Source organism: Gracilibacillus boraciitolerans JCM 21714 (assembly GCF_000521485.1).
GTDB classification, from domain to species: Bacteria; Bacillota; Bacilli; order Bacillales; family Amphibacillaceae; genus Gracilibacillus; species Gracilibacillus boraciitolerans.
The window spans coordinates 57,672-108,877 of sequence record NZ_BAVS01000009.1 but is presented as its reverse complement, the minus strand read 5'-3'; the positions used below and the strand labels follow the sequence as shown (position 1 = coordinate 108,877).

Annotated in this window: 55 protein-coding genes and 4 pseudogenes (1 of these 59 only partly in view); 11 read left to right on the top strand and 48 right to left on the bottom strand. The window is 34.3% G+C overall.

Annotated features, from left to right (window positions below):
* The first annotated feature begins 237 nt into the window (after positions 1-237).
* From JCM21714_RS20505 to JCM21714_RS08115, 4 genes are all read left to right on the top strand, one after another.
* Positions 238-903 (top strand): hypothetical protein, encoded by a 666-nt coding sequence (locus JCM21714_RS20505; RefSeq protein WP_200868439.1) that lies wholly within the window; start codon positions 238-240, stop codon positions 901-903.
* Positions 849-1,478 carry a tyrosine-type recombinase/integrase gene (locus tag JCM21714_RS20500; protein WP_200868438.1) on the top strand — a complete coding sequence of 210 codons (630 nt, stop codon included), beginning with the start codon at positions 849-851 and terminating at the stop codon, positions 1,476-1,478. The genes JCM21714_RS20505 and JCM21714_RS20500 overlap by 55 nt, the downstream gene beginning before the upstream one ends.
* Positions 1,465-2,451: a tyrosine-type recombinase/integrase gene (locus tag JCM21714_RS08120; protein WP_035723269.1), complete on the top strand. Its 987-nt coding sequence runs from the start codon at positions 1,465-1,467 to the stop codon at positions 2,449-2,451. The genes JCM21714_RS20500 and JCM21714_RS08120 overlap by 14 nt, the downstream gene beginning before the upstream one ends.
* A gap of 120 nt (positions 2,452-2,571) precedes the next feature.
* A complete protein-coding gene (locus JCM21714_RS08115; protein WP_235182698.1) occupies positions 2,572-3,363 on the top strand; it encodes a tyrosine-type recombinase/integrase in 792 nt (263 codons plus the stop codon).
* 156 nt (positions 3,364-3,519) lie between these two features.
* Here JCM21714_RS08115 and tnpC read toward each other — a convergent pair.
* From tnpC to tnpA, 3 genes and pseudogenes are all read right to left on the bottom strand, one after another.
* A pseudogene (tnpC, locus tag JCM21714_RS08110) lies at positions 3,520-4,548 on the bottom strand (IS66 family transposase); the annotation flags it as partial.
* A gap of 64 nt (positions 4,549-4,612) precedes the next feature.
* A complete protein-coding gene (gene tnpB / locus JCM21714_RS08105; RefSeq protein WP_035723266.1) occupies positions 4,613-4,969 on the bottom strand; it encodes an IS66 family insertion sequence element accessory protein TnpB in 357 nt (118 codons plus the stop codon).
* A 3-nt stretch (positions 4,970-4,972) separates the two neighbouring features.
* Positions 4,973-5,281 carry an IS66 family insertion sequence element accessory protein TnpA gene (gene tnpA / locus JCM21714_RS08100; protein ID WP_035723264.1) on the bottom strand — a complete coding sequence of 103 codons (309 nt, stop codon included), beginning with the start codon at positions 5,279-5,281 and terminating at the stop codon, positions 4,973-4,975.
* Between the two features lie 28 nt (positions 5,282-5,309).
* Between tnpA and JCM21714_RS21170 the strand changes: the two genes are divergently transcribed.
* The 3 genes from JCM21714_RS21170 (at position 5,310) to JCM21714_RS19190 (ending at position 6,210) form a co-directional block, all read left to right on the top strand.
* A complete protein-coding gene (locus tag JCM21714_RS21170; protein WP_235182697.1) occupies positions 5,310-5,486 on the top strand; it encodes a hypothetical protein in 177 nt (58 codons plus the stop codon).
* A gap of 40 nt (positions 5,487-5,526) precedes the next feature.
* On the top strand, positions 5,527-5,802 hold the full coding sequence (locus tag JCM21714_RS21165; RefSeq protein WP_235182696.1) for an IS200/IS605 family accessory protein TnpB-related protein: 276 nt from the start codon (positions 5,527-5,529) through the stop codon (positions 5,800-5,802).
* 186 nt (positions 5,803-5,988) lie between these two features.
* The gene (locus JCM21714_RS19190; protein ID WP_035723261.1) at positions 5,989-6,210 is read left to right on the top strand and encodes a zinc ribbon domain-containing protein; all 222 of its coding nucleotides are present in this window, start codon (positions 5,989-5,991) and stop codon (positions 6,208-6,210) included.
* Positions 6,211-6,337: 127 nt separating this feature from the next.
* Here the strand turns inward: JCM21714_RS19190 and JCM21714_RS08085 are convergent, their stop codons facing one another.
* The 4 genes from JCM21714_RS08085 to JCM21714_RS08065 all read right to left on the bottom strand — a co-directional run bounded on the left by JCM21714_RS08085 (position 6,338) and on the right by JCM21714_RS08065 (position 10,960).
* Complete coding sequence (locus tag JCM21714_RS08085) at positions 6,338-7,228, bottom strand: hypothetical protein (RefSeq protein ID WP_035723258.1); 891 nt, start codon at positions 7,226-7,228, stop codon at positions 6,338-6,340.
* A 645-nt stretch (positions 7,229-7,873) separates the two neighbouring features.
* A complete protein-coding gene (locus JCM21714_RS08080) occupies positions 7,874-8,359 on the bottom strand; it encodes a hypothetical protein (protein WP_035723256.1) in 486 nt (161 codons plus the stop codon).
* Positions 8,360-8,481: 122 nt separating this feature from the next.
* Positions 8,482-9,033, bottom strand: coding sequence for a hypothetical protein (locus tag JCM21714_RS08075; RefSeq protein WP_035723254.1), 552 nt, complete (start codon positions 9,031-9,033; stop codon positions 8,482-8,484).
* Between the two features lie 1,321 nt (positions 9,034-10,354).
* On the bottom strand, positions 10,355-10,960 hold the full coding sequence (locus JCM21714_RS08065) for a tyrosine-type recombinase/integrase (RefSeq protein ID WP_035723249.1): 606 nt from the start codon (positions 10,958-10,960) through the stop codon (positions 10,355-10,357).
* Between the two features lie 443 nt (positions 10,961-11,403).
* Here JCM21714_RS08065 and JCM21714_RS08060 point away from each other — a divergent pair, with 443 nt between their 5' ends.
* Positions 11,404-12,297, top strand: a complete 894-nt coding sequence (locus JCM21714_RS08060) for a tyrosine-type recombinase/integrase (protein ID WP_035723248.1) — start codon at positions 11,404-11,406, stop codon at positions 12,295-12,297.
* A gap of 425 nt (positions 12,298-12,722) precedes the next feature.
* On the opposite strand, the gene JCM21714_RS20120 is transcribed toward JCM21714_RS08060, so the two are convergent.
* From JCM21714_RS20120 to JCM21714_RS08045, 3 genes are all read right to left on the bottom strand, one after another.
* Positions 12,723-12,863, bottom strand: coding sequence for a hypothetical protein (locus tag JCM21714_RS20120; protein ID WP_158413488.1), 141 nt, complete (start codon positions 12,861-12,863; stop codon positions 12,723-12,725).
* Positions 12,864-13,058: 195 nt separating this feature from the next.
* Positions 13,059-13,226 (bottom strand): hypothetical protein, encoded by a 168-nt coding sequence (locus tag JCM21714_RS20115; protein ID WP_235182695.1) that lies wholly within the window; start codon positions 13,224-13,226, stop codon positions 13,059-13,061.
* Positions 13,227-13,348: 122 nt separating this feature from the next.
* Positions 13,349-13,672 carry a hypothetical protein gene (locus JCM21714_RS08045; RefSeq protein WP_035723242.1) on the bottom strand — a complete coding sequence of 108 codons (324 nt, stop codon included), beginning with the start codon at positions 13,670-13,672 and terminating at the stop codon, positions 13,349-13,351.
* 702 nt (positions 13,673-14,374) lie between these two features.
* On the opposite strand from JCM21714_RS08045, the gene JCM21714_RS22935 reads away from it, so the two are divergent.
* Positions 14,375-14,497, top strand: a complete 123-nt coding sequence (locus tag JCM21714_RS22935) for an alpha-hydroxy-acid oxidizing protein (RefSeq protein WP_084040633.1) — start codon at positions 14,375-14,377, stop codon at positions 14,495-14,497.
* Positions 14,487-14,723 (top strand): alpha-hydroxy-acid oxidizing protein, encoded by a 237-nt coding sequence (locus JCM21714_RS22930; RefSeq protein WP_084040631.1) that lies wholly within the window; start codon positions 14,487-14,489, stop codon positions 14,721-14,723. Before JCM21714_RS22935 ends, JCM21714_RS22930 begins: the two co-directional genes overlap by 11 nt.
* Positions 14,724-14,778: 55 nt before the next feature.
* On the opposite strand, the pseudogene JCM21714_RS08035 reads toward JCM21714_RS22930, so the two are convergent.
* A pseudogene (locus JCM21714_RS08035) lies at positions 14,779-15,203 on the bottom strand (DUF1284 domain-containing protein).
* Positions 15,204-15,435: 232 nt separating this feature from the next.
* Here JCM21714_RS08035 and tnpB (JCM21714_RS08030) point away from each other — a divergent pair.
* On the top strand, positions 15,436-16,572 hold the full coding sequence (gene tnpB, locus JCM21714_RS08030) for an IS200/IS605 family element RNA-guided endonuclease TnpB (protein WP_035723236.1): 1,137 nt from the start codon (positions 15,436-15,438) through the stop codon (positions 16,570-16,572).
* Positions 16,573-18,066: 1,494 nt separating this feature from the next.
* Here tnpB (JCM21714_RS08030) and JCM21714_RS08020 read toward each other — a convergent pair.
* From JCM21714_RS08020 to JCM21714_RS07875, 37 genes and pseudogenes are all read right to left on the bottom strand, one after another.
* Positions 18,067-18,687 (bottom strand): hypothetical protein, encoded by a 621-nt coding sequence (locus tag JCM21714_RS08020; protein WP_035723230.1) that lies wholly within the window; start codon positions 18,685-18,687, stop codon positions 18,067-18,069.
* Positions 18,681-19,463 (bottom strand): hypothetical protein, encoded by a 783-nt coding sequence (locus JCM21714_RS08015; RefSeq protein WP_035723227.1) that lies wholly within the window; start codon positions 19,461-19,463, stop codon positions 18,681-18,683. The genes JCM21714_RS08020 and JCM21714_RS08015 overlap by 7 nt, the downstream gene beginning before the upstream one ends.
* A 29-nt stretch (positions 19,464-19,492) precedes the next feature.
* Positions 19,493-19,711 (bottom strand): alpha/beta hydrolase domain-containing protein, encoded by a 219-nt coding sequence (locus JCM21714_RS22925; protein ID WP_052000472.1) that lies wholly within the window; start codon positions 19,709-19,711, stop codon positions 19,493-19,495.
* Positions 19,704-20,942 carry an alpha/beta hydrolase domain-containing protein gene (locus JCM21714_RS08010; protein ID WP_052000471.1) on the bottom strand — a complete coding sequence of 413 codons (1,239 nt, stop codon included), beginning with the start codon at positions 20,940-20,942 and terminating at the stop codon, positions 19,704-19,706. Before JCM21714_RS08010 ends, JCM21714_RS22925 begins: the two co-directional genes overlap by 8 nt.
* Positions 20,943-21,292: 350 nt before the next feature.
* Positions 21,293-22,825 (bottom strand): ABC transporter substrate-binding protein, encoded by a 1,533-nt coding sequence (locus tag JCM21714_RS08005; RefSeq protein ID WP_035723224.1) that lies wholly within the window; start codon positions 22,823-22,825, stop codon positions 21,293-21,295.
* Positions 22,826-23,125: 300 nt separating this feature from the next.
* Positions 23,126-23,671, bottom strand: a complete 546-nt coding sequence (locus JCM21714_RS08000; RefSeq protein ID WP_235182694.1) for a YesL family protein — start codon at positions 23,669-23,671, stop codon at positions 23,126-23,128.
* A gap of 167 nt (positions 23,672-23,838) precedes the next feature.
* The gene (locus tag JCM21714_RS07995) at positions 23,839-25,365 is read right to left on the bottom strand and encodes an ABC transporter substrate-binding protein (protein WP_035723218.1); all 1,527 of its coding nucleotides are present in this window, start codon (positions 25,363-25,365) and stop codon (positions 23,839-23,841) included.
* A 153-nt stretch (positions 25,366-25,518) separates the two neighbouring features.
* Positions 25,519-25,797: a glycoside hydrolase family 3 protein gene (locus JCM21714_RS21160; protein WP_235182700.1), complete on the bottom strand. Its 279-nt coding sequence runs from the start codon at positions 25,795-25,797 to the stop codon at positions 25,519-25,521.
* Positions 25,725-26,273, bottom strand: a complete 549-nt coding sequence (locus tag JCM21714_RS21155) for a hypothetical protein (RefSeq protein WP_235182693.1) — start codon at positions 26,271-26,273, stop codon at positions 25,725-25,727. The genes JCM21714_RS21160 and JCM21714_RS21155 overlap by 73 nt, the downstream gene beginning before the upstream one ends.
* A 22-nt stretch (positions 26,274-26,295) precedes the next feature.
* Entirely contained in the window at positions 26,296-27,744 is a 1,449-nt protein-coding gene (locus JCM21714_RS07990) for a glycoside hydrolase family 3 N-terminal domain-containing protein (RefSeq protein ID WP_235182692.1), read from the bottom strand.
* Between the two features lie 106 nt (positions 27,745-27,850).
* Positions 27,851-29,446, bottom strand: a complete 1,596-nt coding sequence (locus JCM21714_RS07985) for a response regulator transcription factor (RefSeq protein WP_035723214.1) — start codon at positions 29,444-29,446, stop codon at positions 27,851-27,853.
* Positions 29,447-29,475: 29 nt separating this feature from the next.
* Positions 29,476-30,036 (bottom strand): sensor histidine kinase, encoded by a 561-nt coding sequence (locus tag JCM21714_RS18280; RefSeq protein WP_052000470.1) that lies wholly within the window; start codon positions 30,034-30,036, stop codon positions 29,476-29,478.
* Positions 30,029-31,207: a sensor histidine kinase gene (locus JCM21714_RS07980; protein WP_052000469.1), complete on the bottom strand. Its 1,179-nt coding sequence runs from the start codon at positions 31,205-31,207 to the stop codon at positions 30,029-30,031. The genes JCM21714_RS18280 and JCM21714_RS07980 overlap by 8 nt, the downstream gene beginning before the upstream one ends.
* A gap of 200 nt (positions 31,208-31,407) precedes the next feature.
* The gene (locus JCM21714_RS07975; RefSeq protein ID WP_052000468.1) at positions 31,408-32,676 is read right to left on the bottom strand and encodes a prolyl oligopeptidase family serine peptidase; all 1,269 of its coding nucleotides are present in this window, start codon (positions 32,674-32,676) and stop codon (positions 31,408-31,410) included.
* A 145-nt stretch (positions 32,677-32,821) separates the two neighbouring features.
* Positions 32,822-33,706: a carbohydrate ABC transporter permease gene (locus tag JCM21714_RS07970; protein ID WP_035723212.1), complete on the bottom strand. Its 885-nt coding sequence runs from the start codon at positions 33,704-33,706 to the stop codon at positions 32,822-32,824.
* Between the two features lie 30 nt (positions 33,707-33,736).
* Positions 33,737-34,621, bottom strand: coding sequence for an ABC transporter permease (locus JCM21714_RS07965; protein WP_052000475.1), 885 nt, complete (start codon positions 34,619-34,621; stop codon positions 33,737-33,739).
* Between the two features lie 564 nt (positions 34,622-35,185).
* Positions 35,186-35,941 (bottom strand): nucleoside hydrolase-like domain-containing protein, encoded by a 756-nt coding sequence (locus tag JCM21714_RS18275; RefSeq protein ID WP_148294999.1) that lies wholly within the window; start codon positions 35,939-35,941, stop codon positions 35,186-35,188.
* On the bottom strand, positions 35,896-36,726 hold the full coding sequence (locus tag JCM21714_RS18270) for a DUF1593 domain-containing protein (protein WP_052000466.1): 831 nt from the start codon (positions 36,724-36,726) through the stop codon (positions 35,896-35,898). The genes JCM21714_RS18275 and JCM21714_RS18270 overlap by 46 nt, the downstream gene beginning before the upstream one ends.
* Before the next feature lie 110 nt (positions 36,727-36,836).
* Positions 36,837-37,460, bottom strand: coding sequence for an FGGY-family carbohydrate kinase (locus JCM21714_RS23915; RefSeq protein ID WP_369403506.1), 624 nt, complete (start codon positions 37,458-37,460; stop codon positions 36,837-36,839).
* Positions 37,417-38,325, bottom strand: a complete 909-nt coding sequence (locus JCM21714_RS23910; RefSeq protein ID WP_369403505.1) for an FGGY family carbohydrate kinase — start codon at positions 38,323-38,325, stop codon at positions 37,417-37,419. The genes JCM21714_RS23915 and JCM21714_RS23910 overlap by 44 nt, the downstream gene beginning before the upstream one ends.
* 10 nt (positions 38,326-38,335) lie before the next feature.
* Entirely contained in the window at positions 38,336-39,304 is a 969-nt protein-coding gene (locus tag JCM21714_RS07950; RefSeq protein WP_035723209.1) for a transketolase family protein, read from the bottom strand.
* Positions 39,301-40,140, bottom strand: coding sequence for a transketolase (locus tag JCM21714_RS07945; protein WP_035723207.1), 840 nt, complete (start codon positions 40,138-40,140; stop codon positions 39,301-39,303). Before JCM21714_RS07945 ends, JCM21714_RS07950 begins: the two co-directional genes overlap by 4 nt.
* Positions 40,141-40,161: 21 nt before the next feature.
* A pseudogene (locus tag JCM21714_RS07940) lies at positions 40,162-41,600 on the bottom strand (L-fucose/L-arabinose isomerase family protein).
* Positions 41,601-42,013: 413 nt separating this feature from the next.
* Positions 42,014-43,207, bottom strand: a pseudogene (locus tag JCM21714_RS23905) (IS1380 family transposase); the annotation flags it as partial.
* Positions 43,208-43,414: 207 nt separating this feature from the next.
* Entirely contained in the window at positions 43,415-43,792 is a 378-nt protein-coding gene (locus tag JCM21714_RS07930; protein ID WP_035723204.1) for a hypothetical protein, read from the bottom strand.
* On the bottom strand, positions 43,792-44,094 hold the full coding sequence (locus JCM21714_RS07925) for a hypothetical protein (RefSeq protein ID WP_035723202.1): 303 nt from the start codon (positions 44,092-44,094) through the stop codon (positions 43,792-43,794). Before JCM21714_RS07925 ends, JCM21714_RS07930 begins: the two co-directional genes overlap by 1 nt.
* Positions 44,095-44,144: 50 nt before the next feature.
* Positions 44,145-44,861 (bottom strand): RecB family exonuclease, encoded by a 717-nt coding sequence (locus JCM21714_RS07920; RefSeq protein ID WP_035723200.1) that lies wholly within the window; start codon positions 44,859-44,861, stop codon positions 44,145-44,147.
* Between the two features lie 10 nt (positions 44,862-44,871).
* Positions 44,872-45,339 (bottom strand): single-stranded DNA-binding protein, encoded by a 468-nt coding sequence (locus JCM21714_RS07915; protein ID WP_035723198.1) that lies wholly within the window; start codon positions 45,337-45,339, stop codon positions 44,872-44,874.
* Positions 45,340-45,369: 30 nt separating this feature from the next.
* Positions 45,370-45,822, bottom strand: coding sequence for a hypothetical protein (locus JCM21714_RS07910; protein WP_035723196.1), 453 nt, complete (start codon positions 45,820-45,822; stop codon positions 45,370-45,372).
* Positions 45,794-46,021 (bottom strand): hypothetical protein, encoded by a 228-nt coding sequence (locus tag JCM21714_RS07905; protein WP_035723194.1) that lies wholly within the window; start codon positions 46,019-46,021, stop codon positions 45,794-45,796. Before JCM21714_RS07905 ends, JCM21714_RS07910 begins: the two co-directional genes overlap by 29 nt.
* Positions 46,005-46,376 (bottom strand): hypothetical protein, encoded by a 372-nt coding sequence (locus JCM21714_RS07900; protein ID WP_148294998.1) that lies wholly within the window; start codon positions 46,374-46,376, stop codon positions 46,005-46,007. The genes JCM21714_RS07905 and JCM21714_RS07900 overlap by 17 nt, the downstream gene beginning before the upstream one ends.
* Before the next feature lie 2 nt (positions 46,377-46,378).
* Positions 46,379-47,143 carry an ERF family protein gene (locus tag JCM21714_RS18265; RefSeq protein WP_052000465.1) on the bottom strand — a complete coding sequence of 255 codons (765 nt, stop codon included), beginning with the start codon at positions 47,141-47,143 and terminating at the stop codon, positions 46,379-46,381.
* Between the two features lie 422 nt (positions 47,144-47,565).
* Positions 47,566-48,297 carry a hypothetical protein gene (locus JCM21714_RS07890; protein ID WP_035723188.1) on the bottom strand — a complete coding sequence of 244 codons (732 nt, stop codon included), beginning with the start codon at positions 48,295-48,297 and terminating at the stop codon, positions 47,566-47,568.
* A 70-nt stretch (positions 48,298-48,367) separates the two neighbouring features.
* Positions 48,368-48,604: a hypothetical protein gene (locus tag JCM21714_RS07885; protein WP_035723185.1), complete on the bottom strand. Its 237-nt coding sequence runs from the start codon at positions 48,602-48,604 to the stop codon at positions 48,368-48,370.
* Between the two features lie 32 nt (positions 48,605-48,636).
* Positions 48,637-49,503 (bottom strand): S1 RNA-binding domain-containing protein, encoded by an 867-nt coding sequence (locus tag JCM21714_RS07880; RefSeq protein ID WP_035723182.1) that lies wholly within the window; start codon positions 49,501-49,503, stop codon positions 48,637-48,639.
* Between the two features lie 47 nt (positions 49,504-49,550).
* Positions 49,551-50,042: a hypothetical protein gene (locus JCM21714_RS18260; RefSeq protein WP_052000464.1), complete on the bottom strand. Its 492-nt coding sequence runs from the start codon at positions 50,040-50,042 to the stop codon at positions 49,551-49,553.
* Positions 50,039-51,206, bottom strand: the 3' portion of a protein-coding gene (locus JCM21714_RS07875; RefSeq protein ID WP_052000463.1) for a type IV secretory system conjugative DNA transfer family protein. It continues 20 nt past the right edge of the window; 1,168 of the gene's 1,188 nt are visible here — the last part of the coding sequence; its start codon lies off the right edge, out of view; it ends in the stop codon at positions 50,039-50,041. Before JCM21714_RS07875 ends, JCM21714_RS18260 begins: the two co-directional genes overlap by 4 nt.

Sequence of the window (51,206 nt, the reverse complement as noted above, 5' to 3'; positions counted from 1 at the left end):
GTATGTGTGGTAGTCGCTGTTTCTGGTAAAGCTGTCAAAGCTTCCCGAAAATTGCGACGTGCATGCACCTTATCCGAGAACTTAGATAAGGCCCATTATCCAAGAAGTTTGATTATCCCGGAAAAATTGAGAAATTCCGCATAATTACTTTATTTTTTATCTTTTTTCTTGAATAATTATGATCTCTTTATGCAATGATGGAAATATAACCATACAATTGTATAGGAGGTTTATCTTATGAGAAAAGATTATCAGTCAATCGAACAGCTAACAAATGGACTGTTAGAGGAGCTTCAAATAAAATGCTATGGAAAAGAAACACTAAATAATTATAGGCGAATATTAAAAAAACTCATACTATATATGCAGCTGAATGAAATATCTTCGTATTCTTCTGAAATTGGTAGAGCCTTTATTGAAGATTACATTTCCACTCATGAAATAAGTGTTTCTTTTCAAAAGACAATTAGCTCAGTAACAAAAAGACTAAGCGATTATTGTGATGGAAGGGCATACTCACTTCAACGGAAGAAATCTTCTGTTAAGTTGCCAGAAAACCATGCGGTTTTTCTTGAAGATTACCTCTCATTTTGTAAACAGAGTGGAAATCGGTCAAAAACCATTAATTGTAAAAGAAAATTCTGTGGAGATTTTCTGGTCTCTTTGTTGTCTTTGAGATGCAATGACATAAGAGATGTAAATTCCACACAGATTAGTAAAGCCTGTTTGATGTTTCATAATAAGGACGCTTGGGCGGTTATTCGAATGTTCCTTAAGTATCTTTACAAAGAAACCGTGATTGAATACGATTATTCCACCATTGTCCCCCCCATTATAAAAGACCATTTATGGTCCCTGTCACATATTCGGAAAATGAAATTTTTAGGTTCGAGAACGCTATAGACCAATCAAGTAAAATCGGAATACGTGATTATGCGATGCTACTTCTTGCTACTCGGCTTGGGATGCGCTCTGGAGATATTGCTGGCTTGACTTTTGATGAAATAAATTTTGATGGAAATTCTATTCATATAGTGCAGGAGAAGACCCTACAACCGCAAGAATTACCACTGCTCCCAGAAATTAAAGATGCTCTTAAGAATTATATTGAAAACGCACGTCCGACAGATAATGATGAACGTTGTATATTTCTCCGTCAGAATGCTCCTTACCAGGGAATAACCACTTCGGCTATTCGATTTGTAACTACAAGATATTTTCAAAAAGCAGGGATTGACATTTCTGATAAAAAGCATGGTTTACATACATTCCGGTCATCTCTCGCTAGCTCCATGGTTAATAATCAAGTACCATATGATGTCGTACGTAAAGTGCTTGGACATACGGACCCAAACGCAATAAAGCATTATGCAAAAGTTGATATAGAGCGTTTGCGTGAATACGCAATAGAGGTACCAACACCTTCCGGTGTCTTCGAAGCTTTTCTGAATGGAGGACGGAGTTATGCCGGACTTTAAAAGCATCTTGCGCATTGAGTTTGCCGATTTCTTATCAATGAGAGAAGTTGTATTAAGTGAAAGTGCCTATGCTCATGATTGCCATTATCTTACCTCCTTCGATAGCTATTTGATAAATTGTAATCTTCAACATAAGGAGATTTATGAGAGCGTCATAACCGAATGGGTTAAAAATTTATCAGGAAAAAGCAGTTCCGTTGGCAATAAGGTTATTGTTATACGAATGTTTCTCCGGTATTTAAGCAGTATGGGTATTAGGGTTTTTATGCCGCCAATACCGAAGGTCACAGATGATTATATCCCGTATATTTTCTCTGACGAGGAATTGAAAAGGATTTTTGCATTATCCGATAATATTATCCTTACAAAGAGCCAACCGAATCCTTATATCCAGCTTGAGTTTCCAATGATGCTCCGAATCATGTATGGCTGTGGGTTGCGCGTAGGGGGGGAAACTCTAGCTTTGAAGATGAAGGATGTGGATCTTGATGGTGGAATCCTCATTCTAAAACAGACAAAAGGAGACAAGCAACGGCTAGTACCTATGCATCAGACTTTGACATCAATCTTAATTAAATACTGTTTAGCAATGGCGTTGATAGGAAAAGCCGAAGCATTATTGTTCCCCAGTGCAATACAGGAAGTACCACTTTCTGTAAAATCTGCCCGTAATAAACTCAATACCATACTGAAATATGCCGACATATCGTTGAAAGGTAGAGCAAAATGGGAACGTGGACCATGCCTTCACTGCCTGCGGCATGTGTTTGCCTTTAAATCCTTTACAGAAGCTGAAAAGTCAGGGCGATCGATTAATGATTCTGTTCCCTATTTATCTATATATCTGGGACATGATAGCCTTAAAGAAACGGAGAGTTATCTGAAGTTCAGCAGCGAATTATATCCTAAAGCTATGGAGCTGTTTGAGGATTACACACTGCAGGTTTTCCCGGAGGTATCTTGTGATGAATAAAGCATCTGATTTTTTAAGGCTCCTTGACGCTTTTATTTCCACCTATCTTCCGTGTTCCGTTGGCGCAAGCCCAATACAGTTAAATCCTATAAATATGCATTTCGCCTGCTCATCGAATTCATGTACAAAGAAAAGGGAATTGAAGCTGACAAAATAACCTTTGAAAAACTTGACTATATAACATTAACGGAATTTTTTACATGGATTGAATCGGTGCGTGGTTGCAGTGCATCTACTAAAAACCAACGGTTGTCTGCAATAACCTCTTTTTCTGCTTATGCACAAAACCGGGATTTTGCTGCGGCTTCTGTTTTCAGGAATAGTGTGAATAAGATTCCAATGAAGAAAAGTCAGCATAAGCAAAGGGCGATTCTTACCCGTCAGGAAGTCACAATACTTTTAGCTCTTCCTAATGATAATAGGAAAATTAGTCTCAGAGATAAAATTTTGCTCAGTCTTATGTATGCAAGCGGAGCGCGTGCACAAGAAATATGTGACCTTACGGTCGGTAATCTTCAGCTTCATCAAAAAGGCGCTACACTAAATATTACGGGAAAAGGCAGAAAGAGCCGACGTATCGGGATTCCTATTGCCTGTGCGATCTTACTTAAGCAGTATATTGAGTATAAAAAAATCAGTGATAAACCTGAAAGACATATATTTTCAAGTCAAACGCATGAGCATATGACAGTATCTTGCGTAGAAGGAATATTCAAAAAGTATATAACCATTGCTAAAAAAGAAAAACCGTCCATGTTTCTTGCTGGTAGTTATTCACCTCATTCTATGAGACATACAACTGCCAGTCATATGCTTGAAGCCGGAGTTCCTTTGGTTGTAATAAAAATTTTTAGGTCATGCATCTCTACAGTCGACTCAGATTTATGCGGATATTTCCCAAGACACGGTTAACAAGCATTTAAAAGAGTGGAATGAAAAATGGTTCCCTTCAAATATAGATGAAAGAATAACTTCTAAAAGGTCAAATAGAATTCCAGATTTTCTGAATTAAAACCGAGATTTGTATCGAATAATTATCTAAGAAAAAAGAGAAGAATTGCTGTATTTTAAAGCATACAGTAACTCTTCTCGGATAATTAATCTTCTTGGATAATGCGACCAGCATCCAATCAATGTGACATTGGGTAATCCATTATAACCTGGATACCCGTCAACATGCAGTAATCCTTGAAATCCATCCAGAAAACGTCGTGGATGTTTGGCGGCTCTGGTTTGTTGATAATCGTATAAAACAATAGGATTATCGGTATGACCAGATCGGTATAACCACATATACGAATTGGATTTTGCTGGTCTTCCTGGTTCAGATAAAACCTGCAAGGTAGTCTCATCTTCATGAGCGATATCAAGCTGCAAAAGTTGATCATGCATTTCATTGTAGATAAGCTCTAGCCATGTATGAGCACCATATAAAATCCAATTACTTAGTGTCTGACGCGGAATAGAAACACCGAATCGTTCAAGGTTTTTCTCTTGTCGATAGAGTGGCAATCCTTCCACATACTTTTGCGACATAATATAGGCCATCGCCGATGGCGAGGCTAAACTTCCTGGGAATACCAATTGTGGCATAGGCGCTGAGACGATCGGTGTCTCTATCTCATGCTTTTCACAATGACGGCAACTATAGACGTGATTAACGTGCTCCACCACTTTCACTTGCGCTGGAATCACTTTTAATTCTCTTCTTACTTTTTGACTCATTTCATGTAGATTTCCACCGCAACATGAACAAACCTGTTCCTCTTCGGCTAAACGATATTCCACCGTTTCCGTAGGCAGGTTTTCCAGTTTTGCTTCACGTTGACCTTTTTGCTTTTTGCGTTTATATGTAATCGTTTCGACAGTTGGTTCTTCTACTGCTTTATTAGCTGTATCTTCCGCTTCATTGAAAAGAGATAGTTGGTCTGGATTGGTTTTCTCACTAGAAGCACCAAACCTACGTTGTTGGCTTAATCGGAACTGTTCCTCATACCATTTCAATTTTGCCTCCAACTCTTCCTTTTCCATTTCAAGCTTTTCGGCACGCTCTTTAAAATATTCAATTGATTCTGGGTTAGTGGATGAATTTTTCATACCATAAGTATACGAAAAAGAACCCGAATTGACTAGTCGGATTCTCATAATTTTTATGATTATCTTATAAAATGGTACGTGCTTTTACTTCTCGATGTGCATGTTGTTGATGAATAGGTAAACCATCTAACAGCCAACGAAGTTGGCGATGACTAATGGACATCGCCTCGGCTTCTTCACCGGAAGGCCAATGAAACCTTCCACGTTCTAATCGTCGGTAATGAAGCCAAAAACCGTTAAATTCCCATTCTAATATCTTTAATTTATCGCGTTTGCGATTACAGAACACAAATAAACATGGTGAAAATGGATCGAGATCAAAACTTTCTTGAACAATGACAGCTAGTCCATCTATCGATTTCCGCAGGTCAGTATTTCCTTTTGCTAAGTAAACCCGATCGTAACTTCTATTATGTAGCATAATTTATGAAATTACACGAAGGATTTCAGCTACTTGAATGGGATCTGCACCAATAGGAACTTCTACTGCGTAATCATGTACATGAATAAAAATAGGACTGCTTTTTATGGTCGATGAACTTTCTGTAACCTGTACAGGAAGCCAATCCGCTTCTTTTGTGCCTATGCTTTCTTGTTGGAACCTTCGCTTCCAGTAATACATTTGATGAAGATTAATATCGTGTTCTCTGCACCATTTGGCTGCGCTAAGCCCACTCTCTTTCCATTCCTTCATACGAGCTTCCCATTCTATTCGTTTATCTGATAATGTCATGGCATAACCTCCTACAAGATTTATTATAATGACATTATCTCACGCTTTGAATGATGGCAGAAGGTGTACATTATTTGACGCTTACTTTTCGGATGATCGTAAGGTAGATAATCCTAAATTCACTCCCAAAATGGAGAAGAAACTCAGACGTGAACAGCGCAAGTTGTCCAGAAGAGCATTAATCGAAAAAAAAGAACGGTATTAGCCTATTGGAAGCGAAGAACTATCAAAAGCAAAAATAAAGAGTGACCCGCTTACATGAAAAAGTAGGGAACCAACAGAACGACTTTCTAAATAAGCTTTCAACAGCTATCATCAAAAACCACGATGTGATCTGTATGGAAGACTTAAACACAAAAGGACTGTTGCGAAATCACAAACTATCGAAAAGTATTGCGGACGTATCATGGTCTAGCTTTGTTGCAAAATTACAGTATAAAGCGGAATGGCACGGGCGTGTGTATTTTGCAATTGAGATTGAGCCAGTTAAAATTAATTTTCTTCACAAACTTTCACTGTGATTATTAAAGAATGCTTGGCTTGATACGGAGCTTTTACGGGCATGACTATTTTGCGAAAGAGTGCGATATATAGATGTTTCGCACTTTTAGATAGGGTATCATGCCCACATCTCCGTATAAAGCTATTTTGAGGATTGCTAAGTAAAAAATTCACAAAGTTTTTGGGGCGTACTTTTGGATTAACATGTGGTTCAATTTTTAATTAACATATACAGGCGTGACATCATCAAGGTGGATAAATGGTTTCCATCTAGCCAGATATGTTCGGAATGTGGTCACAAGGATGGCAAGAAATCACTCGATATTCGAGGATGGATGTGCCCTGCTTGCCATGTCCATCACGATCATGACATCAATGCTAGTAAAAATATCTTGCCCGAAAGTCTAAGGCAGTACACATTGGAATAGTCATTAAACACAACCGTAGGTACTACGGGGGATAGCCTGGTAAATAAGAGAAACCGCTGCTGGTTAAGAAAAAAATGAGCAAGTATGCTCTCTTCCCAAGAATCTCGTGACTTTAGTCATGAGAGGTTCAATTGTTGTTCTTGGAGCGTTCATTGTCTAACTGTTGTTGTAGCTCATTGATTTTCTTCTCGTGAGTTTTCCGTTCACCTTCCAAATGTTCATACAATGCTTGGAGTTTGTTGCTGTATTCATTGTTAGCGTTTGTCAGATTTTTATGATGCTCTCTTTCAGCGTGTAACAGGGCTTTCTCTCGTTCAATGTCTCGTTGTTCATTAAGTCGCTCTATAGTGGTCTTATGTTTTTCTGTGAGGGTGTTCATTTGTTGCTCATTTTCTTTTATTGTAGCTGTTAGCTCATTGTTCGTTTTGTTGAGTTCATCAATATTCGATTGGTATGAGTTTCGCTCGTTAGTTAATACCTCTTTGAGTTGATCATTCTCATCAGCATAGGTTTGATACTTGGTGACTAACCCATTGAGGGTATCGTTTTTTTCCTTGTATTCAGAAATTAGGAGCTTGTTTGTCTCTAATGTCTCTCTCATTTCGTTTAATTGTTTTTCCAATTCTCCTTGTTCTTTCAATGATTCTTCCAGTTTATGTTCGACATCTCCGCGTTCGATTTCGGCTTCTTTGAGTTTCATTTGATATTCCGATGTGATTTCACGTTGGTGATCGAGTTTCGTTTCGAGGTCACTCACTGCACTTTCCTTCAAATATACGCTACGGTTTACCATGTTTGATACGAGTTCAAAGATCCTCGTTGTATGTACTTCTAATTCGTTTAAATCAGAGGCGTAATCCGTTGAATTTTCCTTCATACTTTGAATTTCAGTTAATGCAAGAGCTTTGTTAAACCAATCCTTCGCTGTTAGTCCACTTGTTTCAATTGCATCCTTTGCTTTTTCCTTGGTTTCGTTGTCCAGTTTAAAACTAAAAGTTGAATATTTGTCATCAGACATGTTATCACTCCTTTATAGTTGTCTACCTTTAATCGTTAATATATATATATGTCTACCTGGTTTACCTATGTCTACCTTTATTTTACCATGGTCTATATAGGTTTACCAGTTTTTAATAGTGTACCGCCAACATTTTGACAAAACTCTCGCTAAGCCATTTTTCCATAGAAAAACCGATATCTCTTACTCTAAGAGTATCGGTTCAGTAGTTTATCCATCTTATGTTCTTAAAGATTTGAGTTCTGACTTTTCTTCAGCCTGGGTTTATGAATATCTTCTTCTAAATTTTTAGCTCCGTTAATGTTTAGTGGTGATATTTTTTTAAAAAAAGGAGCTTCTATAAAATTGGAAGTATAGTCACTACTAGTTTCGCATAAATTTATATTTAGTTGTTAGTGCACCATATTCGCCTTGAGAATATTATGCCGCGAACTATTGAAGCTGCACATTTTTAATTTAGCATATATAATACAAAAAGAAGGGAGCTAGACATTCTCTTTTCTTCATTTTTGTGAATTTATTTGAACTACTTTTTCAGCTATTACTTGTAACAGTTGTGGGTTATTAGTTATTGTTTCAACCATGTTTTGTGATTGGGGTTGTTTTTTAGGGTTTGAAACAATTGGTACTTCAACACCAAAATATTTATTTACAAGACTTTTTTTTTACCTCTTTTCGCTTTTCTTCCTCCAAGTCCTTGAGATAAGGGTCAAGTGAAGCTAATTCTAACTCTATTTTTCTATTACGTCTTTCTTCTTGCCTATGATTTGTGGCTTGTTTTGCTCCGTAGGTAAATAATGTTAGACCTACACCAGTTAAAATAAACCTACTAATCAAAGAAGTCCATGACATTGTTCCGTCATGCTTAATAATAAACTCATAACCAAACCATAACAGACCTATTAGTGAACCAATTGAAAGTATATTCCAAAAGAAAGCCTTCCGACCTTCATTGTTGGCAATATTTTGATAGCCATGAGCAAGACCTTTCATACTCATGATACCCAAAATTTTCTCAGCTTTTTGATTCATTCCAATAATTTGATCTAATTCTTCTTGTGCTTTTGTTTGTAAATCATCAGTTAAATTATTGAAGTCAGTTTTCTGTTGTTCAACTTGTGTTTTGAACAAATCTTTTTGTTCCTCAATTTGATTATCTAGAATCTCCTCATTTGACTGAAAAATTCCATTAAATTCATTCTTGGTAGCAGTTATAAGTTGAGAAACTTTTTCATTTCTTTCCGTTTGTCCGTTTAAAAATTGGTTTTGGAAGTCTGAAATAATTGAGTCGATACGTTTTTTTTGGTTTTCGATAGATTTGTAAGTTCGTCCAACTTTTGTTTAGTGGTGCTATATGCTGTGTTAGTATCATTAACGTCCTTTTCTAAGTGAGATAAATGTTGTCCAACTGATTGTCTAAATTTAATCACAGCACTTCTAACACCTTCAATGTCCTCTGGTGTCTGGATGACTAATAATTGAGATGAATATTGAAGTAAAGTTTCAATATGATTGAGTGCATTGGTTAAGTATTGCTCATTTCGATTATTTTTGAAGTTAGTTACTTCATTTAATATTTGGGAAATCGGATTGTTCATAGTTTGTAATGTAATAGTTGACACTAGCAAGGGGTCAACTCTATCAAGTGCATCTTTTAAAAAAGTAAATGTTTCTGTAACTCTTTCTAACATTTCTATTTGCTTACTTGTTTTGTCAGTTGAATTTATTTCATCAACAATTTGAAGGACTCTATCTATACTGGTGTATGTTGCATGACCTGTAATTCTCTCCGCTTGAGCTAACAATATAAAACCTCCCTTTTTCTAATAATCCATTTATTCCAAATTATACAACAAAATTTGCGTAATTACTTCATAAAATGACAAAATCCATACCGTTTTTGGGATATATAGAAAGCTCTAATTTCTACAATGTGGAGAATGATATTCAAAATTTTCTTTACCCCTCTTTTTGTTGTATTTTTATTTGGAACATTTTTAAACGATTTTATGTTAAGCAATCCATACATGAAAGATTTACAGGTTCAAATTAAGGATGAGGATATTAAAGAAGTATTAATGCTATTGAAAAGCAAAGGGTATGACATATCGAAATTCACCATATTTTCCTTTTTTAAAATCCTCAATGGGTTTTTTACTCGATTGATTTTATATTAGGATGAAGCTCCGTCAAATAAGAAGATAAGTAGTACTTCACCAATGATTATTACTGCCAACTTCGGGTAGGCGCACCAACATTTATTCATAGACATGCGCTTACTCTTGGTGCAGTGCACACAATTCAAGGATTTTCGAGCGTTGCTTACCCTTCACGCAAAACATAGTAATAATACATACCGGGTATGAATCACTGGTGATCAATAACCGGTTTATTTTTTGTGAAAATGTGGTATACTAAGTAATATGAAACGACATATTAAAAAGACCGTAGCGTGAACTACGGTCCCTAGATACCCATTATTTGATAGGAAATTGGCGTTATCTAGTGTATTACCAGAAAATAGCCCTTCCCCATTTGGCAGAACAGGGGGGGCTATTTTTTTGCGTTCAAAATAGGACAACGACTGCGATTAGTGCGATAATCATTGTCGAAAATTAGATCATGATCGTTAAAGCCTGGAATGTCGTCATGGCATCACCCCCCTTTTGGGGGGGATAACACCAATCACCCTATTTTATTAGTACAGATGTCGAATGAGTACCTATCCCTTATTATACCATAAATGCCTGTACCTTACTGTTATATAAGATAATCAATCGCCGTGATAATAAAGGTTTCCATAAAATTATTACTCAGTATGTGAATCCACTAATTCCTTATATTGTTTATAGCGATACAAAGAAAAAGGGTGCGTCAAATGAAAATAGCTCAGGATGTCTGTTTCGGATTCCCCTCTTTGGATATGGTCCAGGATACAGCTATTTCGTAAATGCTTGGCCGAAAGCTTTCGCAGATCCGCCCGCCACACTTCGTCTTTAATCATTTCTTGTATGCTTCGCACGGATAGTTGTTTTGGTTGTACCTTTGCGTAATCGTATTGATAATCATTGCTGCGATTATTAAACGAAACAAATAGTGGTTCTTCTGATTTCCATTTTGGTCGTTTTAATGGGGGGCAATTGTTGCTATATAATCACGGATATAGGTCATGTGTGTATTGGCTAATGTATAATTGATTCGCTCACCGTTCCAGTTAAACTCGATCGTAGACTGCGCCAGGTTGATCATGCGCATCGTAATCGACGTGATTTCTTTTGGACGAAGCCCCTGATAACGCATAAGATGTACGATCGCTAAGTTGCGAGGGATCAGTATGTCTCTTGCGATAGACTGGATCGGTCTTTGCATGGATTGCAGCAGCTGGTCCATTTCGTTGTTTGAAATAAAATCACTGGATTGCAACGGTGGTGCGCGATAGATATTCTCCTGTTCTGAAGATGAATCGACAGGCACGTGATAAAATGCCAGGAATCTGTGAACCAATGAGAGGTGACGCTTGATCGTTGTATCACGATAGGATCTTTCTTTTAAATACGCCACATAAGACATAATTGCAACAGCATCTACATCCAAAAGGTCTTGGTTTATCGTTGTGTCCAGCCATGATATAAATTGCTGAAGGTCCGATCGATATTGTTTGATCGTTCCGGGTTTCTTTCCGTTTTTTTCGAGTTCGATAAAATAGCCATGAAGATAAAAAAAGTTATCCATTTATACCAGTCCTTTCTATAAAAATTTTACGCATCCAATCTATTTATTATTTAACTATAACTCTCTTGCCATGAAAAGTAAATATATGTTAATGAATTGCTCAGCATAATTTATAAAATTTATTATCCATTCCATATTATGTAAACTTCTATGTGACACATATCAAGTTCCTAAATTTTACATTGAAATAAATGGTAATTATATCTATTGATAAAATGGATCATGTTACCATTTTATTTCACAAAAAATAAGTTGTGATAATGCTGTCTTATCGCAACTTATGGTGATATACTAAAATTAGAAAATTAGGCACATAAAATTATCCAATATTATGCAATAGTAAAAAATGGTATTTTTAATTTTGGGTGTTATTAATAAAAAATGTAGTATTTAACATTATGTTTTTATTTAGCAATATTATCCAAAAATAAGGAGTGAAAAAAATGGCAGATGTGTTACCTGTGAATTCTTTCAGAAATCGAAAACGATATGCAGAGAGAGAAAATTTTATCCAGGAGCGATCCAGAAAAATAAGTGCAGGTTATCAAAGTGATATTACACAATATCAAAATTATTGTGTAGCTACCGTTCAATCAGAAGGTCTGGAATCAATGCTCGATTATTTGTATGGATCTGTCATGGATCAACGAGTGAAAAAGAACACCTGGGAAAAACGACTGTCCGCAATAAAAAGATATCTGACCGTAAACTATGATGTGGATTTTGCATCTGAAAAAAAGGTCTTACAAGACGTGTCGTATATTCGTAGTTTATATGACGACATCGAAAATAAAAACCTAACACGCATAAAAGGAAAGCAACGAGTAGATCAAGAGGACTTGACGAACTTAATCAATACGTTACCGATACGAGAAAAAGCGATCTGTCTCGTGAATCTCATCACAGCCAGTCGGCCAAGTGAAATGATTGCGATGAAAATTCAAGATTTTGATTTGGATGATAATGCCGTTTCGATCTATATGAAGAAACAGAAAACCTGGTTTGATAAACGATTGAACCAACTCACAGTAAAAGCGGTGAAAGATTACAAAGCGACCTATCATTTAAAAATGGATGATTATTTTGTAGGGAGAGTCTATAAAAACGGAAAGTATAAAAGTGCCAAGATTTCAACCGAGGCTTATCGAAAGTTTTTACATCGTACGCTTGGACTTACGGCGTATAATCTGAGAAAAACCCAGGTGTCGTCGATGCACGAAAAAGGGGGGGCGGATCTCATTACGATCACGAAACAAACGGGGGGGCATCGTTCTACCCAAACTCTTGCGGATCACTATTTAAATGTGTCTGATAAAACAGTGGATAAATTTTTGTGAGACGAGTTTCTTCCTATTATATATGTTTTATATACGTTAGGATTAATGATCAATTATATAACGATATCTTGGGTGATGGAGTCAGTGCAGTATATGCTAAGGCGTTCTCTTATTATTTACGAGGATGCCTTTTTATTATACAAGGTTTTTACTGCAGGATTTATTTTGAATGGGTTATCCCTCAGATGTTGTAAGTAAGAAGGGCGTTTATGGAGAATCGGTCAGGTTTCTTGTATCTGAGACGCTTCAGACAACTAATTTTTAATAACAGAATATTTTTAGCTGCTATATGTAGTAATTTTTATTATTCTTTCATGATTAAGGCGTATTTATTAAAATTATTGATCATGCTTAGGAGATAGGTGTATTTATTTTTATTAAAATATTGGATGCGTAAAATTTTTATTATCTTATTAAAAGGATCGTCAATAATATCCGTTTCTATGCACGTTTCCTTGAGCAAGGCTTCTGCATTTAGGACAATTATCCAATAACGGGAAGTGATTTTCTTTCCCCATTGCTTCGTAATCTTCAATATTAATTTTAAAATCATGTAAAATGATCATAAAAATTCCCCCCCCTTATAATATGCAAAAAATTTAGCATATTATAAGGGGGGGAAGTACAGTAATCATACTGGAGGAATTTAAACAAAATAACCCCCCCATTTTGGATGGAATAAAGTGAAGCATTACATCATTACAACAGCAAAATTCTGTATTAACTCTTCTATTAGCTGGTTTTATTTATGTCATTATAAATTATCTAATTTTATCTACCAATACATCTTTAATTTGAAGTGGTTCCGATTTAACCTGAAGTGCATTTGCAGTTTTTCTATGAACCGTTATACTTGTAGGTACATATATTTCGGTTGCTTTTTCTTGGGCTCTTTTTGCTCTTAACTCTAATACATAAACCCATTTCACACCATCTTTTTGAAAAATCATATCTATTTTCCGATTTTTAAAAGTGCTGGGAATCGTTTTATTTATAAGTTTGACACGACACTCAAAATGGTAAAGAAGGTTGTACAAGTTAGGAAGAAATTCTATCCGTTGTCTGTATTCTTTGTAGGACCATTATCAGCTGCAGCTATAAAGGGAATATCCCATTCACCATTTATTAATCTTTCATATTGTTTTTCTGGCTGTTTTACGTCAAGGTTATTCCAATGCTGAAGACCCATCAGATGTGGTAACTGATTACGCTTGGTCTCAATTACGAAATACGGTATCTTTTTGCTCGTCGTAGAATATGTAAAATATCTTTCCGCTATATGCTCATCATAAAATAGTGTAAATTTATGCAAATCCATCGGTTCCTCTTTTGAAAATCCCCCCCTAAATCCAGTTGCCCATTGTATAGTGTACATAATCGTTTCCCCTAATAAAAAAGGTCCTGGCGAATTGCCAGAACCTTTGAAATTTCAGTGGTAATAGGTGGCCCATCTATGCCTTAGGGCGATGGCAGCCGCAATATTCTTTTTCACTACTCAAGTTTTGAACAAAATCTTTAGCAGTGCCGTTGCGTCGGAGCAGGTCCCTATTAACTAACCCGCTAAACATGTATTTTCTACATTAATAATACCATTCTATACGGTAAATGTAAAGTAGACCATCTGAAATTTCCCTAATAGTATGAGTTAACTTGGATAAAATTATGTAAGTAAACTTGTCTTTTACTCATAAAATCTAAGTCATTTAGCAAATGTAGAAAATTTTCCACAATAATCACCGCAAATAAGTAAATTCATTCTAAATTGGTGTCTAGCGTTCTATTCCATAACATCTGATTCTTGCCGTGTATTCATGGTTAATAGTCGGAGCTATAACCATTCTTTTCCATAAGGAGTCCGATCAGCAAAATTCAAAAAAAATATACGCTAAGGAATTATTCAGAAAATCCAAAATAGCTGAACGCCTTATAAATAAAGGGGGGGTTACTAGCACTTTCACCCTTTTGGGTTATTCAACAACACGTGTAATAATTAATGTGCAAATCATTGAAAATGTCAAGGAGCTAAAACGGCGTACTAGCGTTCCAGTTTTGTTGAAAGGAATATTGCAGCCAGAAGATGGGAAGTTGGCATTTTGATCTTGGAGTGGATGGTATCATTGTCTCAAATTATGGTGGTCGTCAGCTTGATGGTATAGTTTCAACCATCGATGCTTTGCCGCAAGTAGTACATACATGTTAATAGAAAAGTTCCGATCTTACTTGATAGTAGTATCAGACGTGCAATTAATGCTGTTAGAGCCTTGGTAATAGGTTATTCTGGTATATTAATTGGCAGACTAAACCTATATGGACTCGCGACAGATGATCAAAAAGATGTTGAAAAGATAGTGGTGCGGTTTATCCAGGAAGCTGAGGTTTCACTGACGCTTTCCGGTGTTAGCGATTTATCTCAAGTAAACCATTAAGGTAACATTCGAGATCCACGGCTCGATGAAAAATTAATTGATATATCAGATTGATTCACTCTAGCTTTCTTAATCCTGTACGGTCTAGCATTTCTTGCACCCCCCCTTCCTGACAAATGCCATAAGACCGCCAAGAACAAGTTGCACAGATACTGTTAATATCATCTGGCACCACATATTTTCGTATTCGTGCTTCAATCTCTTCCCATTTCAGTACTTGCCCACTTTGAATGCCGAGCTTTTTTAGTATGGAGTCATCCCGTTTATAAATACTATTATTTTCACAGTGATAGTCATGGGAATCAGCGGGATATTTTTCACATAATTGATCTGGTCCGCTTACTAAATAAATATCTGTCTTTGGATTAATTCTTAACGTTTGGTGTAATGCAGTCATGTTTTGAATGTATTCTTTAGAATATCCCATCCCTCTGTAGCCTAAAAGGCAAAATAGATGATGTCCCCCCTCAACTTATACATATTAAATCCCCCCCATTTTAAAACTATTTTATAATAATTGTTAACATCTATTATAAAATAGTTAACGTATGTTTTATCGAACTTTGGCGAGAAGACTCATTCCTCAAAACGCAAAGCGTTTAGGTGGGAAATGAATCGCTGTTTTTTTGAAAAAAAGTAATGTTATCCTTTGTACGAATACTCGTTCGATAGTATAATAGAAACTAGATAAAGGAAAGGGGGTGAACAACCGATGGCTGTTCAACATAAAGCATACCAGTACCGTATCTATCCAACAAAAGAACAACAAACCTTCATTGCACAGTCTTTCGGTTGTTCACGTTTCGTGTTCAATCATTTTCTCGAAAAAATCAAATGTGCAGATGAAGAAAAACGAAAAACACTACAAGTGAATGCGTTTAGAAACGAACTTAAAAGCATGAAAACCGACTATGAATGGTTGAAGTTGGTCGATAGCATTAGCTTACAAGCAAGCGTTGAAAACTTAAACGATGCTATGGTTCGTTTTTTCAAAAAACAGAACCGGTTTCCCGTGTTTAAAAGTCGTAAGCATCCGGTAAAAAGTTATACTACTAAGTCCGTGAATGGCAATATCAAAGTGACAGATACACATATTAAACTACCCAAAATCGGATGCATTCGATACGCTAACAGTCGTTACATCCCAGATAGTGCGGTGATTAAATATGCAGTTGTTCGTCAAAATGCAGCTGGTAAATATTTTGTGGCCATCAACGTTAAGGAACACGTGGACAAAACGAATAAAAGCCACCAAACCATCGGTTTGGATATGGGGGGGTTAACTGATTTTGTCATTGATTCAAATGGCAACAAAATCAACAATGAGCGTTATTTCCATTCTTCAGAGAAAAAGTTGGCCAAAGCACAACGTTCTCTTTCTCGAAAACAGAAATTTTCGAATAACTGGTATAAACAAAAGAAAAAAATCGCTATTTTGCACGAGAAAATAGTAAATAATAGAAAAGACTTTCAACATAAGCTATCCTCTAAACTCGTTCAACACTACGATGTCATAGCTATCGAGGATTTATGTGTATCAGATATGTTGAAGGATAAAACATATAGCAAATCCATCCAGGATGCTTCCTGGAGTGAATTCATTACTATGTTAGCTTATAAGTGTGATTGGTATGGCAAAGAACTTGTAAAAGTAGGGAAGCATTTTCCTTCTACTCAGATATGTTCAACTTGTGGTACGAAGCATCCGATAACCAAGGATCCTTCTATTCGCAGTTGGACTTGTCCGACTTGTCATACTTCACACGATAGAGATGTGAACGCTGCCCTTAATATCCATAAAGAAGGTCTGCGTCTATTAACCGTCGGTGCGATGGGGGGGATAGCCTGATAAACTTAAAACCGTTAGGTTTTATAACTTAGGAATCCCCCCTCCTCAATAAGCTTTAGCTTGTAGGTGGGGGGGTAGTTCAAGATAACACATTCTTTGGTTCATCACAGTGCCAAACTTTTGTATAATCCTGCTGCTTCAAGCTTGTGGTGTTTTCTGAGTAATGATAATTGGCAATAAAATTTATAATAATATTTACTGACTGTCATAGAGGATCAGCTAATTATGGAATATACCCTTTCATTGCGCAACTCAAAACAAGTTTTAATTAAATGTAGTAACAAATATGGATGGAATATATCGTCGGAAAAGATATTGTTTCAGGTGAACAAGGGATATATCGTGCGAGGGAAGATTATATCGGGGGGGTTATTTTTCTCCCAATTTTATTTTTGTAGCGCCCCCCCATAAAAAGAATACATGAAAAGCGATGGCATTGTTTTCTATAATGGACACTTCATTATCTAAGATGTATAAATAAATCTAACTTATTCAGCGAGTACTTCTGCTAAAACAGCAATAGAAAGAGAGAAACCATTTCTAGATATGCAAGTGAAACAGCTTTTGAGATATTTCTGGGAAACCTTGCAAGGGAAATAACTCAAAACGTATCACTTGCAAAACCTACGTTAGATAGAAGTCTTGTCGTACGCTCCATTTTGAATCAAATGCATTCTTTTACGCAAATGCCTTTTTAAAGGATGGAGATATCTGTTTGTTAAATTTTCCACTTCATCTTCATAGTACACGTACGTTAAATTGTGATGTTTATCTAATATATGTATGGACCTCTGTTGCATTTCATTTTCGTAAATTGTGTGGATCTTAAAACGCTCTTTCTCTCTATTACCCAGCATTGTTTCTTCACCCTCTCCTTTTCTGTATTTGTGCACTCTTTACTTTCTAAATATAATTGTTCAACTTCTGCTTTAATGAGATCTATATCTTCCTTAGTTAAATTATCAAGTAGGCCATGTTGGATATCTTTCTCCATTTAAACATCCTCTCATGTATGACATATATATTATTTCGACATAAAATGTTAAATTCCTTCCAATTATTTTATATTTGTATATTTTTTTGTAGGGGTAGCGTCAAGAAAAACGCAGATTTACAAAGCTAAGGAAATCTCAATATTAAAAATCCCATTTATAGAACAAAAACTGTTACATTTTTCTATTTTCTGGTACATACAACCAGCAAAACGCAGAAAACATATGCTAAGGAATTATTTAGAAAGTCAGAAATAGCCGAACACCTTATAAATAAAGGATTTATAATTTACTAGCATCATTACCCTTTTGGATTGTTCCATAACTCGTGTAATAATTAACATCCTATAAATAGTGAGATATTAAACTTTTGAATACTCTTAATACTTTAGCATACAGAAACTTATAAATTTAGTTGTCAAGTTTTGTTTAGCATATGTTTTGCGCGAAATGTTGGTAAGATACCTAGTAGTAAATATAAGTAAGCGTCAAATATAACACACTACTTGTTGCTCGAGTAGTGTGTTATAAGTGCTATCCAAGACCCTAAATTTGGGGTTTGAAGTGGTACTCTTCCCTGTACTGTGAATGACATATCAGATTCCCAAAAAATCTCCCTTTTATCCCATTCGACCTTCACTATCTCTGGCTTTAACCAATTACTTTCAGAGATATTTAACCATTCTAGTTGCACTTCTTCAGAATAAATCCAAGTAATTAAATCAGTTGATCCACCATTTGGAAAGTAAACAGCATATTGCTGTCCAATATTCGCTATACAATAGGCTTCATTTTCTTTTTGATTATTTAAAAGATTATTATTTGGATCACATTGATAGATATCGAACTTTTCAATCAATTTGCTCATTGACTTTAGTTGAATCCTAGCATCTTTTGACAGACCTATACCCCAATACATGTTATCTGGTCTATGGAAACGTGCCGATGCACACCCACCAATAATATCTCTCCAAAAACGCTGTATCGCCTCGTCTTTTGTTCCAGCATATTTGTTAAAAGTTAAAACTGGCCCTGAATGTTCTGAGTTACTTCCATAAATTTTCTCATTATTTATCGGCACATTTCCTTTAGAATTAATAATTTCCCTAAATGACATTAGCATATCCCAATGCCCCCCTGACCTGTAGAACCATTTGCATCTTGGTTAATTTGAGATATATCTACAAATGAATAAAGATCTTTATAGTAACATAATGCTTTTACTGAACCTTCGGCATGCAGTTGCATAGTGGTTATTTCTATTTTCTTTTGTTGACTATTAGCTAGAGATAGTAGTTGTTTAGCCCAATAATTTTCCCAATCCAATCCTGCCCAGCTTTCGTTATTAATGTTATACAATACATGATCGTAATTTAAAGTAGTTTCTAATAATTTTTTTATATATTTTTTTTGATAGTACATAACTTTTTCATTATTGTCTGTTACCGTATGAAAGAAGCTACTTTTACTATTCAAGTCTTTTGATTCATAATTCACATTGCAATTTGGATTCCAAGGATGAATATCCCATAGTTTTTGTACAGTTAAATCCCATTGATCCCACAAAGTTAATTGAACAATAATATTTCTATCTTCGGTTTCTTCAAGGAAAAATTCTAACCGATTCCAGTATTCTTCGTTCCATTGATTTAAATCATATTTGTTTAACTCAATTTGCTTAAATGCATAAACATTTCCATTATCTCTATCAGACATGGTATTACGAACATAATTCCCACCCACCGATTCAAGAAGGTTTAAGTGATTTGTAAGATCTGTATTCGTCCACTGAAACAAATTATCTTCATCACTACCTCCAATTAATAAAATGGGCTCACCTTTATATTGCCAATATGAAGGATTTTTAAAATATGGTTTTATTCTATTTTCATTCTTCATTTTTCCCTCCTGAAACTGATTTAAGTATTTTATTCAAGTCCATATTTCTTCGCTTTTTTAATAGAAATATTTATACATTGCTGCATATCCTCTGCTAACAACAAGCCTTTATCTATACACTTTTTAGCATCTTCTGTTATAATACTTCTATAATTTTCTATATCATTGTACATTGCTTTTAGTTTTTCTTTAGAGAATGGTTCTTCATAGCCATAAATGGAGCAGCTAAAAGCGAACTCTTCACTCAATGGGGTAGAAGAACCTAGATACTTGCATACTGGAAAATTTATAGGGGGGAAGTCTCCACCCACCAATAGAATTTCCATTTTCATCTTTTACATTATTTAATTCATCATCTACTTTTATTTCCTCTACACTAATTGGGTGTTTTCCGTCTCGAACCCACATGTACATACTATGTTGAGCAGCTTGAAAAGCAAACTCATGAGGAAAATTATTCGGATAAAGTTCTTTTCCATGGTATAAAGATGAAAATCCAGCTTTTTTGAGATCTAAATCATCTTTATAATACTCATCTGACGTATTCTGCGTATTATGGCTAGGTCCAGTAATATCATAAACTCTATAATATTCGCTATCTTCCATTCTAGAGTTATGGTTATTTAAACTTACATTTTCACTCTCAGTATGCATTTCAATCATTGGAGATTTAAGTTTTGGTAATGTCAGATCAAGAGTAGTAGGATCAGTAAGATCTTCTTGATTTAAATTGGGCGTACATAAACTTACAGTTCCATAGGAAAGGTATCCATTAAAAAGGTCTTGATCTTCACTATCATAAGCAAAGTCTTTAATAAAACGTATTAAATATCCTCCCGATTGTGACCATCCGCTTAAAAACTGGTAATGGTCTCCATAAGCTTTAATTGGATTTGCATCACTAGCACTCTTAAGCAACTTTGCTAAATCAACCAACATATCCCAAAATAGCCCGTCTTCTGTTTCATAAGAGGAATGGCCTGCAATATTACCGAGTTTTTCGTCAGGTATCTTTCGATTAGGGGGGGTTTGATTAGGGTTTTTCCATGATAATGGTGAATAACGCTCCTGATCAAACCGAAGTAGCGCCTTCAACACATTAGGTTTACTTGTAATTCCTACATAAATGTCTCCATTACGCATCATAAAATCCTTAGTCAGTACCCAGTTTCTATCAATGTCAAAACCTGCTGTTGAATTTAGTATCTCCACAACAACATTTCCACTAAAAGATTTTATATTAGTCGGTCTTCGTATGATTATTCGATTAACATAGGGCGCGTCAGTAAAGACCTCTTTTTTCTTTTTATTTTGCATACTATAGACATTAGCCGTTCCAGAGATAAAATATTCATCTTCTCTGTATCCATTCTCTTCTAATTTGCATTTTTCCATTGATGTGCCAAAGGGATGTGATTTCTTTTCTGTAGGAACTAATTCAACTGTTTTTATATTTGTTCCTGCTACTATATTAGACATTTTTAAATTTCTGCTTCTAAAAAATAAACAAATATTAATTTTAAAATATTCGACTTTTCCACTTGCTCGTTAACTTGATGAATAGGAATTAATCGATCCCCAAACAAGCTAGACTCGAGGAATACATAAAATAAAACATTCATTCAACATATTTTAGTAGCAGTCTTCACCTTCCTTTACTGAATGAGATTTGTGTAACTTTGATATTATAGTGTTAACAGAGTGCATGATTACACATTTTTGATAATTAAAAAAATATTATGGATTAAATAAAATCCATTCATTTACAATCGATGATTTTAGAAAGTTGGAATACTATATCTATTACCAACTTTCTAAAAGAGCATATATTACTTGATACCGTTTATTTTGGCCCATTCGTCTAACTGTTTTTGTTTTTCAGCAATGATTTTATCCATCCCAGCATCATTTAAGCTTTCTATGAACTCAGAATAATACTTATCAAAATCTAATGCTCCCGATTCCAAACCTATTCGATATTGCTCTTTCACGTTACTTACTGCTGCAATCTCTGTACTTACAGGAGCGCTATTAAAGTTAAATCCTAGTGCTTTTGACTTAATAGAATCATTATTGAATTTTTCTATCTGATTCCAAAGTTCAGGGTCCTCGTTTTCAAATACATATGATAAGAATTGATTACCAGTTAACCAACTTGTATTAAGGCTATAACCTACATTTTCTGATGTTACACCATCTGGATATTTTATCACTTCATCTGAAACCTTTTCGAAATGTTCTCCCTCAATTCCCCCCCAGGTTAACAGATTATATACTTCTTTGTCTGAATACATTAAATTTAACAGTTCTACTGCTTTTTCTGGTATTTTTGAATTACGTGGTACACTCCACATAATTGATGCAACATTAGAAGTAGTTGCTACAGGATCGAAAATTTCAATTGCCACCATTTCAGTATCCATGTCTCGTGAATTTTGTTCTTCAATACCAGGTTTAAGTGCCTGTGAATAAGTAACGATTTTTCCTTCTTTTAGCAATTCATTTTTTGTTGTTTGTGTAGTGGCCACATCTGGTAAAATTAAGTCTTCTTCATACCAACTTCTAAATGTTTTTAACATTTCAACATACTCAGGCATCTCGTAATAATTCACTACCTCTAAATCATTGTCATAATTCGGTAACACCCCCCCATTGAAGTCAGATAAGGGATCTACAAATCTTAAAAAATAGGCAATTGATTCCCCTGGACTATTTGAGGTTAATGGATATAAATCTGGCTCCTCTGCTTTAATCATCCTAAGAATTTCTCCCATATCCTCCAGAGTATTAATTTGATCTACATCAATGTCATATTTTTCAACATATTCTTTTGGCATCATAAATCCATAACTAGCCGCAAAATCTCGTACGGTTGGGACAGCATATTGTTTGGCATCAATTTGCGTAGCTTTTAAAAAATCTTCACCTACTGCATCTATAATACCCTGCCCATGTTCTTCTAGCATGTCACCAATTTCGTGTAATTGCCCTCTACTTACTTGTGGACTAAATTGCTCTGATAGAACAACCGCGAGATCCAGTTTTTCATCACTCGTTAACATCAAATTCATTTGTTGTTGATAGGCAGAAATAGATAAAGTAATAATTTCAACTGTTGCATTAATCTTTTCTTCTGCTAGTTTACTTAATTCAGCTTCCACTTTATCCAAATCTTGTGGTTCACCATAAAAGTTTGGAAAAGCTACTATCAAATGCTCTGTTTCTTCATTTGTTTCCGTATTTTCTCCTGCTTCTTCTTCAGTATTTGTTTGATTCCCACTCTCTGCATTACTGTTGCAAGCGGTTACAATTATCATAAGAACAACTAACAAAAACATGGTTAAAAAAAATTTCATTCTCATTTCATGACCTCCCTTTTTTTATTATTACAATTAATATAATAGCAATTAAAAAAGCTTAGTACTATCGCTCTCAAGACATTTTCATAGCGTTTTCATGACATATTAATTTGCTTTTTTATTTTTACACAATTAAAACAGAAAAAATAAAGACGCCATTAGAGAAGATCAAAAAAAAGAACAGATAGGCGTAAAAGTAACTAATCTTCCATTACTCTTAATTGAACCTATTCCATTCATTTAAAAATCAACTTAAATTAACTATTTAATTCAGCGAAAGAGCAACCCAAAAAGTTAGATTATTTAAACTGCTAACTTTTGTTCATTTTTTATAAATACTTGATGACTAAACCACATTATGACAAAAGCAAAAACACTACCTGAGAAAAATATGATTAATCCTGGTATCATATTTAATATAAATACAAGACAAAAAACACTTGCAATTATAGTTATGGTATAGAGTGGATTAGCTATTGTTATTAACAGTGAATTTTTGAATATTTTAATAACCGAACTATTATAATGAACAACAATCGGCGCCATATAAAGGATAGATATAATGAATAAGAACATTAAGATATAAAAGAACAATAATAAAGGTTTAAAATAATATAAATCAACAGCTCTTAAGATTTGTAATTCAATGTATAAAAGCGCCCAAATAAAAAGAAGGATAAAACCCGTTTTTTGACTTTTAAAGTATTCTTTTTTAAATACATGAACAAATTGTTTAAAAACTGGAATCTCATATTCCTTTAAGACCCATTTCCTGCATACCCCAAACATAGCTATTGTTGCAGGGAAAAAACTAAATACAAATAAACCAATTACCGAAAAAAAATCCATAATAGATTTAACAGTGCTAAATTCATTACCCAAACTGAAAATGTGTAAAATACATTAGCTAATTTATCCATAAAACATCTCCCTTTATGATTTCTCTTAATATCTTTGCAATAATAGAAAGCTGATGCTGATATTGAATCAGCATCAGTATTCAACAATTAACTTTCTTATTCTTTTTCTACACCATTAATCTCTGCCCACTCATCCAGTTGTCTTTGCTTTTCTTCAATAATTTTTTCAATACCTGCTTCTTTTAACCTTTCAATAAATTCTGGATACACTGATTCAAGATCTAACGAGCCAGTTTCTAGTCCTAAAAGATATTGCTCTTTAACATTTGACACTGCAGCAACCTCTGTACGTACAGGATCTGAATTAAAGTTAAAACCTAAAGCTTTAGACTTAGTTGCTTCTTCATTAAATTCTTTGGTTTCTTCCCAAATATCTGGATCCTCGCCTTCAAATACATAAGAAAGGAATTGATTACCGAATAACCAACTACTATTAAAACTATATCCAATGTTTTCAGAGGTTACCCCTTCCGGATATGTAATAACTTTATCCGATACTTTTACATAATGTTCGCCTTCGATTCCCCAACTAATTAAATTGAACATTTCTTTATCCATATAGAGAAGATTTAAAAATTCCATTGCTTTTTCAGGGATTTTTGAATTTCTTGGAATTCCCCACATAATACTTGCCACATTTGATGTAGTCGCTACAGGTGGAATAATTTCTGCCGCTACCATATCTTGATTCATATCTCTAGAATTTTGTGTCTCAATACCCGGTTTCATTCCTTGTGAAAAAGCAAATATTTTTCCAGCTTTTAATAACTCATCTTTTGTAGTTTGGCTCGTTGCAATATCTTGGACAATTAATCCCTCTTGATACCACTCTCTTAAAATTTCTAATCTTTCAACGTATTCAGGCATTTCATATAAGTTGACTACCTGCAAATCATTATCATAATTAGGTAATACCCCCCCATTAAAATCAGATAATGGATCTACAAATCTTAACGTTTCCATAATGGATTCACCTACAGTAGTTGATGTTAACGGTTCCATATTTGGCTCGTTTTCTTTTACCATTCTCAAAACTTCACCCATGTCTTCCATAGTTTTGATCTGATCAACATCTATGTCATATTTATCTACATATTCTTTTGACATCATAAATCCATAACTAGCTGCCATATCGCGAACAGTTGGTATCGCATATTGTTTACCATTAATTTTAGTGGCTGCTAAAAATTCTTCTCCAACCGCATCAATAATTCCTTGACCATTTTCGCTTAAATTATTATCTAGTTCATGTAATTGACCTCTACTAACTTGTGGACTTAACTGATCTGCTAGAATTACCATCAGATCTAACTTTTCATCACTTGTAAGCATTAAGTTCATTTGTTGCTGATATGCAGAAATGGATAAAGCTAAAATATCAACTGTAGTATTGATTTTTTCTTCTGCAAGTTTACTAATTTCTGTTTCCACTTTCTCTAAATCTTCCGGCTCTCCATAGAAATATGGAAAAGCAATAGTTAATGTCTCTGTTTCTTCATTTACCTCACCATCTTCATCACTAACCTGCTCATTACTCTCTGTATCAGAGCTACACGCTGTTAAAAGAACTATAAACACAGCTAGAAAAAAAACTCTCAAAAAAAATCTCTCTTTCTTCTTCATTTCTTAACCTCCCTGAATGACTTTTCCTTTACAACATAAATCATATCAGTATAAAATTCTTTTTACTAACACTCTCATGACAATATTGTTAACGATTTCATGATTTGTGTTCCCTTTAGATAAATATAGCTATTAAAACTTCTTTCCATCGTTTTACCTCATATATTTACTTGATCGCTTATCTTTGATACAACCAGACCAATTTAATCCAAATCCAAAATTGTATACGTGTTCATCTGTATCCATATAAGGTGCCATATCATGTGGAACATCTTCATACTGTTCTTCAACCGTTTTCATATTAATAGGCATTTGCATAGGTAGGAGTCCTGTTGGCTCTGCTTTACCTGATACAATGTCTAATAAAGCTTGATCCTGAACTCCAAAATGTACAAGTAGACCTTCGACATAAGGTTCAAATTCAGATACAATAGCTGGGTTTGATAAATGAAGAGAACCATCACTGGTTTATCTTTCATCTTTTCTTTAGTTTCTAATACTAAATCAAGATCCGACTCATTGTTTGTGAATACCTTTTTACCTTTATAGGAACGATCTAAAACCTCTCGTGTATCACCGGCTATACTTCTTGGTCGTACAATTGTGGCTTCGTACGGGCGATATTGTAAGCTAATCGGAATGTAACCTGAGCCACCTTCTTCACGATCCCTTTTATGATAACCACCACCTGAATCAGGTCCCTTTATACAAACCAATGCAAAATCAGCTTGTTCTGGATCATCGGTTACATGATAAAATTGCTTTACTATATCTAGATGAATCGGATATTCCATTTTATCAGGAATTTTGTTACCAAACCAATCTTCTTGTTCTGGATAATAACGCTTAGGAACATATACCGTTAACTTGTCTTTTAGTGGTAACAGATTCTCTTTGTTTTTCAACATCACTATCGATTGTAATTGTGCTTTATACCTTCTGCCATAAATTCTGGATTTCCAACAATCTTACTACTTCTCCTTCATCTAGATAAGGATTTTCAAAAAGGCCGGTTCGGAAAATATTTTTTAATAGTTTAATAGCAGAGCACTCCATACGTTGGCGCATGAATGCTTCACCATGTTCAGCTACTCCCATTTGATAAGCTTCCAAAATCGGTTCTATTTCATTATTACCACCAAACTGATCGACGCCAGCCATCAATAGCTTATAATGTCGTTCAGCAACGGTTAAGTCTTCTACACCCCATGGCTTTCCTGCAAATTGATCAACAGTTTCCGGCTCATCTGCTGTGATTAACCAATCCGTGCAAACAACACCATCATATTGATAGGTCCCCCCCTGTAATAAATTTTGAATCAAATATTTATTGTAAGAATTGCCGACATTCTCACCGTTCACTTGGTCTTGATCATAGGAAATCGTATAGTAGGGCATTACTGCTGCGGCTTTTTCCGTTTTCTCCTCTAATTTAAAGGCACCTTCCGTAAAAGGCTTAAGATGTTCCTTGAAATTATTTCCGGGATAGACAGCATATTTCCCAAATCCCCCAATGAGCATCGCGTCCACCTTCACCTGATCCACCACCAGCCAATGCTTCACCATCGCATTGACACTATCATATCCCCCCCAACCGTCTTCAATTTCTGCATCTGCCGTTGAGGTTTGAAAACCATCAATATACGCTCTACACAGATCTGTAGATAAATGTGGATCTTCACCAAACGTCCCTTCAAAGCGATACCAACGTGGATCTGTTGCTATATCAATTTGTGGAGAAAGAGCAGTTGTTAAACCTAATGCTCGGTATTCTTTTGCCGCTATCTCACCAAATCGTTTCACAACTTCAGGGCTAAATGTTGCCGCTAATCCTAAACTTTCCGGCCACATCGAAATATGACCACCTGCACCTTCATTAAATTCTTTACTCGCATCACTAGCATGGCGCGGATCGGAACTGTTATTAGCTGGGATACCGAATCCGACACCTTCTACTAAAGCTTGTACATTATTATTCCATTTTGCTGCAACGTTTGGACTTTCTACTGTTGTAATCAAAACATGACGCAAGTGATCCGTTGCCAAAAATTCTTTCTGTTGATCAGATAGTTCCCAAGGCTGAGCATTACTGTCTTCAAATGTGCTGCCACTATATGTACTGACAAATGGACCTCGTGTTGCAGGAATCGATTGATGTCTACTGTATAGCATGAGACCTGCAATTTCTTCGATGAATAATTTGGATGCTAAGTCTTTTGCACGTTCTACTGCAGATAAGCGCCAATCTTTGTAAGGTTCTAATCGGCCGCTTTTGTTGAGGTCTTTGAAACGATAACCATCTTTTTTCAGAAACTTGATACCTGAATCTGTTGAATATCCTAAGGTAGGTCCTTTGCTATTCTTTATATATTTAATCATTCTCTACACTCCTCTAAAATTCTTAACTCCAAATTACTTAATTATATACTTTCGAAAATAATAGATAGGTAGGTTAAAAATTGTAACTCAAACTCAACATATTCGGTTAACACAACATTTTTTTACGGAATTCTGAAGGATTATAAGATGTTTTATCTTTAAAAACTTTAGAAAAATGAGAAAAATTGGAATATCCAACTGAAAAGGCAATGTTACTGATCGAAATGTCAGTTTTTAGAAGTAGTTCCCTCGCTAATTTTATTCTCTGATCCATTATATAATTTGAAAGCGGTATACCCAATTCCTTCTTAAAAAGCCTTGACAAATAATCTTCATTTAGAAAAACTTGTTCAGCAATTTCTGATCTAGAAAGATCTGGCTTGTCAATATTTTGATCTATATAACATAAAACTGTTTCAACAATAGTATTTGTTTCCTTTACTCTAGAAGTTTGATAAGCAGCTTTATTTATAACATGACGAATCCATATAATCATGTCTTTAATAGAATGTACCGCTTTGTTTGATAGCTCTATTGACTCTTTAGCACCAAATAATTGATAAGCTTGTATTCCTTTATAATTTAATACTAAATAAATCATCTGTAACAAATTCTGTTGAAAATTCCTTAAAAAATATACATTTACGTCTTTTGCTTCTTTTAAATATGTTTCAATTTCTAATGAAACTTGAGTGAATGCACTGTTTTTTAACATATTAACCCAAGTCTTCATGTCTGGTAGTTGAATATCTCTATTTGTTTTCATAGCATCTTTCAGAAATAATAAAGTATTATCGTAAGTGACATTATTAATTTCTAATACTTTTAAATTTTCCACTTGATCATACATATCGACAAATGCAATCTGCTCTCCAAAATAGCAAGTAAGATCACAGCGAAACCACATATTACACAGATTGATAAATTTTTTCCCTTTTTCTTCTAAAATAGGTCGATAATACGATTCTCTAGCATCCATGGTTACAATAATTAATGATAATTCATCTTTTAACTGAATATAATTGCCTTTATTGTCACCATCAAAAAATACTTCCTCAGCTAGTTTTCTCACTCCATATTCTATCGTTTTTTGATCACTGCTTGAATTATATGTATCCATATGCCATCTTTGTATTCGAATTAAAATAGGTAGGAATATTAGTTTATTAGAAAATGGAATATTTCTTTTAAGTGCAACTTTTTCTATTATATTCATTTGATTAGGAATCGATTTATTAATAATGTCTAACCAAAAACGTTCGATAATTAATGGGTGATGAAGATTCCATAGCTTTTTATAATAATTTAAGTTTTTCAGTTGATCAGATTGGTTAATTTGATCTATTGCCTTTTTAATGACCTTCTCTAAATCTTCTTCTGAAGCCGGCTTTAAAAGATAATCAACGCTACCTAGTTGGATGGCCTGCTTTGCATAGGAAAATTGAGCATGACTTGTTAAAAATATCAAAGGAATATTATGATTTTCGTTTGTCATCCATTCTAATAATTCTATCCCTGTACCTTGTGGCATCTCTATATCACACAAAATAAAATCAATTTTTTGATTTTTAATTATTTTTTTCGCTTGTCTAATGTTTATAGCAGAAACAATTTCAGAAATATTAAATTGTTCTTGATTAATATCGCTTTGTAAACCTTTTATGAAGAAATAATCGTCATCAACAATTAATAAACGGTACATATTATTACCCCCCTTGCTTTATTCTTCAATTAAGATAAAGGAATAAATACTTCCACAATCGCTCCTGATGGTTGATTATTACGAAATTCCAAATAAGCATGTCCATCATATAAAAGTGTTAACCTTCTATCTATATTCCATATTCCTGTATGTTCTCCTTGTTCATTAACGATTGTTTGATGGCTATTCAGTTTGGTTAAGAGTTCCTCAGAAAACCCGACTCCGGTATCAACTATATTGATATTCAAAAATGGGGGGGCGTCTTTCTTTTCAATTATTTTTACTTCTACGTTAATTTGTATTTCTTCATCTAATGAGACAGCGTGCTTCACTGCATTTTCAACAAACGTTAATATAAGCAAAGGAGGAATTCGGGTATCCTCTAAATAAGTTGGAACGATAATAGTATAGCTAAATTGGTTAAGATATCGTAATTCTTGTATTTTCAAATAGTTCGTTGTATGTCCGACTTCATCTTTTAAGCTAACAAATGTAGACTTATTACGAAAAACAAATTGAAAATACTTAATTAATGATAATGTCAATTCTTTTATTAATTCATAATCTTTTAGCTTTGCTAAACTATACAATATATTTAAAGAATTTAAAAAAAAAGTGAGGATTTATTTGTAATTTCAAATGTTGTAACTCTTCATGTTGCTTATTTATTTTTTCCTCATAGACATCAATTTTTAACTGTTCTATTTGTGAAAGCATACGATTAAAGGTCTTATTCATTAAAATATATTCATCAGCCGATTTATACTCTGAGATTCGGTAGTTCAAATTATTGTTTTGAATATGCTTCATGGCTTTCACTAAACGGTAAATCGGAATAAGTATAATTTTTCTTATAATATAAAGACAAACTGGAATGACAAAAAGAGATAAGACAATTAACATCCAACTCATTCTCTGTAATAATGGAATATTCTCTAATATTGTTTCGTTAGGAATAGCAGATACCAAGCTCGTGTCAGAATTAACTGATTTTTCTCGAATAATAACAGCATCTTCACTATTTTCAAATGATAAGTTTTCGATGGTACTTATTTTTTCTTTTATTTGGTTATCTGCTAATCCCCCCCATTGATTTGCCATAATATTTCCATCACTTGAAATAAACCAACTTCCACTTTTTGGTCCTAAATCACTGATTTCTATTCTTGAATTTAACCTATTCAAATCAATCCAAGCACCAAAATAAACATCTCCTCTTTTAATAAAATAAGCAATATAATACTTTTCACCTATTTTATGTGATTGCCATTTATAGGTACCGCTTTCATTCGACCAATTATTTTCAAGATAATCAATAAAATAACTATTTATATCTAATTGTTTTGTATATGCTGGTCGATAATTATAAACACTAATTAAATCTTGTTTTGAGATCTTATAAACCCAAAAGGCATCAATTACACTGTATAGAGGTAATTGTTGTTTTAAATCATTTACGAAAAGAATTTTTGCCATTGAATAATCGGCATCCGATCTTGATTGTTCAATAGAAAGAAAATTATCATCTAATGCAATCATATTGTGGATATACATATTCGTATTCTCAAGATCTCTGTCTAATTGATTCATGTAACTTTCCATTATGTTTTGATAAGAACTAGCAACTTGGCTACGAACAACTTGACTAGCATACGTATTACTATAAATCAACAATAAAATTAATGGAATTGTCATGATAAGTATTGTGGTAATTAATTTAAAACTAATCGAATTATATGGAATTTTTTTTATTATTTTCACTTTAACCACCACGCATTTCTTTAGATGACCTTTTAATTTCCATCATTATATGTTTATTTTCTGGTTATAGCAATGCATAAATGCAAATTATCTAAGGAGAGTAATACTTTTTTTATAATAATTTTTGTAAAGACTTTAACACTCTTAAACAATAAACACATTAATAAGAAAGCGTTATCATTTATCTGTGTTGTATATGTTTATTTATTTTGTAAAGCTAACCATTGAAGAAGTGATACATTTTTTCCATTTATATTTACTGGCGAATCATCGTAATCGAAAGTACATTTATCCTTTAGCATATAAATCCAACTTGCATGTCCAAAAAATTCAAATGGCTTATCTCCTTCATCTGTAAAGGTACCTGTGTTATCTACTATTTTATCAAAAAAAGTAAAATGAACATCTGATGCCCCAGCTTTTAGTAGTCGCTTATAGGTTGGGATAACAGTCGTATTAGGATCTACAATCGTATCATTTTTGGTGTGTGTAAACCAAATAGGAGTGTTTTTAATATCCGTAATTTGCTCATCAGTTATCAGATCATCTTGTAGCGCTTCACATACAGGAAATGCTGCAGTAAAAAATCCAGGATAATCAATGATCATTCTCATCGTCATAAAACCACCATTAGAACAGCCACCGATGTACATACGATTTTCATCAATATTTGAATGTACATCGATAAATTCATCAATCAGTAATTTCAAAGCCTTCACATACTTGGATTTACCACTCATTGTATATTTTCCAGTGCCATCATCCATCCACATTGTTGGTACTTGTGGCGCAAGTACATAAGCTCCATTAAAAAGTTGTTGTATTTTATCACTCGATAGGTTTACAACATTGTTTCCAGTATAAGCAATAGTAGTGTCATAACCACCTTCTCCCGCACCATGTAACCAAATAATTAAAGGATGTTCACCTTTGTTTTGTATCGGTTTGTAATAACCATAACGAAGCGATGTCTCCATATTAGTAGGTTCACTATTAGTCCAACCTTTTATTTGATCCATATTATTGCTAATAAGTTGATCATAAACAAGTCCAAGAATTTTATCTTTTGTTTTTATTTCTTTTATTTGTGTGATATAGAAATTACAGTAAACATATTCATTATGTGATTTTAATAAAGCTATCTCAGAATTTATACGATAAATCGGTTCACATTCAAGTTCTAGCGTAGCATATTTACCCTCCACTTTGATGTTTCCTTTCTCATCTGACGCATATGTTTTAATCACTTTACAATATCCTTTTGACAAGTACTTTTCTTCTGATGTAAAGTCCTTTCTAAGTTCAAGTACATCACCGTTAATTTTATTACGACGCTCAACATACACATTAAAAGTATCCTCAGCTAAAATTTCTGACTCAACAGATTCAGGCAATGGAAGAATTAATTTTGTTACATAAGGTCCCCCCCAATCTGTAACTTCTGTAACCGTCTTGTATGAACGATTCACGTTAAAAATCCTCCTTAATAAACATTTTTTTACTCAAACGCTCATGATAGAATTAAAGTATTCTATATTTTAGAATACTAGGCTTAATATAGACTTTTAAAAAGGCTAAGCTCCTTGAGTAAAGGACTTATAATTTAGATAGGAACTATCCTTTGACACCACCAAGTGCAATTCCTTTCTTTAGATACTTTTGAAAAAAAGGATATGCAATAAGCATTGGTATGACACCAATCGCTGCAATCGCCATTCTAATAGAAGCACTAGGTAAATTTGCCATGGCATCGCTCGCTTGTCCACCTAGATCAGCCGTTCGCAAAAATTGAATATCCTCCAATATTCTATTTAATAATACTTGTAAACTATATAATCTTGTATCTGTAAGGAATACTAAACCATTCATCCAATCGTTCCAAAATATAACAGCTTGAAATAAACCAATTGTAGCCATTATTGGTGTGGCTAAAGGTAAAACGACAGACCATAATGTTCTCCACTCTCCAGCACCATCTATCCTAGCTGATTCAATAAGCGCATCCGGCACCGATTCTTTGAAAAATGTTCTCATCAATAGGACATTAAAACCGTTCGTGAGAATAATTGGTATAATAAGAGCCCAAATTGTATTCTTTAAATCAAATACTTGTGTATAAACAAAATACGTTGGCACTAATCCACCATTAAAAAGTAGAGTGAAAAATACAAGAAACGCAAACAAATTTTTGTATGGCAAATCTTTTCTTGATAATGGATACGCTAACAATGATGTTATGACTAAACTTATAACAGTTCCGAATGCTGTTATAAATAGAGTTACTCCATATGCTCGAGTAATTATGTCATTCATGTTCCATAAATATTTATATGCTTCCAAACTCAATTCTGAAGGAAAGAAACTATAACCTTCTGCAAGAATAACTGCTTCATCTGTAAGGGACGCAATAATTAATAATACAAAGGGTACTATTGCCAAGACTGATAAAATTATCATTACTACATGACCATATATTTGCCATCTTTTTTCATCGTTCATAAAAATCCTCCTTTACTTTTGATAGTTATTTTAAAATAATGCGTTTTCCTTACTAACTCTTCTAATTATGAAATTAGCTGTTAATACTAGAATAAATCCTACTATAGATTGATATACACCAGCAGCTGTAGCCATGCTCACATCACCTAAACCAAGTAACCCTCTAAATACATAGGTATCTATTACATTTGTTGTATCAAATAACATACCTGAATTCATTGGGACTTGATAGAACAGACCAAAATCAGCGTAAAAAATTCTACCTATCGCGAGCAAGGTCAATAATATAATAACTGGAGTTATCAAAGGAATCGTAATTTTAAATATTTGTTTAAACTTGCTGGCACCATCTAACTTTGCAGCTTCGTAATATTCTTCACTTATCCCAATAACAGCGGCAAAATAAATCAATGTACTAAAACCAATACCTTTCCATAAATGGACAGAAGTTAATATATACGGCCAATACTGCGGCTCCATATACCAGGAAACTCTATCCTCTCCTATGGCTGGAAGAACTGTATTATTCATAAAACCTGTATCTAAACTTAAAGCTGAATATACTAAATAACTAATAATTACAAATGAAATTAAATGCGGCAATAATATGATACTTTGATAAAATTGAACAAATATTTTATTTTTAATTTCATTTAATAATATAGCAATCCCAATAGAAATCGACATTGTTAAAATAATAAATACTACGTTATAAAGAATTGTATTTCTTGTAATGATCCACGCATCTTTAGTACTGAATAAATATTCAAAATTTTTAAATCCTACCCAGTCACTTTCTATAATACCTACGGTAAAATTTATCTCTTTAAATGCAATTACCATACCTAACATCGGTAAATAATTGTTTATTAAAAAATAAAGCAAACCTGGTAACATCATTATAAAAAGAGGCATGAATTTTTTCAGGTTTCGTTTCCTTTTTACTAGAATTGTCCGCTTTTCTTCTTTATCAATCTTAGAAGTTCGCTTGTCCTCATAAATTGCTTGCTCCAATTTTAACCCTCCTCATAATCACTCATTCTAAAACCTGTTATTAATAGGATTATCAATCTAAATAGTGAACGCCACTTCCCCCCTTTCCAGAATGTCTCTTCTTTTTAATTCGTTTGATTACACTCATCATACACTCTACAAAAGCTTTCCGCTATTGCAAAAAAGCCCTTTCATTATTGATATTATGACTTTTTGCAATTTTTATTTTTACAAACTACTAATTAGGTTCTTATCATAATTAACAAGAAAATTTGCATTAAAATTGCTTTTCCATTAAGTAATATCGTTAAACTAATGTTGAAATAGAAGTATAAGTCTTTGTGTATTATATTCTTCAAAAAAACAACCAAAAATAATCATTCATTTTGATTTTTGGTTGTTTTTTTGAAATATCTATTTTTATATTCAAATTTCAATTTCAGGTTTGCGGACTGTTGACACAAACAACTTAATAAAACATTTTTATTACTGTTTCTCCCTTGAAACAGTCAAAACTACTCTTTTGTATGATGTGAGTGGTTTATAACCATTGTCTGTAGCTTCTAGAATAAAATGTATTGTTTGACCATTAGCCGCATCTGTAGGTACTTTAAACTGGCTTGTAACTTCAATCTCATTTTTCATCAGCTTAGCAACCTCAGATGATCCTGGAGCCGGAACGTTAAATGGATAAGAGCACCCTATCCCCCCCATTTTCGTATCTTCTTCTACAGAAATCAACTCTAGCTTACCCGGATAAGTACCAGTCTCCTCATACTGTCTCCAATGTCCTATTAAATGATCTCCATCTGGATCTTTAACGATTGCCTTTAATGTGATGGTTTGTCCAGGTTTAACAGTTGTATCTTCCAATCCAACTAACTCGACTACAGGATGATGATTAGAATCCTCGTATTCTGGCGTAACAGTCCACTGTATTCTTGCTGCAAAGTCACGTTGAGCAGCTCCAAACCAACGTGAGGAAGCGTAGTCTTTCGAAGCTACGTTATTAGAATCGATATCTTTGCCATTTCGACCTCCCCCCCAACCTCCATAGCTTGCATCTATATGTGCATCTAAACCATTATCCAAGAGGTTCATATACATAGATGTGTCTCCTTCAGATATCCAAGAACCTGGTTCTTCAACGTTTCCATACCATGAGACGTAACCGAGTTTCTTCAGTTGTTCTACCGTCACCCTTGAAAAACCAAAGAAATCAGCGATATCATTTTTATGCATTTGTTTTCCATCCCCCCCCAAACCATATAGAACTCTCCAAACGGTCCGATCTTAGAAATGTTTTCTTTAGTCCATGCAGCTGAAAGATAATGACAGTCTTGAGGTTGAACGACTTTACGTGCCATGTATCCCCAGATTGTTGTCGCCATCTCACGGAACTCAATATTCGGCCAATTTGGCTCAATATAGGATGCGTAAATACCATCTTGATCACCAAATGATTGAATAATCACTTTATTCGAAACTTTTTCATATATATTCTTCCACTGACTACTGTTTTTGTATTTTTCTTCAATTGATAGAAGGGCTCTTCCAATCGTTGATTGACCTGCTCCAGTTAATAAATAGAGTACACCAGGCTTATCATCCAGTATTAGATTTTTTATGAGATCAGAACCTGAGCTTTCCTTTGATATATCTCCAGGGAACTCCACGTTTCCTTCGCAGACACGAGAAAGCAACTCATCTGGATGAGGATAGCCTTCAGCATGTACCATAAGATTCGGATATACTTTTGCATAAATGCCGACAGCATCTTCTAAAAAATTTGATCCTTCATCCCAGCGCCAGCTGGAAATCGGTCCAATTCCAAGGTCAGAGTGTTCAGACTTCCCATCAAACAAAGTTCCTTTACCATCACCTTTCCAATGAAAACGGCTACTTGAGTAAATCAATCCTTCTGTTTCAAACTGATTACTGTAAAGCAAATATCTAACCATTGTATTGAGATCATCTAACTCTGGATCATGCATAATTACGGTACGGAGTTTTTTATCCCTTGCCATAATCTCATCCTTTCCTTTGCATAATCTTATCTTCTAATAGTTCATTCTTATCACTGAATATAAATATAAAGTCATAATCTGCTAAGTGAACTCTTTAGCACCGTGATAAACTATTTTAAGACAGTCTGAACAGCGGTTTTCCATTCGGAATAAAATTTGTATCTTTCTGTATCATGCATTTGATTATTAAATTCTGTTGTATCTCTCTTTAATTTTTCAATTTCCGATATGCTGTTCCATACATTAGTTGCCAAACCAGCTAAATAAATAGATCCTAAAACAGATAATTCAGCAACATTAGAGGCAGTTACTTTTTTATTTAATATGTTACTTGAATACTGCATTAAAAATTGATTGGATGTCGCACCACCATCAACTTTTAAAGAAGGTATCTTTAAGTCTGTATCCAGCTCAATTAAATCCAATACATCCTTTAATTGATAGGCAATGCATTCTATACCTGCTCTGATAATATGCGCCTTTGTGGTAGATCGATTCATTCCTAAAATAGCTGCTTTTGTGTTAGGGCTCCAATAGGGAGCACCTAATCCTACCAAGGCAGGAACAATGTAGACACCTTCATTACTTGGTATCGAATTTGCTAAACGCTCTGCTTCATCAAATGACTGAAATAACTCCAAGTCATGATGTAGCCAACTTAACACATCTCCAGTTGTACGAATTATACCTTCAATGGCATAGCTGACTATTCCATCGCGACCCCCACGCAACACACGTTACTAACCCTTTTTCTGTTTCCATTAATTTATCAGTATGAACTAATACAGACGTACCTGTACCAAAAGTAGCTTTGGTCGCACCTTCTTCAAAACATCTTTGTCCAAAAAGGGCTGCTTGTGAATCACCAATTACACCTGAAATCGGAATATCTTTCAATAATATATTAACATCTGACACCCTACCGTAAATCTCATCACAATTTTTCACTTCTGGTAGCATTTCTTCGGGAATTCGAAATAAATCTAATAATTCTCTATCCCATTTTAACGAATAAATATTATATAATAGTGTTCGACTAGCATTTGTTACATCTGTTGCATGCGTCTTCCCTCCTGTTAACTTCCACACTATCCAGCTATCTATAGTACCTACAAGTAAATCTAAATTAGCGATCTTTTCTTTAGCACTTTCTACATTTTCCAAGAGCCATTGAATTTTAGTGGCAGAAAAATAGGGATCAATTGTAAGCCCAGTTTTCGATTTAATTAATGCTTCATAACCATTCATTTTTAAATGATTGCATACTTCCTGTGTTCTAGTACATTGCCATACAATAGCATTATAAATAGGCTCTCCAGTATGTTTATCCCAGGCTAATACCGTTTCTCTTTGGTTTGTAATACTTAATGCTTTGAGACTACTAGAGGGAACAATAGTTTTATTCATTAACTTATTTATTAAAGCTTTCACATTATCATATATTTCTACGGGATCATGTTCTATCCAATTGTCCTGGGGGGGATAATATTGTTGGTGTTTTAGCGAATCTTTATATACAATTTCACCTTGTTCATTCACTAATATTAGTTTCGTACCAGAAGTACTTTGATCGATTCCTATAATATACTGTTTAGACATATACTACACCTCAATTATGATGAATCATTTCTTTCGCAATATTTGAAATGTTTTCAGCATTAATACCATAATGTTTAAATACTTCTGGAGTTTTACCTGTAATAGCAGGTTCATCAGGAATACCGATAATCTTCATTGGTACTGGGTGATTTTGTGAAACTACTTCTGAAACAGCTGCTCCGAGTCCACCATAGATACTGTGTTCTTCTAATGTTATGATTTTACCTGTCTCTTTAGCTGCTTTGATAATGGCAACTTCATCTAATGGTTTTATCGTATGCATATTCAGTACTCTACAATTAATATCCGAATCCTTTAAAGCACACGCTGTATCTAATGCCACACGAACAGTTTCACCTGAAGCAATGATGGTAATATCATTTCCCTGGTTCATTTCAACAGCTTTTCCTATTTCAAAGTCATAGTCTTCATTTAAATAACTATCTTCCACAGGATTTCTACCAATTCGGACATAAGCAGGTGTGTCATAATCTATAAGCGCTTCAATCATTTTTTTTGTCTCATGTCGATCTGCAGGCATCATTACATGTAAACCTGGTATCGCTCTTGTTACTGCTAAATCCTGTACAGAATGGTGTGACATCCCTAACGCACCATAACTAACTCCTCCACTAATTCCGATTAACTTTACATTTGAATTGGAATACGCAACATCTACCTTGATCTGTTCAATACTCCTCATACTTAAAAAACAAGCTGGTGAAGCGACAAAAGGTTTTTTCCCTACGGAAGCTAAACCTGCTGAAATGCCAACTAAATTTTGTTCTGCAATCCCCACTTCAATTAATTGCTCGGGCAATTCATTCCCAAACTGCACCATAGAAGCAGAACCACGGGAATCACTAGTTAATACATAAATATCTGAGTTTTCCTTAGCTAAATCTAGTAGAGTATCACTAATTACTTTTCGGTTAGCAACTTTATTACCAGATCGTGACTTCAAAGCTATATTGTTCATTTCAAAACCTCCAATCGTTCGGTAAGTTCATCCATTGCTTGTTTATATTCTTCTTCGCTCGGTACTTTGTGATGCCATCCAACTACATTTTCTGCTAGAGAAACCCCTTTACCTTTTACGGTATTGGCAAGAATTAAAGTAGGTTTATCTGTTTTATATGGCGCATTGTTTAACACTTCTACTAATTCAACAACATCATTACCATCTACTTCGATTACTTCCCAACCAAAGCTTTTCCATTTTTCATCCAATGGTTCATTATTCATTACATCTCTTGTACTTCCAGTAATTTGTAAGTTATTTCGATCAATAATTCCAATTAGATTATCTAACTTATAGTGAGACGCAGCCATTGCTGCCTCCCATATAGATCCTTCCGCTTGTTCGCCATCACCCATCAAAGTAAATACTCGATATGATTTCCCGTCTTTTTTAGCTCCTAATGCCATACCGACTGATATAGATAAACCGTGTCCTAAAGCTCCTGTATTCATTTCAACTCCAGGCATTTTATTATTGGGATGGCCAATCAGTTTAGAACCAAATTGTGAAAATGTTTTCAATTCATCTTTGGGAAAGAATCCTTTATCAGCAAGCACAGTCCAATAAGACTCGACGGCATGACCTTTGCTTTGTACATATCGATCACGATCTTGCCAGTTTGAATTCTCTGGATCGATACGCATCACTCCATAATATAAAGCAGTCAATATATCTGTATTAGATAAAGACGAACCGGTGTGGCCTGTTCCTGCATTGTATATCATTTCAAGTAAGTCTTTTCTTATTTGTATAGATTTTCTTTTAAGAAAACTTTCATCTACCAAAACGATCATCCTTTCATTAATTTGTTATTTTTATTGATTAATGTCACTACCACGCAACCATTTTTTATTTCAGTTTCTGTCGGATCGACAGGATCTGGATTAAGACCGGGGATATACTGACATGCTTCATATATAACCGGGATAACATTTGCATGAATACCTGTTGAATGGTGAATATATGGACCTTTTACTAATGTTTCTTCCCAAAGAGGCCAATCATTCACTTCAACCCATACGTAAGATCCACGTGAGAAAGGTCCTTCAATACCTTTTGCTTTACCCAAGAAAATGGAATACTCTCCATGATCACCATCAAATCTAGCAATGGTCATATCTCCCCCCCCATTATTTTCCCTTCATGAGTACCGGGAGAATGATCTTCAAACAAGAAATGTCTTTTTAGTTTAGGCTTTTCTTCTTCACTTAAAGAAACGGGAAAGTTACCACAGTGGAATAATAATTCTCCGTTTGGATTTTCTGGGTGTCTTACGGTAATATCAGCAAAGAAAGTCGGCTTTGTATTTAAACTAGCCGCTTGCACCATAATTGATGTAATTGCTCCATGAATATCTGTCTCACACGTCACCGGGATTTGCTCATCTGTAAGAATGGCATTTGCTAGACATGGCATAATACCTATAATATCTTGCAAGGTTGACCAACACTGGATGGCAATAGCGGAACTACCTGTTTTCTCTGCCATATGTTTCATTGCTACTTTTAAAGAAGCAATGCGACGAACATGGTCATCTCCAACTTCGCTCCAATCTAAAGTCTCCTTAATATACTGAATAGCTTCTTCTAATTCTGGTGTATCTGTTTTTTCTACTTTTAATGTAGCTTTTTTAATTTCATCTAAGGTGACTGGATGAATTTGAATTCCAAATTTCTCTAATAATTCCCCCCTCATTACAAATAACAGACCAAAAATCAGATGGGCGTGTAGATATTTGTAAGATTCTTAATTCTTTAAAGCGCTTCACAACATTTGCTGCTCCGATAAAATTTTTAAAACCTCTTTCAAAAACTTCCGAATCGACAGCACTATTTGTTATATAGGTAAAAGGTACATTAAAACGACGAAGTACTTTACCAGTTGCAAACATTCCACATTGTGTATCTCGTAATCTCATTCCATTTTCTAAAGGAGCTTCATCTCTTGGCCCCCATAGCAATACAGGTTTATCTATTTCTTTTGCAATCCGGGCAACAATATCTTCTGTTCCAAAATTACAATGAGGAAAAAATAACGCATCAACACGGGCATCTTGAAATCTTTTAATAACCGTTACTTCTTCGTCTCTGTTATAAAGTAGTCCCTCATCATTAATACCTTCTAAATCTACTATCTCAATATCTAATTCAAAACTTTCAATCTGATTTCTGATTAACTCTTTGTACTTGTATGCGTCTTCTTTACTGAAAACAAACCGTCTTGTTGGTGCAAATCCTAATTTTATTTTGTCCATCTTGTTTCCTCCTAACTCTTTCTCTAAGTACTATCTAAATCTTATCAATATAATGTGATTTTAAACTAACACTCTCACGACCGTTTGTTAGCGTTATCATGACTTATTTAAGAAATGGGGGGGAATTTTACTTTTCTATGGAAAATTCAAGTCACAAAGATAGTGTAATAAAACACAAAATACCCTTCTTCATAAACTTAAAGAAAGTTTGATATTACACCTGAATTATTAATACATAAAAATTAAGACATGAACTAAAATTGAAACGATACAAATTTCGTTACTGATGAGAAAATTTGATTGTCATTTCCAAAATTGGTGACGAGGTAAACAGTGAATGCTAGAAAATTGGCATTTTTGGACAGACTACTCCCTTGGCCTTGAGAAATAAAAAATTTGAAATGAGTAGTCATTCACTCTAGCTTTAGCGTTTGAATTCGCTGTAGCACTTTCCAGAAAAATGATTGGTACACGAAACTAGAAGATAATTTAAAGTAAAGGTAATGCCTTGACTTTACCATTTTGCTTGCGACTTTAATGATCTTCGTTCGTATTGTTTGAATTTACATACTTCTTTTTTCTTTTGGAAAGCAAAGTGTGTGCAACCCATTCGTTAAGTTGTACACTAACAGACTTAACATCATTTTTACTTCATTTAATTGAAAGGAATGACTAATCATTTTATCGAGGTAAAAGCCATTTTTTGCTTCCTTGATACAGTTCTCCATCGTCCCTCTTTTCTGGTAAGAACGGACAATATCTTTTAGTGAAAAGGCATCTTTTAAGTTAGTAACAAAAAGGGAATGTGTAAAAATAATTCCCCCCTGCAGGATAAACGGACTGAATAATCACTTTTATCGGTTTGAACCATGATTTCGCTTGATATTCAGTTTTCTCGTAATAATATTCTATTTTTGTCACTTCGGCTGACACAGAGGAAGGGTGAAGTTCATCTGCGAGTCGTTGCAAATTGGCATTGGATTTCAAACGAATGATGTAGTAGACCATTCCGTTTTACTTAATTCATACACAGCAGGGACAGCAAAACCGCTATCCCCCCCACGTAAGAACGGTATAATCTCCGGGAATTTTTCGTTGTAATGTTCGATAAGAGGTTTTACAAAATCCACCACTCCATTGGATGTATAGATATTGCTTGGTCGAAGTTGGGCTTTCATAAAGTCGCCCGTTATGCCAGCAAAACAAACCAACGGTGCCGTAATGGGAATTGAACGCATTAAATTCTTGTTCGACATATGAATCAGCATGTGTGGAATCCAGATCAAAAATAAGTCCTTGTGAATCTCGGAATTGATGTGCTTTATCCAGGAGTTCTTGGTTGCCTTGAATTAGTTGTTTCATGGATTTGGCATCAAATCGTGGATAAAACGAGATAAACTAGGTTGAGAAGCCGCATCTGTTCCAATGATTTCCGTTAAGTCAGGGTCATTCATCAATTGATTAGCCGCATCACCTTGGGCATTTTCGGTAATGAATTGATAAATCTTTTGACGAAGCAAGTTTTCATTTGAATGCGTATAGTAAAGTCTTTCGTCTTTCAGATGTAGATGTTGAGCCAATGTTTTGGAGAATCCTTTCTGTTGGTTATTTTGTGGTGATTTATCTGTAACAGAATTGAATTCTTTTTTCATTTATTTGATGCACGGCCAAATTTGCTTCATTCGTTGGTGGATAAGTATTCGTAAGTTATCTAAGGATTTCTATGAATAACTCAAGTTAGAGCTAACTTTTTTGCTTCTTTTCTACAAAAAAAGACAGGTTACAGAATAAATCTAATAACCTGTCCATCTTCTTTATAATTTTTCAGAAACAAATTTGTTTGTTACTTTCCTATCAGCAAAGTTTTCAATGTATTCTTCTTTGACACCAAGTTTTTCTACTTTCGCTTTAGAAACACTTAGTAATGTGTATGGATCAGCAGTAAAACCATCTACAATTAATGATTTACAGAATGACTTCAATTTTCCAGAGTCATTCCAACTCCAAGATTCATAGGGTTTAATGAGCCATTTTTGACCATTAGCTTCTACTTCACCATTAGCTTCCACATATTTTTTTAATTCAGCTTTCATGGATTTAACAGTAGCTTCTAATCTTGCAATCTCATTAGCCATTTCAACAGCCTCTTCACGGGTTAAGGTTTGTTGTTTTTCAGTAGTTGCTGCAATCATTAAGCCCACCCCCCCTTTTCTACTTCAACTAATTGAGCAAATTGATAATGACCTAATGCAATATTTTTAATGAAGGTACTAGCTTCTTCATACGTTAAAGTATCTACTTTAAGAAGTCTTGCATTGTTTTTGATCGTAGACAATAGGATGAACTTACCTTTTGTATATTCCATAACATTTTTGCTGTTTTGGCTGCTGAAGGAAATAAGTAATTTTTCAATACCGTTTATATCCATTCTCTCCTGTACCTTTTCTGCAGGTGCAATACCTAGCTTTTTACGTTCTACTGTTCGATTTTGCATAATAATAATCTCTCCTTTGATTTTTTATATATAAAAAGATAATCCCAACATTAGATATGTTTAACAGGATTATCTTTATAACACTTCAAGGTAAACGGACAATGCTCACAATAAGCACTAGCTCGATAAGAAAATAATTCTTTTCTCTTAGAAGGAGAAAAATCCACCATCTCTAGCTTGAACTGTATTTCCTTAACAAGACTTCTAGCCCATCTAACAGCGTGTTCTCTTGCTTCTTCGTCAAAGTAATACTTACTTTCACGTTTGTGTCTTAGAAACAGCAGAGAACCCCTTATTTTGCCTTTGAGTTTTCTCTCTTTTTCCATTGCCCAAGCATACAAGCCAACCTGAAAATTATCGGTTACTTCATAGGCTTTGAAATTCGTTTTAAAATCATATATCTGATTTCCATCTATTAAATCAATATATCCCCTTATAACCGGAGAATCCTTTTCCGTTGGGAATAGAGGAACAGAAAAATAGATTTCTGTTTCCCCCCCTTTTAAATGGACCAATGGTGCTTTTAAAACTAGTTCTTCCACTTCGATTGCAGTTACTTCTTCGTGAAAGTCAGCTTCTATCATTGCTTTTTTAATAGCTTCCTGAAATGTTTCTCCATTCAGTAAACACTCAATTGCTTTATGAACAGCTTTTCCAAGTGCTAACGGTTTAGTAATTGGTTCTTCCATTCCAAGAACATATTTATAATAAAACCGTTGTGGACACGTCTCATAAAGTGATAAACGACTAAAAGAAAATTCTTTCATGATAATCTCCTCAGAATGGAAGATCGTTATCGTTTATAGCTATTGGTTGAGCATTAGCGAATGGACTTTGATTGGTGTTTTGAGTATTTTGATTTTGGCTTTGGTATTGATTATTCGTATTCCCTTGATTATTACCACCATTGCCATTCTCCCACTTTTTAACTTTAATGAAAGTTGGTAGACCTTGAACGATAAACTCAGTCACATACACTTTTTTCCCATCATTGCCTTCAAAATTACGTACATTTACTCTAGCAGTAATACCAATAATATCGCCTTTCGATAATTGGTTTGCCATGTTTTCCGCAGTTTTTTGCCAAGCAACAACATTGATGAATGATACACCTCTTTCACCATTCTGATCAGGGATCGGTTCTGTAAGTGCAAGACTGAAATTAGCTACTGCAGCACCATTTGGTGTATATCTCAACTCAACATCTTTTCCTAATCTTCCTACAAAATTACAAACGTTTAACATATTCATCATTCTCCTTTAATATTTTTTTATTTAAAGTGTATCGTATGGATGCTGTATCTTCATTAACTCAGATACATTCATTTCCACTTCAAACACTTCATATTTACTCTCTTGGAATAACATTTTAATCAATTCATCTACAAATTTTTCTTGCAGCTCAAACTCTTTTTGCTTACAAGATGCAATAGCAGATGATAAATTATTGGATAGCAAGCCTGTAAAAAGGAGTTTATAGCATAGTTCCTTTTCTTTCTTCACATGACTTGTCCAATCCTGATAAACTCTCTCTCGATAGTTTTTATAAAGCTCTACATCATAGTCTCGATTTTTTATCCAATCAATTTTTGGATAACCGATTAATTCGAGTTGTGATCGTGTAAGTTGTTCCGCAGGGTGCTTCTTATAAGTAGATCCACTCTTCTTTCGGACCTGTTCAATCAGTTTTTCTTCTGATTTACCATCCAGTAATGATATGAATCTCAACACGCCCCCCTGATTCTTTGCAGTGCCAACATTTAAAAACATTTTTATCTTCATTTAAAGAAAGATAAAATCTATTCTTATTGCTGTCAGCATGACAAAACGGACACTTAAACATGACTTCTTTTTTACCTCTTGTCTTAAAGTTGCAGTCTAGCCCATGACTATCTGCTACCTCTACAATATTAGGTAATAAGCTCATGTTTCGTTCTCTCTCCTTTTTCCATAAACCGTTGACTAGGTACAGGTATTTGCTCTGCTTTCAAGATGTATTTCGGGTCCACGTATTGTTGCAATAACACATATTTCGTGCTATCAATTTGACGATATATTTTATATTCATTTATCGCTTGTCGAATATAAGGACATTCGTGATAACCGTATGCTCTGCATAAATGGCAATTATGAATGACTTTTATCGTCATATCTTTTTGCAAAGCACAAAGGACTGAAGAAACACCTTTAAAAATAGTCGGATAGGTGACTATGAAGTAAATACCTTTCCCATTAAAAGCTGTTATTGGTTTAATGTTTAGTTTTTTTATTTCATTCAACATTTTCATGCACCCAATCCTATGATGGAATTAAAGTTGCTATCCTGCTTTATTTTAAAAGTGCTTTTACTATTAACTGCTAACCCATCAACCAACTTAACTACATCAGGATCTTTAGCAAAGACTTGCAGTACTTGACCTTGATCGTTAGCTAATTGACACTCAATATACTCAACACCACTACCTGATTTACCTTTTTGCTTTGACGTAAGAGTGGCTTCTGCAGAAAACACATTTTCTTGCGGTTGTGTTTGCTGTTGTTGAGGTGGCTGATTATTCGGTTGTATAGGTTGTTGCTGTTGTGAGTAAGATGGCGCTTGTTGGTTACCATCATCATCTTTGCTTGCAATTCCTAACAATGAGGTTAAGATATAGCGACGACCATAACTAATTGCACTTCCCACAGCTTGAGAATCATTCATTTTGTGGCCTACTACTATTGGTAATTCTAACGATTCCATTTGTAGCGTTTCACCACTTTCATGAATAATAATAGGAGTAATTTTTACAAATTGTTTTTCAATTGCAGCGATAACTCCGTTAGGATCTGCGGTTTGTTGCGTTTCTGTTCTTGTCGAAGGATTTAGCATAATCGCTAGTCCATGATTAGACAGAGCAGGTCTGATCGTATCCAAAATATCTGCCAATGGCGTATACTTACTATTGGTGAACGGATTATCAGCACTATTGGTAAGTGTCTGCATTTCTCCAATCACCTTCACAAGTGCAGCATAAAGCTCTTTCTTTCCTTCTACTGTTTGATTTTGCATAATAATAATCTCTCCTTTAATTTTTTTATCTATATAAAAAGACGATTGTTATCTATGTGAAAGAACATAGAATACAATCGCCTTTTTATATCTAAACTATTAATTTTTTTGAAAATGGGTGAAACAATTTTTTTGTTGTCTCCTGATCCAGTAACAAAGGGATGTTCAGAAGTGAAAAATTTTTGTTAGGCTTTCCTTTAGTAAACAAGGATACTCTAACCACTCTAAATACGAGTGAAAACAAAACTAAAACTATACAGATATTATAACAGAAAATTGTTATCTTTATCAAGCTTCAAATTAAAAACAAAAAAATAGCCACTATCCGATGTGGAATAGTGGCATGTTTGATTAAAAAATCAAAAGAGATATTATTATTATTAAATTAATATTAAAACAATAATCAGAGAAAGTCAATGATTTTAGCTTGTAATCCATTCTCTTGTTTTATCATTAAAATGCCATAATATGAACTCTCTCTTTTTTAAATGTTCATCCACCACAGCTCTTAATTTTAAAGATTGTTCTTCTATAAACATTTCCAATTCCTTTAAATACTGTATATTTTCTGTAACAACAAAAATCCGTTCTTTAAAGTTTTTTTTCCATTTCAAGTATAATGTTAAATCTTTTAATCCATCACGTTCCACGTAAATATAATATAATTGATCGTTTAGGTATATACTTGCGGTGAAAGGTTCAGGCGCAGGTGCTATTTCAATATCTTTAAATAATTGGCAAAACTGAAAAAATAAAAGTGCTTTTAAAACTTTCTTCGTGTCCAGCTCAATCCAGTAGTTATCTTTATATTCGGGCATCATGTTGTTTGCTCCGAACCTTCCTACCGTATAAATAGGTATTTCTTGTGATTTACCATCCTGAGTAGTTTTATATAAAGTGTGGCGTACTAATAAATGTTTTTCGCACATTCTTTTAATATGCTCACGACTTAAACCAAACAGATATTGCAATTGTAATCCACCAATTACACCGACACACGATATAGCTTCTAATGCAGCATTTTCTTTTTCGGATCGGTTTTCATTTGGTTTATCATATTTCGTAGCAGAGGGAATTTGAATCCACATGATTTCCCATTTGTGATCTATAAAAGAAAAAGGACTGATAAAATTATTATTGATAGCCTGATCCATTGCTTATCTCTCCTTCCTTTTAAATAAAAGGACTGAACATTTAAAGAATAGGTGTTCAGTCCTTTACATATCAGGATATTAACTTTTCATATCCAATTACTAATGACTTAAATCCTAGAAAACTCTTACTATCCTCTGAATCTATTTGTTTTTGAATTGCTTTAGAATAAGCGTTAATGCTTAAATTTCCATTGTTTTTTATTTCATTTTCTGCAAGAAACAATATTTTTCCATACTTTATGCGGTAAAAAGTATCATATTGATCTATTTCTTTTAATAAATATTCTTTCATTCTATAGTATCTCATTTGGCTACTCCTTACAGTTTTGGTGAACAAGATTAATCAAGCACTCGTATAATTTTAGATCTGATTTGTTCCTTTTCAATATCGACTTGACGAATACGTACAAGAACACGTTCCCCCCCTTTTGTTACGTTTTGGAATTTTAAATGTGGTGCTAGGCTGTCCACCCCCCCTTCTTCTAAGTTGACGAATACACCATATTCAGGGACACCTGATACAACCCCCCCTACATATTCACTATTTTTGTGATAGCGAGTGGCACAGTCAGGAAATGGATTTTTTAATAATGGTTTAGCTGATACTTTTACTTCCTGTTTCTCTTTATCTATTTCCGTTACTTGTACTCGAATGTGATCTCCTGCTTTGAATTTATCTCGTAAATCTTCAATCCATCCGTATGTTAAATCTGAAACATGGACAAAAACATCAATTCCACCAATATCGCCAATAATATTAGATTGGTACACTTCTCGAATAACGCAGTGGATATTATAGCCTACATCTATTTTTCTTAAAGTTATTTCTGCTGTTTCTTCTCTCGCTTGTTTACGAGAAGCTACAAAGATATTTTGGTCTTTATCATAACTTAATACTTTGAATGCAATATCTCTCCCTGATAAAGCTCTATATTTGTTTATTGCCTGTTGATCATCGGGATCAATACCTGATTCCGCAATTGGAATTAACCCTTTAATCTCGTTAAAACGAATAATACCGCATAACACTTTTTTGCTGTTTAACTGTAAGGTTTCAAAACCTTGTAGCATACCAGTAATGATTTTATTGTTTTGATAAGCTGATTGAATTTCCTGCCATTTTTTGTTTACCTCGTCAACTGGCTTATATTCTGCCTTATTTGGATCAAAACCTTCAATTAATACACTGTTTAATACATCTGCCATCTTAAACCTCTCCTTTTATATCATAATTTTTTATTTTGGAACACGTTTTAAAAGAATTTATCAGTATTGCTTTTTTCTTCAAAATCTTCCTTTTTAAAGTTATTTGATGAATCCTGCAAGTGTGTTGAAATTATGGTTGCTCTTTTTCGTGGTTCTTCCTCTGTATCTTCTGTTTCCTCTACATTTTCCTTTAGAGTATCAGCATTATCTTGTGTATCTTCGACCATAACTGTTGTTGTTACAGCTTGCTTTTCTTCTTCTATTTCATCCAATGAAAGTGTTCGTGTAACGTTTTCCTCTGTTTCTAAGGCTTCATTCTTCTGTTTCCTTTCACCTATTTCACTAGATGTTTTTTGCTTAGGAAAAACTTTTGACATAAAGGCAATTACTTTTTTGCCATATGAGTGTATCTTTGGTTGTTCATCTTCCCATATACGCTGTTCTTTCCAATCTTTAGGTACAAAGTTCCCTATACCTTCAAACGGTTTTTGTGGCGTACCATTATGCAGGATTCGGCATATAAAATGGAATCTTTTCATTTGATCCTGCAAGTGTGTTTGAGAAAATCGGTATTCTTCTGTTTCTGTATCACGATACGTATCAGGAAGAATCTTGGTAAAAAGATACGATTTCTATAGGTTGACTGTCTCATGGTGATTTTATCTTTTCCAAATTCTTCAGCAAACTCTTTGGCATCATTTGCAGAAAGACCACAAAATGCTATTTTATTACGACAATTCGTTAAAATGGCATGTTTCATAGCTCTTGCTGATATTCTCCCTGATTCTACTTCTAATTGCCCTAATGACTGGATAGCGAATACTCCTGCTACTCGATAACTTGCGGCCATTGATAAAAATATCTCCACATCTGGATTAATATACCGACCGTATTCGTCAATAATCATAAAGTGATCTGTCCTGGTTCTTTCTGTTCCTTTTCTCCTGAAGGTTGCATTCTGTAAGTGCATAGCACAAAACATACCAAATGCATCACCACTTTTCCGCAAACTACCAATGCTTGTATTGATTAATAAAATCCCACCATCTGTAAAGTGGCTATCCAAATTAATATCAGATGTTCCTGTAATAATACGTCTTAGTTTCTTATTGGCGGTTATGTTTTCTAATTGGGATCTCAACCCAATTACTAATTTTCGATATTGTTCTGCTAAAGAACCTAACAGCTCATTTTCAAAAAAGGGAATGAGTTCGCAGTTGGGATCTTTCTTCTTTAATTCCTGCACGCGTTTATTTAATAATTTTTCATCTCGTAATGTTTCCAGTACGTCTAAGAGGTCTAAATCATCACCTTTTAACTCTTTTAGAAGTTTAGTGATATTACGTGATGAAAGCTCTTGTACGGTTTGAAAAAAGGCTTCCTGCTTTCCGAAAAGGGATTGCAAGACAGCTACCGTTGCTTCTGCCACATCATCTGTATCTCCTTGCATCACATTAAACCTATCTGTATTTTCAGGATCATCAGGATTAATATAGGTATATTTCAGTCCTATTTCATCGCAATATTCCTTAATGTCCATGATTAAATCTGATTTTGGCTCAATGACACTTAAACCTACTTTTTTTCCTCGTTTTTTTTGTACCAATACGCTAAAAATAATTGGTTTTAACAGCGTGCTTGTTTTACCGCAACGTGTTGGTCCTGTAATTAAAGTGTGTGTGAATGGATCATCACCACCCCCC

Bases quoted from the DNA above. Each gene is read 5' to 3' on its own strand.
- JCM21714_RS07965 (WP_052000475.1), bottom strand. From the start codon at position 34,621: ATGCCTCTTTTTATAATGATGTTACCAGGTTTGCTTTATTTTTTAATA.
- JCM21714_RS07880 (WP_035723182.1), bottom strand. From the start codon at position 49,503: ATGGCAGATGTATTAAACAGTGTATTAATTGAAGGTTTTGATCCAAAT.
- JCM21714_RS07945 (WP_035723207.1), bottom strand. From the start codon at position 40,140: ATGATCGTTTTGGTAGATGAAAGTTTTCTTAAAAGAAAATCTATACAA.
- JCM21714_RS21170 (WP_235182697.1), top strand. From the start codon at position 5,310: ATGACATTATCTCACGCTTTGAATGATGGCAGAAGGTGTACATTATTT.
- JCM21714_RS18260 (WP_052000464.1), bottom strand. From the start codon at position 50,042: ATGAAAAGATTCCATTTTATATGCCGAATCCTGCATAATGGTACGCCA.
- JCM21714_RS08060 (WP_035723248.1), top strand. From the start codon at position 11,404: ATGGCAGATGTGTTACCTGTGAATTCTTTCAGAAATCGAAAACGATAT.
- JCM21714_RS08005 (WP_035723224.1), bottom strand. From the start codon at position 22,825: ATGAGAATGAAATTTTTTTTAACCATGTTTTTGTTAGTTGTTCTTATG.
- tnpB (WP_035723266.1), bottom strand. From the start codon at position 4,969: ATGCTACATAATAGAAGTTACGATCGGGTTTACTTAGCAAAAGGAAAT.
- JCM21714_RS07925 (WP_035723202.1), bottom strand. From the start codon at position 44,094: ATGCAAAATCGAACAGTAGAACGTAAAAAGCTAGGTATTGCACCTGCA.
- JCM21714_RS20500 (WP_200868438.1), top strand. From the start codon at position 849: ATGGTCCCTGTCACATATTCGGAAAATGAAATTTTTAGGTTCGAGAAC.
- JCM21714_RS18265 (WP_052000465.1), bottom strand. From the start codon at position 47,143: ATGCAAAATCAAACAGTAGAAGGAAAGAAAGAGCTTTATGCTGCACTT.
- tnpA (WP_035723264.1), bottom strand. From the start codon at position 5,281: ATGACATTATCAGATAAACGAATAGAATGGGAAGCTCGTATGAAGGAA.
- JCM21714_RS07915 (WP_035723198.1), bottom strand. From the start codon at position 45,339: ATGTTAAACGTTTGTAATTTTGTAGGAAGATTAGGAAAAGATGTTGAG.
- JCM21714_RS18275 (WP_148294999.1), bottom strand. From the start codon at position 35,941: ATGCATAAAAATGATATCGCTGATTTCTTTGGTTTTTCAAGGGTGACG.
- JCM21714_RS20505 (WP_200868439.1), top strand. From the start codon at position 238: ATGAGAAAAGATTATCAGTCAATCGAACAGCTAACAAATGGACTGTTA.
- JCM21714_RS22935 (WP_084040633.1), top strand. From the start codon at position 14,375: ATGGGAAGTTGGCATTTTGATCTTGGAGTGGATGGTATCATTGTCTCA.
- JCM21714_RS21155 (WP_235182693.1), bottom strand. From the start codon at position 26,273: ATGTTGAAAAACAAAGAGAATCTGTTACCACTAAAAGACAAGTTAACG.
- JCM21714_RS23910 (WP_369403505.1), bottom strand. From the start codon at position 38,325: ATGTCTAAACAGTATATTATAGGAATCGATCAAAGTACTTCTGGTACG.
- JCM21714_RS18270 (WP_052000466.1), bottom strand. From the start codon at position 36,726: ATGGCAAGGGATAAAAAACTCCGTACCGTAATTATGCATGATCCAGAG.
- JCM21714_RS07970 (WP_035723212.1), bottom strand. From the start codon at position 33,706: ATGAACGATGAAAAAAGATGGCAAATATATGGTCATGTAGTAATGATA.
- JCM21714_RS07930 (WP_035723204.1), bottom strand. From the start codon at position 43,792: ATGATTGCAGCAACTACTGAAAAACAACAAACCTTAACCCGTGAAGAG.
- JCM21714_RS08015 (WP_035723227.1), bottom strand. From the start codon at position 19,463: ATGAAGAATGAAAATAGAATAAAACCATATTTTAAAAATCCTTCATAT.
- tnpB (WP_035723236.1), top strand. From the start codon at position 15,436: ATGGCTGTTCAACATAAAGCATACCAGTACCGTATCTATCCAACAAAA.
- JCM21714_RS07990 (WP_235182692.1), bottom strand. From the start codon at position 27,744: ATGATTAAATATATAAAGAATAGCAAAGGACCTACCTTAGGATATTCA.
- JCM21714_RS07920 (WP_035723200.1), bottom strand. From the start codon at position 44,861: ATGAAAGAATTTTCTTTTAGTCGTTTATCACTTTATGAGACGTGTCCA.
- JCM21714_RS20120 (WP_158413488.1), bottom strand. From the start codon at position 12,863: ATGATCATTTTACATGATTTTAAAATTAATATTGAAGATTACGAAGCA.
- JCM21714_RS07885 (WP_035723185.1), bottom strand. From the start codon at position 48,604: ATGAGATACTATAGAATGAAAGAATATTTATTAAAAGAAATAGATCAA.
- JCM21714_RS07950 (WP_035723209.1), bottom strand. From the start codon at position 39,304: ATGAACAATATAGCTTTGAAGTCACGATCTGGTAATAAAGTTGCTAAC.
- JCM21714_RS07905 (WP_035723194.1), bottom strand. From the start codon at position 46,021: ATGAGCTTATTACCTAATATTGTAGAGGTAGCAGATAGTCATGGGCTA.
- JCM21714_RS08010 (WP_052000471.1), bottom strand. From the start codon at position 20,942: ATGTCTAATATAGTAGCAGGAACAAATATAAAAACAGTTGAATTAGTT.
- JCM21714_RS08085 (WP_035723258.1), bottom strand. From the start codon at position 7,228: ATGTCTGATGACAAATATTCAACTTTTAGTTTTAAACTGGACAACGAA.
- JCM21714_RS08115 (WP_235182698.1), top strand. From the start codon at position 2,572: ATGTACAAAGAAAAGGGAATTGAAGCTGACAAAATAACCTTTGAAAAA.
- JCM21714_RS08020 (WP_035723230.1), bottom strand. From the start codon at position 18,687: ATGCTAATGTCATTTAGGGAAATTATTAATTCTAAAGGAAATGTGCCG.
- JCM21714_RS08000 (WP_235182694.1), bottom strand. From the start codon at position 23,671: ATGGATTTTTTTTCGGTAATTGGTTTATTTGTATTTAGTTTTTTCCCT.
- JCM21714_RS07995 (WP_035723218.1), bottom strand. From the start codon at position 25,365: ATGAAGAAGAAAGAGAGATTTTTTTTGAGAGTTTTTTTTCTAGCTGTG.
- JCM21714_RS08045 (WP_035723242.1), bottom strand. From the start codon at position 13,672: ATGTACACTATACAATGGGCAACTGGATTTAGGGGGGGATTTTCAAAA.
- JCM21714_RS07900 (WP_148294998.1), bottom strand. From the start codon at position 46,376: ATGTTGAATGAAATAAAAAAACTAAACATTAAACCAATAACAGCTTTT.
- JCM21714_RS08120 (WP_035723269.1), top strand. From the start codon at position 1,465: ATGCCGGACTTTAAAAGCATCTTGCGCATTGAGTTTGCCGATTTCTTA.
- JCM21714_RS08065 (WP_035723249.1), bottom strand. From the start codon at position 10,960: ATGGATAACTTTTTTTATCTTCATGGCTATTTTATCGAACTCGAAAAA.
- JCM21714_RS07985 (WP_035723214.1), bottom strand. From the start codon at position 29,446: ATGTACCGTTTATTAATTGTTGATGACGATTATTTCTTCATAAAAGGT.
- JCM21714_RS07890 (WP_035723188.1), bottom strand. From the start codon at position 48,297: ATGGATCAGGCTATCAATAATAATTTTATCAGTCCTTTTTCTTTTATA.